Genomic DNA, 56736 nt, shown 5'->3' with positions numbered 1-56736 from the left:
GTCTCGAGACTGACGACCCCGGAAGCCTCCGAGATGCACGCGCTGCTCGCGCTGATGCGCGAGCGCGACGTCGAGGCCGTCGCCGTCGAAGTCAGCGCTCAGGCGCTGTCCCGTCACCGCGTCGATGGCATCCGCTTCGACGTCGCCGGCTTCACCAATCTCAGCCATGACCACCTCGACGACTACGCCGACATGGAGGAGTACTTCGAGGCCAAGCTGGCGCTGTTCCGACCGGATCGGGCGACGCGCGCAGTGGTATGCCTCGACTCACCGTCGGGCGCCACCGTCGCGCAGCGCTCGGAGATCCCCGTGGTCACCGTCGGCACCCCCTCGATCGCCGCCGATCCCGAGGGCGCGGCCCGCGCGGACTGGGTCGTGGTGATCGACGACGAGCGCGCATCCGGAACCACCTTCACGCTGACCGGCCCGGCAGGAAGACTGACGACGACCGTTCCCGTGATCGGCCCGCACATGGCGGCGAACGCCGCTCTCGCGATCGTGATGCTGCTCGAAGGCGGCTACGAATGGGACCGCATCGCCTCGGGGCTCGACCGTGACGGCGGCATCCTGGCGCATCTCCCGGGTCGCACCCAACTCGTCTCCGGCGACACAGGCCCTGTCGTCTTCGTCGACTTCGGGCACTCTCCCGACGCGTTCGAGAAGACCCTCGCTGCGGTCCGCCGCGTCACACCGGGCAAGGTGCTGATGCTCTTCGGCGCCGACGGCGACCGCGATGCCAGCAAACGCTTCGATATGGCGCGCACTGCCGTGGAGGGCAGTGACATCCTCGTCGTGACGGACCACCACCCCCGCTTCGAAGACCCCGATTCGATCAGGGCCACTCTCGTCGCCGGCGCCCGCGCGACGCGGCCAGACGCCCAGATCCACGAGTACTCGCCTCCCGAGGCGGCCATCGTGGCAGCGGTCGGCCTGGTCGGAGAGGGCGACTCGATCCTGTGGGCGGGTCCGGGGCACCAGGACTATCGCGACATCCGGGGCGTGCGCACGCCCTATTCGGCCCGCGAGCTGGCGCGACGTGCGCTGCGTGCGGCCGGGTGGCCGGTGCCCGATTCGCACTGGCCAGTCCCCTACCCCGAAGAGGACTGACCCGAGCGCCGGTGCCGTCGCGGTTCGCGGCGGCGCGGCAGCGGGGCGGCCCTCGATCGTCTCTCGCCTCGAGTGGAGGACCGCCTGAGCGCGGATCAGGCTCGCGCGATCAGCTCGTCAGCCTTGCGGCGCGCCCACTCCTCGGCCTCGGCGAGTGATTCGACTGTCAGCGTCTGCGGCGGCTCGTGGGCATCGACCACGCGCGAGATCGTGTCGACGATTCCGAGGAACGGCAGGCGTCCCTCATGGAAGGCATCGACCGCCTGCTCGTTGGCGGCGTTGTAGACGGCAGGGAATGTCGCGCCCGCACGGCCCACGGCCTTGGCGAGGTCGACAGCCGGGAACGCGACGTCGTCGAGTGGCTCGAAGGTCCACGAGGTCGCCTGGGTCCAGTCGAGGGGCCGTCCGACCCCGCCGACGCGACTCGGCCAGTCGAGCCCCAGGGAGATCGGCAGACGCATGTCCGGCGGGGACGCCTGGGCGATCGTCGAGCCGTCGATGAACTCGACCATCGAGTGCACGATCGACTGCGGGTGCACGACGACCTCTATGTCGTCGTAGGCGACGTCGAACAGCAGATGCGCCTCGATCACCTCGAGACCCTTGTTCACCAGCGTCGCGGAGTTCGTCGTGACCATCCGACCCATGTCCCATGTCGGGTGCGCGAGTGCCTCCTGGGGGGTGACCTCGAGCATCTGCTCGCGTGAGCGCCCGCGGAACGGCCCACCGGATGCCGTCACCACCAGGCGCCTCACCTCGGCGTGGGTGCCGCTGCGCAGCGCCTGCGCCAGGGCCGAGTGCTCCGAGTCGACAGGGACGATCTGGTCAGGGGCGGCCGCAGCGAGAACCAGCTCACCACCGACGATGAGGGATTCCTTGTTCGCGAGAGCGAGGGTTCTGCCGGCTTTCAGCGCCGCAAGAGTGGAACCGAGTCCGATCGATCCGGTGATCGCGTTGAGCACCACGTCGGCTTCGACATCGCGGACCAGCTGCTCGGCCTCGGCCGCACCCAGTGCAGTGCTGTCGACGTGGAAGCTCGCAGCCTGCTCCGCGAGCATCTCGGCGTTCGTCCCGGCGGCGAGGCCGACGAGTTCGAAACGTCGAGGATTGGCGCGGATGACGTCGAGCGCCTGCGTGCCGATGGAGCCGGTGGAGCCGAGGACGATGATGCGACGCATGCCGCCAGCCTATGGCAAGCCCCCGGCCCCTCTGCGTTACGGCGTCTGCTCGACCGGAGTCGTCGCGAGGATGTCGACGACGAAGACGAGGGTCTCTCCGGTCAGATCGGTGTCGTTCGTCTCGCCCTCACCATAGCCGTCCTTCGGAGGCATGGCGACGACCACCTGCGACCCGACCTTCTGGCCTTCGAGGGCCATCTTGAACCCGGGGACCACTCCGCTGGTCGGGAACTGCGATGGCGCTGCGTCCCGGCTCCAGCTCGAGTCGAACTCGGAGCCGTCCGACCACTTCACACCGCGGTACTGCACCGTGACGAGGTCGCCCGCTCCGACGACGGCACCGTCACCCTGCTTGAGGACGGCCACCTCCGTCTCGGTGGGGGCGTCGGCGTCGGGGATCGTGATGGTGGGAGAGCCGGCGTCGTCGAGCTCGACGACGGGCATGCCCTCGGTCGCATCGACATCGGAGCCGGAAGCCGTCGTGGGAAGCTGCTCGATCGTCTCGACGTAGAGGACGCTCGGGTTCATGCCCTCCTGCGCTGCAGGAAGGGTCAGGACGACGCTCGAACCGATCGGGAGGCACTCCGCCGCGACGGTGAAGACGGTGGACTGCGTCGGATCGACGATCTGCTGCGGCTGCTGGACGGCGAGGAGAGCGGACAGGACTCCGTCGGGCCCGCGCTCCGAGGTGCTGAGCACTTCGTTGGTCGTGGCGTCGATCAGCTGGTAGCGCAGCGACACGAGGTCTCCGGGCATGACGTCGTCGCCATCGCCCTCGACCACGACCGAACGCTCGGCCTCGGCGAGATCCGTCCCCTCGGGTACGGAGACCTTGGCACCTGCGCCGGATCCCTCGACGGACACGGCATCGGAACCTGCCCCCGACGCGATGTCAGCGAGGCAGGAGCTCTCGGAGCCGGCATCCGGGGTGGCGGTCGACTCCGGAGTCGCGCCACCGGAGCACCCGGCCAGCAGAAGGGTCGCCGCGGCGACGGTGGACAGGACGATAAGCGGACGCTTGCGCACAGTTGAACCTCAGGATCGCGGGCGGGACACCCCATCATCCCTCACGCCCCTTTGCTGATGCTGGGAGGCGCGCGCTGGCGCTTCATTCCCGCCGCGGCATGATTGCCGGGGTAATCTGCTCTGATGACGTCAGAGCAGTCCGTGGAGCCCGAAACTTCGCCCGCAGAGACTGAGAAGCCTCGTCACGCAGGCTTCGCCTATGCGCTCGGTCGCAGCCTCATCACCCCGCTCGCGCGCACGATCTACCGCCCACGCATCGAGGGCAGGGAGAACGTCCCGAAGGACGGCGCGGTCATCTTCGCGAGCAATCACCTGTCCTTCATCGACTCGATCGCGATTCCGGTGGCCTCTCCGCGTCCCGTGCATTTTCTGGCGAAGTCCACCTATTTCGAGGGGACGGGGTTCAAGGGCTGGCTCAGCAAGACGTTCTTCGAGTCCATCGGCGCCATCTCCGTGCGCCGTGGTGCGGGCAAGGCCGCCCTCGACGCCCTCGACGTGCAACGCCAGCTGCTCGACGAGGGCCTCGCCGTCGCTCTCTATCCCGAGGGCACGCGTTCGACCGACGGACGCCTGTACAAGGGGCGCACGGGTGTGGCCTTCCTTGCGCTGCAGACCGGAGCACCTGTCGTCCCGGTCGGATTGATCGGCACGGACAAGGTGATGCCCGTCGGCGCCAAGATGCCCACTCTGAAGGAACGCATCACGGTGCGCTTCGGCGAACCGCTCGACCTCTCACCCCATGGCCCCGCCACGAGCGGTCGCGCCCGCAGACTCGCGACGGACGAGATCATGGCCGCGATCCATGCCCTGTCCGGCCAGGAGCTGGCCGACGCCTACAACGAGGCTCCCGCGCAGAGCACGATCGAGAAGATCAAGCAGGCGCTCCCCCACGAGCGCCGCTGACGCGGGACCGACCGCTCAGTTCGTCTCGGCGCGCACCGTTGCCTCGTGCCGCACCGGGAAGTTCATCGAATTCGCGATGAAGCACCATTCGTTGGCCTGCGCATGAGCTCGCTCGGCCGCGTCGATCATCGAAGCATCGGAGACCACGACCTCCGGACGCAGCATCACCTCGACGAACGCGCCACCGCCCTTGCCGTCTTCCCGCATCATTCCCGAGGCCGAGTCCCGATAGGAGACGACGACGACGCCTGCGGTGACACAGGCGTGGAGGTACGAGAGCAGGTGGCACTCGGAGAGCGAGGCGAGCAGCAGATCCTCGGGATTCCACCGCGACGGATCGCCGCGGAACGGCTTGTCGGCCGAGGCGAGGATGTCAGGCTTGCCTGCGACCTCGAGCGTGACATCGCGACGATATTCGCGATAGCCGCTGGTGCCGGTGCCGGAGTTGCCGGTCCAGGTGGAGCTGAGTGAATAGCGATGCTCGCCGAGCGGCACTGGTCTATCTGCCATGTCGACAGTCTGCCACCAGGAAGCCCTCGACGATCCCCGCGCCTGGCACTGCGTGCACCGAACCGACGATATCCTTGGGAGGTGCTGGAGACTCTCACCGTTCAAGATGCCGTGGAACTCGCCGTCGTCGAACGGAGCGGATTCATCGAGTCCCGCCACGCGGGAGCAGCGGTGGTGCTCTCGCCCGATGGCGACATCGTCGCGCGCTATGGGAACGCTGACGCTCTGATCCTGCCTCGCTCGAGCCTCAAGCCGTTGCAGGCCGTGGCGTGCATCACCGCAGGAGCCGCTCTGGAGGGCGCGCAGCTCGCCATGTCCACCGCGAGCCACAGCGGCACCGACCGTCATGCCGCGGTCGTCCGCGATGTCCTCACCGAGGGCGGCCTCACCGAGGACCACCTGGGTTGCCCGCCGGCGTGGCCCGGCGATACGTCCGCCCGTGACGAGCTCGTGCGCGAGCACGGTGTGCAGACCCGCATCCGCATGAACTGCTCCGGCAAGCATGCGGCGATGCTTCGCGCCTGCGTCGCGACCGGCTGGCCCACCGACAGCTACCTCGACCCGACTCACCCGCTGCAGCTGCACATCCGCGAGGTCATCGAGCGTCTGACCGGCGAGAAGGTCGCCCACACGGCGATCGACGGATGCGGCGCCCCGGTCTACGCGATCACGTTGACGGGTCTCGCCCGTTCGATCCACCGGATCGGCACCGCCTCCGATCGCTCTCCGTTCGCCCTGCATCGGGTCGCAGGATCTCTGGTGCGCGCGGTGCGCGAGCACCCGTGGACGATCGACGGACCCGGTCGCCCTGACACCATCGCGATCGAGAAGCTCGGGGTGTTCGCGAAGGGCGGCGCAGAGGGGGTCATGGTCATGGTCGCTCCGAACGGAACGACCGTGGCGCTGAAGATGCTCGACGGCGGCGCACGCGCATCGACCATCGTGGCCGCGACTCTGCTCGCACGCGCAGGCGGGCTCACCGACTCCGAGGTCGCGACTCTCTCCGCCGCTCTGCCTCTCGAGGTGCTCGGTGGCGGCGCGGAGGTCGGAGCCGTCCGCCCCGGCAGCGGCATCTGACCACACGACGTACCGCTGCTCATCGCCCGGACGCCAGTGCCGGGACCACGACACGACGAGGCCCGGCGTCACCGATCAGCGACCAGGCACGTCCGGCATGCGGTCGCGCGTAGGGCGGGAGTTCTCGCACGCCCGCGAGTTGCCGCAGCTCGGCGGCGTTCTCTGCCCGAATGAGAGTCTCACCCTCTCGGCGCACCCGTTGCCACAGCGGCCAGTTCCGTTGCCACGCGTCCGCGTCGCCGATCACTATGGTCGGACGTGTCGACGTCGTGAGGTCGCGAGGTTCACCCGAGAGCGCCACGACATCGCATCCTGGGTGCGCGGCGGCCAGCGATTCGGCGACCGTCGGCACCCCCGCGGTGACGAGCGCCGTGAGAGCGCATCGCGGCGACCAACCGCTGTCCTGCCGATACCGAGAGGCACCGTGGGCAGGGCCTGACGATCGCAGTCGCTCCTCGGGTACCCAGACCAGCTGGATCTCTCGATCTCCCATCCGCATCCGCCCCGGCGGTCGGTCTCGATCGAAACCGTCGGACTCGCCGCCTGCGGCGAGATGATCGACACGGCTCGGCATCCTCAGCAGCCCCCGGCGTGGCAGCGCATCGAGAATCCGACCGATGGGCCCCGCCGCTCTCGTCGCCGTGAGCACGAAGGTGGTTTGGGAACCGTGCCGCAGGATCTGATCCCAGAGCTGCGCGACATGCTGACCGTATTCCACAGGCAGCTCGCTGATCCTGACGTCGATGTCGTCGCAGAGAACGAGACCTGCGCCGCGCGATCCGTCTGCCGCCAAAGCGACGACGGCGTCCCAGGCGTGCTCCGGGTCGGACGGTATCCAGAGCGGGTCTGCGTGCTGCTTGGCCAGCGCGCGCAGAGCCGAGGTACGCCCCGACCCCGGCCCGCCCAGGAGCACGATGCCACGATCGGCCCCGATTGAGAGGAACACGAGCGGCTGGCGCTGACGCTCCGGCTCGTCGGCTCGCCCCAGAACGGCATCGCCCTTCCGCGTCTCCACCTGAAGCGTGGCCAGTGGGAGCATACGCGGAAGCACGGGCAGCCACGGGCTGTGCGGGCTTTCGGCGTCGGCCCATCTCAAAGCGATGGCTCTCAGGTCGGCCGCGCCCGTCAGCGCCACTCTCATCGCCGTCGGTTCAGCATCCTGGGGACGACGGACCAGCGCCAGTCCCCTGGACTCCACCCCGCCGGGAAGCTCAGCCGCACCGTCGGTGCCGATCACGGCGCGGCTGTCTGCGGCGTCTGCAACACGCAGGCTCACTCGAAGCGGGCAGTTGGCCGCCAGCGCATCGCGGATCACGCCGGAAGCACGCTGGGTTCCGAGGATCAGATGCATACCGAGGGCTCTACCCCGAGCAGCGATATCGGTGAACACGGCACCGAGGTCGGCATGATCCTGAAGCAGCGCCGCGAACTCGTCGACCACGATCACCAGCCTCGCCATTCCGATCTCCCGCACATCACGTGCGCCGGCCTCTGCGAGGACGGACTCACGGCGGCGCAGCTCTGCGGTCAGGCTCGAGACTCCTCTGCGCGCACCCTCCTCATCGAGATCCGTGATGACCGCGGCCACCTGCGGAAGCGTCCGAAGCGGCTCGAAAGCCGTGCCCCCTTTGAAGTCCGCCAGGACGAAAGTCACTCGATCCGGCCCATGGCTGCACGCCATGGCTGTCACCCACGACACCAGCAGCTCGCTCTTGCCGCTGCCCGTCGTGCCGGTCACGATGGCGTGCGGCCCGTCGTCGACGATGTCGAGCAGGACGTCGGCGTGTTCGCCTCGGCCCACCACCGCAGCGAGACCGACCTGCGACTCGGGCTGGCGGAGGTCGCTCAGTGCCACCCTGCTCGGGAGCGAGTCCAGCTCATCGCCCTCGACCGAGCTCTCTTCTGCGGTCGCGATCGCCTGATCGCGGGACACGCATTCGGTGGAGACCTCGACGATCCCCTGCGGTGTGCGCACGCTCGCGCGGTGCGGCTCGACGATGTCGATGACCGTCGTGATTCCCTCGGGGACATCCTCGCCGCGTCCGAGCAGCCAGATCACGGCGTCAGCCGCCGGCCGGGGGTCTCCGCTTCGCGCCACCGCGACGCGGAGCGACCCGCGCCGCGTGAAGCGCGCCTGCGGAAACCGCGCGACCCCCAGCTCCTCGAGATGTGGGCCGACGATCGACATCTGCGCAGCTCCGAATCTCACACACAGCTGCACCACGAGGGCTCTCGCTACGGAGGCGACGACGGGGTGCGCACCGCGCAGACCGAGGCCACTGCTGAGTGGAACCGTCATCGGTACGTTCTCGACCCTGGCGCATCGTGTTCTGAAGTCTCGTTCGCGTTCCCCGTCGCCTCCCGACGCCCGCACACCGCTGGTGCCGACACCGCTGCCGACGACGATCTCGGTGTCGGCGTCCGGTGGCTCGAGGCCGCGCAGCGGAGGTTGCGCCAGACCTGCGGCCGCATCGGGATGACGGTGCCATCGCATCTGACGCTCCTCATCATGGAGTCGTGACAGCTGCGCTTCCGCGAGCGACCACGCCGCCGCGCTCTCGGCCTCCGCGACGCGGAACGCCTTTCGCCGGGAGCGCGACCCGTCGATCAGTGACGCGAGGATCATCAGAGGCCCGAGCGCTGCGAAGCACAGCGAGAACAGGGAACCGGTGACGAGCCAGAGCACCACCCCGGCGGCGACGGGCACGAGCGCCGCGATGAACGGCGTCGGCGGTCTGCGTGCGGGCACGGGGGCGGCGGGGATCGCTATGGGCAGAGAATCCATGCCCCCTAGTGGACCGCGCGGGAAGGGCCCAGTGAGCGCCCTCCACAGGGATCGGACGTTATTCGGAGGATTCGCCCTGTGTGGAGGAGGACTCGTCCGCTGCGGAGGGGGCCTCGTCAGGCGCCGAAGAGGACTCGTCCTCGATCTGCACGATGACGAGCGTCACGTTGTCGCGGCCACCGTTCTCCAACGCCGCCGCGAGCATCGCATCGACGGCAGCGGCAGGATCGGCGTTCTCACGGAGGAAATGCTGGATGCCGTAGTCGGTGAGCTCTTTCGTCAGCCCGTCCGAGCAGATCACGAACCGGTCGCCCGGGCGGACATCGAGGGTGACGTAGTCGGGTGCAGTGAGTTCACTCGCTCCCACCGCTCGTGTGATCACATTGCTGTAGGGGTGACCCTCGGCCTCTTCGGGGCTGATCTTGCCAGCGGCGATGAGCTCCTGGACGACCGAGTGGTCGGTGGTGATCTGCACCAGACGTTCGTCCCGGAGAAGGTACACACGCGAGTCGCCGATGTTGAGCGAGGTCCAGTGCGGCTCGTCCCCCTCGAACTCGAGGAAGACCCCGGTGAGGGTGGTGCCGGTGCCTTCATCGGTGGTCTCGGGGTGGTCGGCGATGTCGGCAACGGCCAGCTGGAGCGCTCCCTCGATGGCTCCGCGATCGACCGCGCCGGCGGCGACGACCGCATCGAGTCGTCTGACCGTGCTCCGGCTCGCGATCTCTCCACCGGCATGACCGCCCATGCCGTCGGCGACGATGAACAGCGGGTAGTCCGCGAAGAACGCATCCTGATTCGTCTCACGGCGGCGCCCCACATCAGTGACACCCGCCCAGGAGAGCAACAGCGAACGCTGCGCAACCCTGACGCTGTGCGTCTTCGTCGTCGTCTCAGCCACTCGTCGCCTCCGGATCGCCTGCGGGTCGGGGTCCCCCAGGACACTCACACATCGTAGTGGACGCTGCCACGGTGGCACTCGCGCCCGTGAAGGCCGCTCGCAGCCGAGCGGCGCCGTCCCGGGGCTGCGACATGACCATGCCTCCACGTTATCGTCTTCAACCGGTGCTCTGAGCCACAGAGCGTCGTCTCCGTACAGCACAGAGCCCCCGACCGAAGTCGAGGGCTCTGTGTCGCGTCAGATCAGGCCGGGGGCTGCGTGGGGTCCGTGGGCGGAACCTGCGGAGCTGCCGGGGGCGCTGCGGGCGGAGCGGGCGGAGCCGTCGGGGGTGTCGACGGCGCAGCGGGCGGAACGCCGGGTGCGGCCGGGGACGACGGCGCAGCGGGCGGTGCGTAGCCGGGCTGGGCAGGCTGAGCCGGCGGGGCGTAGCCGGGCTGAGCGGGCGGAGTGTAGCCCTGCGGCGCGGGAGGCGCATAGCCCTGCTGAGGAGCGCCGTAGCCCTGCGGAGCGCCGTAGCCGGGGCCCGCGACCGGGCGCGGCTGCACGGGCACGCCGTCCCAGACAGTGGAGTCAGCAAGGAAGCTGTTCCCTGCCCACGGAGCGGGAACGATGTTCGGGTTCCAGCGGGACTTGTCGAAGGCGTTGATGCCGTACCAGACGATCGAGAGCAGAACGAACAGGACGACCCAGACAGCGTCCTTCTGCAGCTTGAGTCCGACACGCCATGCAGCGAGAGCGAGGACGACCGCGAGCGCGATACCCGTCAGGAAGTTGAGGTACGGGATGAACGAGAGCCCGATGCCGATCAGGACGACCCACGGCGAGATGTCTCCGAGCTTCGCGAAGATCATCGTGTTGTACACGGGAACCCACGCGCGCCACTTGCCCTGCACGCCCGCCTTTTCGAAGATCTTCATCAGGAAGATCGACGAGATCACATAGAACGCCAGTGCGAAGAGCAGACTGATCAAGAAGACGACGAAGAGGCCGGCGATAGCCGCCCCGTTGTCGTAATAGTCGTTGTACATGATCCCCTCCGGATCCGATGGAGCTGACGCTGTGCGCGCCGCGACACCAACCATATCGGTGTGCTGATATTTGGGGCAACGACACACGCGCGGAGAACTCCCTGCGCGACATGCTCGGTCATTCCGCGACGACGAGCTCCGCGACACCGGGTTCGTCGGTGCGGCGGAGAACGAGTCCCCGGCCACCGGCCCACGTCTCCAGCGTCCGAAGCGACCGGATGCGGGGGCGGTCCTCGGCGAGAGCCCGCACGAGCAGCCCCTTGGACTTCTTGTTGAAGTGGTTGAGAGCACGACCGTGCTCCGTCACGACTCTCACGTAGCAGGAGGCGACGGCGTCTGGCACCGGGCCGAGCGCGACGTAGGCCTCGCTGCGCAGATCGAGGACGAAGTCGGGGTCCTCCCCCGCTATCGCCTCCGTGGTGGCGTCAGCCCAGTGTCGTCGCAGCGCGGGCAGACCTGGAAGCGATATCCCTGCAGCGAGCCGGTACGGCGGTATGGGATCGAGAGCGCCTACCGGGCCGAGCGGGGCCGAGTGGATCCACACGTGTGCGCCGAGCCAGCGACGGGATGCGGGAATGAGACTGCCCGCGTCGAGCGCGTCATACAGGACGCCGGTGTACCGATCCACAGCCGGCATGGTCGCCGCGGAGCGCAGCATCCGATTGTGCGCGACATCGCCGGCCTGCTTCGGACTGAGTTTCAGCACTTTCCGCGCGTGCTCCTCGTCTCCTGCAAGATCGACGAGAGCGTCGATCACCTCGTGACGCTTCGCGCCGAGGCCCGGAAGCGCGAGCGCGCCCAGGTCGAGCGGGGCACCGTCGCCTCCGGATCGCTTCGTCTCTGACGGGGGCAGCAGAATCTTCATGACACCTCGGTGATACAGACGCGTCCGCCCCGACCCCCGGAGGGGTCGAGGCGGACGCTATGAACTGAACTGCTCAGGCGATGAGGGCCGCGTTGCCTGCCACGATCGTCAGGACGTCGCCCTCCATCGAGAGGAAGCCGTCCTGCGCGTTGGCGAGCACCTTGGTGCCATCCGTCTGAGTGATGCGGACCTGGCCTTCGGCGAGGATGGCCAGAACCGGCTCGTGGCCGGTCATGAAGCCGATCTCACCCTCGACGGTCTTGGCGACCACGAGGCTCGCCTCTCCCGTCCAGACCTCCGCATCCGCGGAGACGAGGCTGACATGCAATGCCATGGTCAGCCGTTCTCCTTCTGGATCTTCGCCCACTGCTCTTCGACGTCGGAGATGCCACCGACGTTGAAGAAGGCCTGCTCGGCGACGTGGTCGAAGTCACCGCGGGTGATCGCATCGAAGGACTCGATGGTCTCCTTCAGCGGGACGGTCGAACCCTCGACACCCGTGAACTTCTTGGCCATGTAGGTGTTCTGCGAGAGGAACTGCTGGATGCGGCGTGCACGCGACACCACGATCTTGTCCTCTTCGGAGAGCTCGTCGACACCGAGGATGGCGATGATCTCCTGCAGTTCCTTGTTCTTCTGGAGGATCTGCTTGACCGTGGTGGCGACGCGGTAGTGGTCCTCGCCCAAGTAGCGGGGGTCCATGATGCGCGACGTCGAGGTCAGCGGGTCGATGGCCGGGTACAGACCCTTCGACGCGATCTCACGCGAGAGCTCGGTGGTGGCGTCGAGGTGGGCGAACGTGGTCGCCGGGGCCGGGTCCGTGTAGTCATCGGCGGGCACGTAGATCGCCTGCAGCGAGGTGATCGAGTGGCCACGGGTCGACGTGATGCGCTCCTGGAGCACACCCATCTCGTCGGCGAGGTTCGGCTGGTAACCCACGGCGGAGGGCATGCGGCCCAGCAGCGTGGAGACCTCGGAACCGGCCTGCGTGAAGCGGAAGATGTTGTCGATGAAGAGCAGCACGTCCTGCTTCTGCACGTCACGGAAGTACTCCGCCATCGTCAGAGCCGAGAGGGCGACGCGCAGACGCGTTCCCGGCGGCTCGTCCATCTGGCCGAAGACGAGGGCCGTCTTGTCGAAGACACCCGCCTCTTCCATCTCGTGGATCAGGTCGTTGCCCTCACGGGTACGCTCGCCGACACCGGCGAACACCGACACACCACCGTGGTCCTGCGCGACGCGCTGGATCATCTCCTGGATGAGGACGGTCTTGCCGACACCGGCTCCACCGAACAGACCGATCTTTCCACCCAGCACGTAGGGAGTCAGAAGGTCGATCGACTTGATGCCGGTCTCGAACATGGTGGTCTTCGACTCGAGCTGGTCGAAGTTCGGAGCCTTGCGGTGGATGGGCCAGCGCTCGGTGACCTCGATGGTCTCACCGGGCTCGAGGTTCAGGACCTCGCCGATCACGTTGAAGACCTTGCCCTTGGTGACGTCGCCGACGGGGACCGAGATGGCCTCGCCGGTGTCGCGCACTTCCTGGCCGCGCACGATGCCGTCGGTGGGCTTCAGAGCGATGGCGCGAACGAGGTCGTCGCCGAGGTGCTGAGCGACCTCGAGGGTGATCTCGACCGAAGAGTCGCCGATCACGATCGTGGTCTTGAGTGCGTTGTAGATGTCGGGGATCGAGTCGTGGGGGAACTCGATGTCGACAACCGGACCGTTGACGCGTGCGACGCGCCCGACGACCGCGGTCGCCGGCTGGTCAGCCGTAGCGGTGGGGGTCATTTTCGTCTCTCTCCTGATGGTCTATTTGCTCGATGAGAGTGCGTCGGCGCCGCCGACGATCTCCGCGATCTGCTGCGTGATCTCCGCCTGACGCGCGTTGTTGCGCAGACGGGTGTAGTCGGTGATGAGCTTGTCGGCGTTGTCGCTGGCCGACTTCATCGCCTTCTGCGTCGCGGCCTGCTTGGCAGCAGACGACTGCAGGAGAGCGTTGAAGACACGGCTCTGGATGTACACCGGCAGGATCGCGTCGAGGACTGTCTCGGCATCCGGCTCGAACTCGTACAGCGGATAGACGGCGTTGCCGGCCTCCGAGTCGTCGGCTTCCGTGATCTCCAACGGAAGCAGACGCACGGACTCGGGCGACTGCGTCATCATGCTGACGAAACGGTTGTACACGAGGTGGATCTCGTCGACGCCGCCGTCGTCCGCGCCGCGCCCGAAGTCCTCGAGCAGTTTCGCCGAGATCTCCTCTGCGGTGTGGAACGACGGGGTGTCGGTGTCGCCTGTCCACTCCGCGGCCGCCGCGATGCGACGGAACTGGAAGTAGCCGACGGCCTTGCGTCCGACGAGGTAGAACACCGGCTCCTTGCCCTGTCCGCGCAGGAGCTCCGCCACCTCGAGACCCTCACGGAGGATCTGCGAGTTGAAGGCTCCGGCGAGACCGCGGTCCGAGGAGAAGATCACGACCGCGGAGCGGCGGATCGTCTCGGGCTCGCGGGTGAGCGGGTGGTCGACGTTCGAGTGCGTCGCGACGGCGGACACGGCCCTCGTCACGGCTCGCGCGAAGGGACTGGACGCTTTGACACGTCCCATCGCCTTCTGGATGCGCGAAGCCGCGATGAGTTCCATCGCCTTCGTGATCTTCTTGGTCGTCTGAGCAGAGCTGATCTTCTGCTTGTAGACCCTGAGTTGAGCGCCCATGAGTTCAGTTCCTCACGCGGTTACGCGCGACGACCCTTGACGATCTTCTCCTGGTTGACGTCGTCAGCCTCTGCTGCAGCGTGCTCCTCGTGGCCGGGAGCGCCGATGGCGTGTCCCTTGCCACCCTGGAACTCCAGGATGAAAGCGTCAGTGTGCTTCTCGAGCTCGGCGACGGTGTCGTCGTCGAGGACGTTGGTGTCACGCAGCGTCTCGAGAACCTGGGTGTTGCGACGCAGGTAGTCGAGCAGCTCGCGCTCGAAGCGCAGGACGTCGGAGACCTCGATGGTGTCGAGCTTTCCCTTGGTTCCGGCCCAGATCGAGACGACCTGCTCCTCGACCGGGTACGGCGAGTACTGAGGCTGCTTGAGCAGCTCGGTGAGACGCGCACCGCGGGAGAGCTGACGACGCGAAGCCGCGTCGAGGTCGGACGCGAACATCGCGAACGCCTCGAGCGAGCGGTACTGCGCGAGCTCCAGCTTCAAGGTTCCGGAGACCTTCTTGATCGACTTCACCTGAGCGTCACCGCCGACTCGCGAGACCGAGATACCCACGTCGACCGCGGGACGCTGGTTGGCGTTGAAGAGGTCGGACTGCAGGAAGATCTGGCCGTCGGTGATCGAGATCACGTTGGTCGGGATGTATGCCGAGACGTCGTTCGCCTTGGTCTCGATGATCGGCAGACCGGTCATCGAGCCCGCGCCGAGCTCGTCGGACAGCTTCGCGCAACGCTCGAGCAGACGCGAGTGCAGGTAGAAGACGTCACCCGGGTATGCCTCGCGGCCCGGCGGACGGCGCAGGAGGAGCGATACGGCACGGTAGGCCTCAGCCTGCTTCGACAGGTCGTCGAAGATGATGAGGACGTGCTTGCCGCCGTACATCCAGTGCTGACCGATGGCCGAACCGGTGTACGGAGCGAGGTACTTGAAACCGGCGGGGTCGGATGCAGGAGCGGCCACGATGGTGGTGTACTCCAGAGCGCCGGCCTCTTCGAGCGCGCCCTTCACCGAAGCGATGGTCGAGCCCTTCTGGCCGATCGCGACGTAGATGCAGCGAACCTGCTTGTTGACGTCGCCCGACTCCCAGTTGTCCTTCTGGTTGATGATCGTGTCGATCGCGATGGCCGTCTTACCGGTCTGGCGGTCGCCGATGATCAGCTGACGCTGACCGCGGCCGACGGGGATCATCGCGTCGATGGCCTTGATGCCGGTCTGCATCGGCTCGTGGACCGACTTGCGCTGCATGACGCCGGGGGCCTGAAGCTCGAGCTCACGCACGCCGTCGGTGGCGATGGAGCCGAGGCCGTCGATCGGGTTGCCCAGCGGGTCGACCACGCGGCCCAGGTAGCCGTCGCCGACGGGGACGGAGAGGACCTCACCCGTGCGGGTGACCTCCTGGCCGGCCTCGACGCCGGTGAACTCACCGAGCACGACGACACCGATCTGGTGCTCGTCGAGGTTGAGCGCGAGTCCCTTGGTGCCGTCTGCGAAGGTGACGAGCTCGTTCGCCATCACGCCGGGAAGTCCCTCGACGTGCGCGATGCCGTCTGCCGCGTCGATGACGGTGCCGACCTCGGTCGCCGCGGCCCCAGTGGGCTCGTATGCTGCGGCGAAGTCCTTCAGCGCGTCACGGATGACGTCGGGGCTGATCGATAGTTCTGCCATTGTCTTCCCTTTGTATCTGGGTGCGCGGTTCCCCGCGCGAAGTCGTGTTAGCCGGCGAGCTTCTGGCGAAGGTCGGCGAGACGGGCGGAGATGCTGCCGTCGATGACGTCATCGGCGATCTGCACGCGCAGGCCTCCGACGACGGCGGGGTCAGAGACCTCGTTGAGCGAGATCTTGCCGTCGTAGCGACGCGAGAGTGCGTCCCTGAGACGAGTGCGCTGCGCATCCGTGAGCGGCTTGGCGCTGTGCACAGTGGCCACCACGCGGTCGCCCTGATCTGCGACGACCCGCGTTGCGCGACCGAGCATCTGACGGACGCGGCGATCACGGGGCTGGCGGACCAGCGACGAGACGATCACCGCAGTCGCGTCGCTGACGCCACCTGCGAGCAGCTTGTCGACGAGTGCACCCTTGGCGTCTTCTCCCCCGAGGCGGCTCCCGAGCGCGAGCTCGAGTTCCGCGTTCGCGGCGATCACGCGGGTGAAGCCGAACAGCTCTCCCGCGATGTCGGCCTGGGGCTCGGCGAGGGCAGCAGCTCGGATGGCGAGCTCCTCGATGCCGTCGACCAGCTGCGACGCCGAAGACCAGCGCTCGGCGACGACGGTCTTCAAGACACTCTGGGCGTCCTGAGAGAACCCGCCGAACACCGCTGCGACGACGTTCTGTCGCGCCTCGACCTGAGCCGAGGCGTCGGCGAGCGCGCCGCTCAAATGAGACGACTCCGTCACGGCACGCGCGGCTGCGAACAGCTCCCGTGCCGTGTCGAGAGTGACGTCCGTCGCTGCGGCAAGCGTCTGAGTGGATGCCGCGAGTGCCTGAGTGGTCGCGCTGCCCATTACTGAGCCGCCTTCTCGGATGCTTCGAGGTCTGCGAGGAAGCGGTCGACCACTGCGGTCGCACGTGCGTCGTCGGAGAGCGTCTCGCCGACCACGCCACCGGCGAGGTCGATGGCGAGCGAGCCCACCTCGCTGCGCAGCGAGACGAGAGCGGTCTGACGCTCGGCCTCGATCTGCGTGTGCGCGGTCGCGGTGATGCGAGCAGCCTCGCTCGACGCGGCGTCCTTGGCTTCGGCGACGATCTTCTTGCCGTCCTCGCGGGCGGCCTCACGGATCTCACCGGCCTCGGTGCGTGCCTCAGCGAGCTGGCGGGTGTACTCCTCGAGCGCGGCCTCAGCCTGCTTCTGTGCTTCGTCAGCCTTGGCGATGTTGCCCTCGATGGCGGCGGACCGCTTGTCGAGCATCGCCGTGAACTTCGGAAGGGCGACCTTCCACACGACGACGAGGATGATGAGGAACCACAGACCCGACCAGATGATGTCGTACCACGCGGGGATCAGCGGGTTAGGCGTTTCTCCCTCAGCCGCGAGGTTCGTGACAAGAGCGTTCAGCATCCTGTCTCCTTCTGAAGTCGGTAGAGATTACGGGAAGGGGATGAATCCGACGGCGATGCCGACGAATGCAAGCGCCTCGGTGAAGGCGATACCGATCCACATGAGGACCTGAAGGCGACCGGCCAGCTCGGGCTGACGGGCGACGCCCTCGATGGTCTTGCCGACGACGATGCCCACGCCGATGGCCGGACCGATCGCTGCGAGGCCGTAGCCGACCGATGCGAGGTGACCGTTGATGTCTGCGAGAACCGTAGTAGCGTCCACGGGTTTTTCCTTTCGTTGGGTGGGACGGCAGTTGCCGACCCGCTCAGTGCTCTTCTGCGACCGCGAGCTGGATGTAGACCGCGGTGAGGACGGTGAAGACGTATGCCTGGAGGACGGCGACAAGAATCTCGAAGAGAGTGAAGGCGCCGCCGAAGGCGAGGGTTCCGACACCGAGAGCGGCCCAGCCGCCACCTGCGGTGAAGAAGAAGAACTGGGTTGCCGCGAAGCACAGCACCAGAAGCATGTGGCCGACGACCATGTTCATCAGGAGTCGGAGCATCAGCGTGACGGGCCGGATGATGAAGGTCGAGAGGAACTCGATCGGCGTCACGATGACGTAGACCGGCCACGGAACACCGGCCGGGAACAGCGCGTTCTTGAAGAAGCCCAGGGGGCTCTTCTTGATACCCGCGTAGATGAAGGTGACGTAGCTCACGATTGCGAGCGTCAGCGGCACGGCGGCGATGCTCGTGCCGGCGATGTTCAGGAACGGGATGATTCCCGTGATGTTCATGAACAGCACCATGAAGAAGATCGTGGTGAGGATCGGCAGGAATCGGTTGCCGTCCTTGCGACCGAGCAGATCGTGCGCGATGTTGGTGCGGACGAAGTCCAGACCCATCTCGACGACGCTCTGGAAGCGGCCGGGGACGATCTTCATTCGACGGGTTCCGAGAACCAGGAGCAGGACCACCACCACGACGGCGAGGAACTGCACGAGGTGGATCCGGTGGACGGGAATGACCCCGAACGCGTTGAAGAGGATCTCCGGGAAGAACTCGTCGATCGAAGGTCCGTGGAACTCGCCGTCAGAGGCGAGTTTGGGCATCAGGGTCGCAGCAAGATTGAACAGCGCGGGCTCCAGCTTCGGGGCACCGGTCAGAACCGGGGCGACGATGGTCGGTGTGCTTCAAGCGCAAGCGCTCGCGAACGAGCGGCGGGCACGTGTCAACACTATCAGAATCTGAGGGTGTCCTAAGACCGAGGGGCCTCTTCGGCCGGCCCATCCTGATCACGGGTCTCCGGAATCAGGTTGTGCCTGCCGGGGGCGCGATCCTCGGGCACGATGGTGGGCAGCTGCACACCGGGCGCGTGGTCCGTCGGCGCTTCCGACGGCAGAGTGGCATCGCTCACGTTCGGCAGACGCATGCGCGTGAGCACGATGACGTCGATCACCAGCGACACGATCACGCCGGCGACGATCGAGAGGAAGAAGACCATGGGGTCCAGCCACGGCTGACCGGCGAGGAGGATCATCACGAGCAGGAAGACACCGAGCTTCAGCAGCCAGCCGCCGAGCACGATCGCGAAGAACAGCTGCACGTAGAGGGGGTCGCCGAACCAGCGGTTGGCGATCAGGATGCTGAGTGCCGTGATTCCGAGGAACAGCATGGCGAGCACGACGCCGAGCAGGCCGCTCACGAGGCCCTCTCCCCCGCCGACGAGAAGACCGACACCTCCGGCGATGATCGCGAGGACCACCATCGAGAGGGCGGACCAGAGCAGCGTCCTCCGCAGGATCGGATTGCTGGAAACGGGGCTCGGGCTCACGGGGACTCCACGGGTGTCGGGTCGGACTCAGCAGACGCCGCGGGCTTCCGTCGGCGCAGAGGATTCAGGGTGATGACGAGGCACGCGGCGATTCCCACGAGGCCGAAGACGACCCCGGGAAGATACTGGCCGGGCCAGTCCTCGCGAGCGCCCACGTACATCAGGAGGACGGCGAGCGAGATGACCGCCGTCCAGGCGTAGAAGATCAGCACGGCGTCGCGGTCGCGATGACCGAGGTCGAGCATGCGGTGATGAAGATGCTTGCGGTCGGGAGAGAACGGCGACTTTCCCGCGTTCATCCGGCGCAGAACGGCCAGCCCGAAATCGAGGAGGGGCAGAAGCACCACCAGCAGCGGAAGCAGGATCGGGATGAACGCGCCGAGGAGCTGCGATCGGCCCAGGCGCTCGGGGTCGAGGGCGGAGGGTTCGAGCTGTCCGGTCACGGCGATCGCGGACGTCGCCATCAGCAGGCCGAGGACCAGAGCGCCCGAGTCGCCCATGAAGAGCTTCGCCGGGCTCCAGTTGAACGGCAGGAATCCGAGGCAGGCGCCGATCAGCACAGCCGCCAGGAACGAGGCGAGGTTGAAGTAGCTGGACGCGCCGGTGTCACGCGTCAGGATGTAGGAGTACGCGAAGAAGACTCCGTTGGCGATCAGGCAGACGCCGGCGACGAGCCCGTCGAGTCCGTCGATGAAGTTGACCGCGTTCATCACGATGACGATCGCGAACATCGTGATGGTGATGCTCAACCAGCTCGAGAACACGATCAGATCGCCGAACGGCAGGGAGAGGATCTGCAGCCCGCCGCCCACCGTGATGATCCCTGCGGCGAGGAACTGCGCGCCGAGCTTGATCATCCAGTCGAGATCCCACAGGTCGTCCACGACGCCGATGACGGCGATCAGCAGCGACGCGGCGAGGATCGACCACATCGTCTGCGGTGGCATCCACATGGTGGCGAAGAATGGATTCGCGGCCGAGAATCCGATCGCTGCGGCGATGCCGAGGAAGATCGCGACGCCGCCGAGACGCGGCGTCGGGGTGGTGTGGACATCCCGTTCGCGGATAGTCGGGTAGAGCTTGAACCGCAGGCTCAGCCGCCAGACCGCCCAGGTCAACGCGAATGTGATCGCGGCGGTCAGGAGGATCGTGAAGAGGTACTGCTTCACGAATCCCCGTCCGATTCCGGTGCCTGCGCGTCGGGCTCGAGCAGATCGCCGAGCACCTCCTCCAACCGCTCGCGGCTGACAGCGCCGACTCGGAGGATGCGCACGCCGCCCGTGGTGGGCTCAGCGCCGCGGGGCACCAGCGAGGTCGCGTCGACGATCGTCGACGCGATCCCGTCGCGGCTGACACCGTCGGCGAGATAGACCGAGACGCTGTCCCCGAGCATCCGCTCGGCATCGAGCGCCGAGATCGCCGACTCACGGCCCGTGAGGTTGGCGCTGGACACCGCGAGCGGCCCCGTCTCGGCGAGCAGCTCGAGTGCGACGCGTCCTTCGGGCATCCTGACGGCGACTGTACCCTCCGTGTCTCCCAGGTCCCAGACGAGGGAGGGCTGGGCAGGCAGGACGATGGTCAGGCCGCCGGGCCAGAACTCATCGACGAGACGCTGGACGGGCTCCGGCACGGACTCCGCGAGCGCGTGCAGGGTCTCCTTCGTGCCGATGAGCACGGGCGGGGGCTGGTTGCGCCCTCGTCCCTTGGCATCGAGGAGGCGCTGCACCGCTGCGGGCGAGAAGGCGTCGGCGGCGACGCCGTAGACAGTGTCGGTGGGCATGACGATGAGTTCGCCGCGGCTGATCGCCTGGCGGGCGTGGCGCATGCCGGCGAGGAGCTGAGCCTCATCGCCGCAATCGAAGATGGAGGACATGACGATCCGATTCTAGTTGGGGATGCCTGTGCGGTTCGTGTCCGCGTCTCAGGGGCGCAGAGCGGTCGTCGCTCTGTCTCGGAGCGTGAGGTCGCGGTGCGTCGCCGCCGCCCGCCACCCGTCGCGGGTGAGGATGCTGCGGATCTCCTCGCCCTGCAACTCGCCGTGCTCGATGACCAGAAGCCCGCCCGCATGCAGCAGCTCGAGGGCGCGCACGCTGAGCACGCGCACGACGTCGAGACCGTCCTCTCCCCCGTACAACGCCATCGACGGGTCGAAGAGGCGCACTTCCGGGTCGCGGGGCACAGCGGCGTCAGGGACGTACGGCGGGTTCGAAATCACGACGGACGCGGTGCCGTCGAGCTCGGGGAACGCATGCGCCAGGTCTTCATTCACCAGGGTGAGGTTGTCCACGCCCGCAGTGTTCCGTGCCGCCCATGGGTAGGCGTCGGGCGACAGCTCCGTCGCGAAGACACGCGCATGGGGCACCTCGGTGGCCATGGCGAGAGCGATCGCGCCGCTGCCGGTGCCGAGGTCGATGCCGATCGGCGCGGGAAGCGGGGAACCCAGGAGGGCATCGATCGCGTACTGCACCACGGTCTCGGTCTCCGGTCGGGGCACGAAGACCCCCGGCCCCACGGCGAGTTCCAGATGCCGGAACGGCGCGGTTCCGGTGATGTGCTGCAGCGGCTCCCTGCCCGCCCGGCGGGTGACCAGGGCTCGCAGTGAATCCGCATCCGCCTCCTCGACCGCATCGCCGCGGATGATGACGGCCTGTACCTCTCCCCGTCGCAGACCGAGGACGTGGCCCGCGAGCAGCTCGGCATCGACGAGGGGATCCGAGACGCCCGCGTCGGCGAGTTGTCGGGCCGCGGCATGCACGGCTGAGGCCAGGGTGAGATCGGGCATGGATCAAGCGTAGAGCGCAGATGGTGTCATATTGCCCACCCCTCCAGAGTGCTCGCCTAGGCTGGAGCGCGCAGTCCCCCCGCACAGGAAGGCTCTCCCCATGCCCGGAATCCACTCCGACATCACCACCGCTTTCGGCAACACTCCCCTGGTTCGTCTGAACCGGGTCACCGAGGGCCTCGGCGCCACCGTGCTGGCCAAGCTCGAGTTCTACAACCCGGCCTCGAGTGTCAAGGACCGGCTCGGCATCGCGATCGTCGACGCCGCAGAGGCATCGGGCGAGCTCAAGCCCGGGGGCACGATCGTGGAGGCGACCAGCGGCAACACCGGTATCGCCCTGGCGATGGTCGGCGCCGCCCGCGGCTACAAGGTGATTCTGACGATGCCCGCGTCGATGTCGAAGGAGCGGCGCATGCTTCTCAAGGCATTCGGCGCCGAACTCGTGCTCACCGACCCCACCAAGGGCATGACGCACGCTCTGGCCGAGGCGGAGGACATCGCCGCCCGCACGCCCGGTGCGGTGCTGGCGAAGCAGTTCGCCAACGAGGCGAACCCCGCGATCCACCGCAAGACCACAGCGGAGGAGATCCTCCGCGACACGGAGGGCTCAGTCGACTACTTCGTCGCCGGGATCGGCACCGGCGGAACCATCACCGGTGTCGGCCAGGTTCTGAAGGAGCGCATCCCCGGCGTGCAGATCGTCGCCGTCGAGCCCAAGGACTCCCCGATTCTCACCGAGGGGCACCCCGGACCGCACAAGATCCAGGGCATCGGACCGAACTTCGTGCCCCCCATCCTCGATCGCGATGTCCTCGACGAGGTCATCGACGTCACCTTCGACGACGCCATCCGTGTCGCGCGTGAGACCGCGCGCAAGGAGGGCATCCTCGTGGGCATGTCTAGCGGCGCCGCGATCTGGGCCGCTCTGCAGGTCGCGCAGCGCCCCGAGGCGGCGGGCAAGACCATCGTCGTCATCATCCCCTCGTTCGGCGAGCGCTACCTCTCGACCGCCCTGTACGAAGACCTTCGCGAAGGCTGATCCGCTCGATGGGCATGATCGACCGAATGCGCGAGGACATCGCGGCAGCGCGCATCCGCGACCCCGCGGCGCGCAGTGGCGCTGAGGTGGCGCTGCTGTATCCGGGGCTGCACGCGATCTGGGCGCATCGCGTCTCGCACGCGCTCTGGCGCCGACGGCTGCGGCTCGTCGCCCGGGCCACCTCGCAGATCTCGCGCTGGCTCACCGGCATCGAGATCCACCCGGGGGCGCGGATCGGCCGACGCTTCTTCATCGACCACGGCATGGGTGTGGTGATCGGCGAGACGGCGGAGATCGGTGACGACGTGATGCTCTATCACGGCGTCACGCTCGGCGGTCGCACGCGAGGCGTCGGCAAGCGTCACCCCACCCTCGGCGACGGTGTCGCCGTGGGCGCGGGGGCCAAGATCCTGGGGCCGGTCACGATCGGCGAGGGCTCGGTGGTCGGGGCGAACGCCGTGGTGACCCGTGACGCCCCGGCAGACAGCATCCTGGTCGGAGTGCCGGCGAAGCCGCGGGCGCGGATCATGGGCGAGGACACCAGAGCCGTGCTGACCGCACCGGACTACTCGATCTGACGCTCTCGCGTGTGCATCACGCGCCGCGGCGCGACCGCACCTTGTCGACCTTCTTGCGGAGGAAGATCAACGGCAGCAGAACGCTGCCCAGCGCGGTGATGAGCCAGACGATCACGGATCCGAGCATCCACCCCGAGAGATCGACGATGCGCAGCCCGCCGATCGGCAGCAGCACGACGATGACGAGTGCGATGAGCGTCGAGAAGATCCCGATGCCGCCCATCAGCACCGGCGCGTACCGATCGGCCATCCTGCTGACCCACGGAGCGAGAACGCTCTGAAGGATCGCGAAGATCACGATGCAGATCACGAATCCCCACCATTTGTCCCACTCGATCTGGAAGCCCTCGAGCAGGAGGTCGGCGGCGATGAGGCCGAGACCTGCGGACACGAGATACATGAGCGCGCGGAACAGAAGGGTGATCACGGCCTGAGCCTATCGCTCTCACTGCGCGACGAAGAAGGGGATCGCTCCCGACAGGATGCCGACGGCGAGCATCACCAACGACACGATCACCGCGCGCCAGAGCACCTTCTTGTGATGATCGCCGAGGTTGACGCTCGCGAGCGAGACGAGCAGCAGGATCGCCGGCACCAGAGGACTCTGCAGGTGCACGGGCTGACCGATGATCGACGCCCTCGCCATCTCGACGGGATCGATTCCGAACGTCGCTGCGCTCTGGGCGAGCACCGGCAGGATGCCGAAGTAGAAGGCGTCGTTGGACATGAAGAACGTGAACGGGATCGACAGGACTCCGGTGATGGGTGCGAGGAAGGGCCCGAGGGCCGGCGGCAGCACATCGGTGATCCATGTCGCCATCGCGTCGACCATGCCGGTGCCGGTCAGCACGCCGACCAGAACTCCGGCGGCGATGACCATCGACACCACCCCGACGATGCTCGGGGCGTGTGCGACGATCTCGGACGACTGCTCCTTGATCCCCCGGAAGTTGACGAGCAGCGCGACCGCCGCTCCGACCATGAACACATAGGGAAGCGGCATGATGTCGAGCACGAGCAGCACCATCACGGCGAGCGTGAGGGCGAGGTTGAACCAGATGAGCCTCGGTCGCAGCGTCGGCCGTGCGGGGTCGAGCATGGTGTCCGCCATGGCCGTGTCCGCAGGGTCCACGCTCGCCGCGGCCACCGGGCCGCGCCCACCTGCCACGACCACGATGTTGCCGGTGCGCAACGCCGCACGGGCACCGGGCTTCGCATCCGAGCCGCGGAAGATCTTCGGCACCGTCGAGAAGGCTCCGCCGTCGGTGCCGGTGAGCAGCGCATCGGAGTCCAGGCGGCCGAGACGACGTCGCTCCTGCAGACCGAGCATCCAGGCGAAGCCGAGCGTCACGACGATGCCGACGCCGAGCGCCGGCAGCATGGGAACGAAGATGTCGGTCGGCTGCAGGCCCAGAGCGGTCGCGGCGCGCACGGTCGGCCCGCCCCACGGCACGATGTTCAACGTGCCGTTCATCAACCCGGCGACGCAGGTGAGGACGACCGGGCTCATGCCGAGACGGAGGTAGATCGGCAGCATCGCCGAGGTCGTGATGATGAACGTCGTCGAGCCGTCGCCGTCGAGAGAGACAGCGCCTGCGAGAATAGCCGTGCCGAGCACGACCTTCGCGGGGTCGTCACCGAGAACGCGCGTGATGACGCGGATCAACGGGTCGAACAGGCCGACGTCGATCATGATCCCGAAGAACATGATCGCGAACATCAGCAGTGCGGCGGTCGGCGCCATGGTGGCGATCGAGTCGAGGATCATGTCGCCCATGCCGAGCCCGGCGCCGGCGAACAGCCCGAACACGGTCGGCACGAGGATCAACGCCACCATGGGAGTCAGCCGCTTCGTCATGATCAGGGTCATGAAGGCGAGCACCATGGTGAATCCGAGAAGGACGAGGACCCACTCCGGCGGTACGAACGCGACGTCGTAGGTCGGCGCCTCTTCGGCGGCCGCTGACAGGCCGGTGAGAACGTCGGGCATGCTGTGACTCCTTCGTCGGGGATCCGTCGACTCCGACGGATCCTGACGAGACTAGGCAATCCGTCGCTTGCGAGCGCGGTATGCCGCATTCCCGGACGTTGTGCGCGTAGCGTGAGTTCTGCGCATATTGCGCGATGGTCGCGTGCGAAGGGAAGAGGGTGTCGAAGACGACGACGAGACCTCGGTTCGCGACACGGACGCTGCTGCTGCACCTCGGCACGGTCGCGCTCGTGGTCGCGCTGTGCACCGGTGTGTACCTCGCTCTCGCCGTGCAGCAGCTGCGCGCCGAAGCCGAGTCCACCGCCCTCGGCATCGCGAGGACCCTGGCCGAGGACCCGCAGGTTCGCGCCGAGGTCGCGCGCATCTCCTCAATGCAGGAGACGCCGGATGCCGAGGTGCTCAGAAACGGCGAGCTGCAGCGCATCGCGTCGAACGTGTCCGACCGCACCGGAGCGCTCTTCGTGGTGATCGCCGACGCGGACGGCATCCGCCTGGCCCACCCCACCAGCTCACGCATCGGCCAGATGGTCAGCACGCCTTTCGAGGAGGTTCTCGCCGGGAACGAGGTCGTCGACTGGCAGACCGGCACCCTCGGCGAGTCGGCGAGAGCCAAGGTGCCGGTGCGTGACGAGGCCGGCGTGCCCGTCGGCGAGGTCAGCGTGGGGTTCGAGCGCACGGGAGTGTTCGACGACCTCCCACCCCTGCTCGCCGTGATCGGCGCCACAGCCACGGGGGCGGTGTGCCTGGCGATCATTGCATTCCTTCTACTGCGTCGTCGGTGGGAGCGGCTCACGCTCGGCGTGCAGCCGGAAGAGCTCGTGGCGCTCGTGCAGAACCAGACAGCAGTGCTCAACGGCGTCGACGACGGCGTGCTCGCGGTCGACATCGCCGGCGTCGTGCGGGTCAGCAACGATGCGGTCGACCGTATGCTCGGCCTCGATTCGCCGGTCGGACATCGGCTGGCGGAGCTCGGACTTCCTCCGGCTGTCGTCGAGACCGCGACGGGCAGGCGCACCACATCGACCGCGGTGGTGGGCGGACGCGTCCTGTACTTCGACTCCAGACCGGTCATCCGCGACGGGAGGCCGCTCGGAGACGTGCTGATCATCCGCGACCGCACCGACCTCATCGCGCTGACGGAGCGGCTGGAGACCGTGCGCGCGGTCACCACTGCGCTGCGCGTGCAGCGCCACGAGTTCGCCAATCGCATGCACGTGGTCGCCGGACTCATCGATGCGGCCAGGATCGACGACGCCAGAGGCTTTCTCGATGAGCTCGTCGAGCGGGGCTCGGTCGCGTTCCCCGTCGCCGGGCTCGAGCTGCTCAGCGATCCCTTCCTGCATTCGTTCCTCGGCGCCAAAGGCATCGAAGCCGGTGAGCGCGGCGTCGCGTTGCGGATCGCGGACGAGACCCAGCTGATCGGAAGTGTGGCAGAGCCGGAGGACGTCGCAGCCGTGCTGGGCAACCTCGTCGACAACGCGGTGAAAGCAGCCGCCTCCGGAGAGCGGATCCCCCGCTGGGTGGAAGTCGCGGTGCTGGGAGACGGTGACGCGCTGGTCGTCACGGTCGCGGATTCCGGGCCGGGACTCGCGGGGATCGATCCGATGGCGCCGCGGACGCCGGGTGAGGACGACCACGATCACGTGCACGGCCACGGTCTGGGCATCCCCCTGGCTCGAGACATCGCGCGCCGCCGTGGCGGAGACCTCTGGATCATCGACGCGGGGGGCGGGGAGCACGGCGCCGTTCTCGCCGCGCGCATCGGCCGCGCCGTGTCCGACACTCCGACGACCGAGGAGAAGCAATGACCGACCCCCTCCGCGTACTGATACTCGACGATGACTTCCGCGTCGGCCTGCTGCATCAGAGCATCGTCGACGACCAACCGGGTTTCACCGCCCTGGAGCCGGTGCGGTCTCTCGCCGAGGCGAGGGAGCGCATCCGCTCCGCGCGCCCTGACCTGCTCCTCGCTGATGTCTTCCTCCCCGACGGAGACGGCATCGCTCTGGTGCGGGAGGCCGGGATCGACGCGATCCTCATCTCGGCGGCTGATGACGCGCCCACGGTGCGCCGGGCGCTCAGATCAGGTGCCGTCGGATATCTGCTGAAGCCTTTCGACCGACGCGCGCTGATCGGCCTGCTCGAGCGCTACGCGCGGTACCGCAACCTGCTCGCCGGCGACCGGCCCCTGCGTCAGGAGGACGCCGACCGTGCTCTGGCGATCCTGCACGGCGCCGGAGAACCGGTGTCGGTCTCGCGTTCGGCGACGGAGCAGCTGGTGCTCGCCGCACTCGGCGATGGCGAGGCCTCGGCGGCCGAGGTCGGGGAGCTCGTCGGGATATCGCGCGCCACTGCACAGCGTCACCTCGCGGCTCTCGCTGCACGCACCGTCGTGGAGGTGCGACTGCGCTACGGCGCGACCGGACGACCCGAGCACCGGTACGCGGCCCGCACCTGACCCGAGCACAGGCGAGGAGCGACGCGCGATCGGCTCAGGAGTCGGAGCCCACCGCGGCGAGCCGGGCCTCTTCGTCTGCCTGGATGGCACTGACGATGATCGGCTCGAGCGCACCGTCCATCACCTGGTCGAGGTTGTAGGCCTTGAAGCCGGTGCGGTGGTCTGCGATCCGGTTCTCGGGGAAGTTGTACGTGCGGATGCGCTCCGAACGATCCATCCCGCGGATCTGCGACTTGCGCGCGTCGGATGCCGCTGCATCCAGCTCCTCCTGCTGCTTCGCGAGCAGTCGCGCTCGGAGCACGCGCATCGCCGCCTCACGGTTCTGCAGCTGGGACTTCTCGTTCTGCATCGACACGACGATGCCGCTCGGCAGGTGCGTGATGCGCACAGCCGAGTCCGTGGTGTTCACCGACTGGCCGCCAGGGCCCGATGAGCGGAACACGTCGATCTTCAGGTCGTTCTGATTGATGGCGATCTCGTCGGGCTCATCGACCTCGGGGAACACCAGCACTCCGGTGGTCGAGGTGTGGATGCGCCCCTGCGACTCGGTGGCCGGCACACGCTGCACGCGGTGCACGCCGCCCTCGTACTTCAGGTGCGCCCAGACGCCCTGCGCCGGGTCGGTCGACGACCCCTTGATCGCGACCTGGACATCCTTGTAGCCGCCGAGGTCGGACTCGTTCCGCTCGAGCAGCTCGGTCTTCCATCCCTTGGACGCCGCGTACTGGATGTACATGCGGAGCAGATCTGCGGCGAACAGCGCCGACTCGGCACCGCCCTCCCCCGCCTTGATCTCCATGATCACGTCGCGTGCATCGTCGGGGTCACGAGGGATGAGCAGACGCCGGAGCTTCTCCTGCGCCGTCTGCAGACCCTCTTCGAGGGACGGGACCTCGGCGGCGAACGCCTCGTCGTCGCGAGCGAGCTCACGCGCAGCGTCCAGATCCTCGGATGCCGCCACCCAGGCCTCGTAGGCGGCGACGATCCTCGACAGCTCGGCGTAGCGACGATTGACGCGCTTCGCCCGAGCAGCATCGGCGTGCACCGCCGGGTCGGAGAGCTCCTCCTGCACCCGGCGATGCTCGTCGATCAGAGTCTGGACGGACTCGAACACGTCAGCTCCGCTCAGCGGATGTTGTTGTCGTGACCGTGCGCGCCCGAAGGCAGCGTCGGGATCGACTTCTGCATCTGCACGAGGAACTCGACGTTCGAGTGGGTCTCCTTGAGCTTGCCCAGGACGACCTCGAGCGCCTGCTGCTGGTCGAGGCCCGCGAGGGCTCGGCGCAGCTTCCAGGTGATCTTGACCTCGTCGGTCGACAGCAGCATCTCTTCGCGGCGGGTGCTCGACGCGTTCACGTCGACGGCCGGGAAGATGCGCTTGTCGGCGAGCTGACGCGACAGGCGCAGCTCGCTGTTGCCGGTGCCCTTGAACTCCTCGAAGATGACCTCGTCCATCTTGGAGCCGGTCTCGACGAGAGCCGTGGCGAGGATCGTGAGGGATCCGCCGTTCTCGATGTTGCGCGCAGCGCCGAAGAAGCGCTTGGGCGGGTACAGCGCCGAGGCGTCGACACCACCCGAGAGCACCCGTCCGGATGCCGGAGCCGCGAGGTTGTACGCACGGCCGAGACGCGTGATCGAGTCGAGCAGCACGACGACGTCGCGGCCCAGCTCGACGAGACGCTTGGCACGCTCGATGGCGAGCTCTGCGACCGTGGTGTGGTCTTCGGCAGGACGGTCGAACGTCGAGGCGATGACCTCGCCCTTGACCGTGCGCTCCATGTCGGTGACCTCTTCGGGGCGCTCGTCGACGAGCACGACCATGAGGTGGACCTCGGGGTTGTTCTGAGCGATCGCGTTCGCGATCTGCTGCAGGACGATCGTCTTGCCGGCCTTGGGCGGTGCGACGATGAGTCCGCGCTGTCCCTTGCCGATCGGAGCGACGAGGTCGATGATGCGCTGGGTCAGCTTCTCGGGCACCGTCTCGAGGCGCAGACGCTCCTGCGGGTAGAGAGGGGTGAGCTTGCCGAACTCCACGCGGGTCGCGGCGTCGTCGATCGACAGGCCGTTGATCGAGTCGACCTTCACGAGGGCGTTGTACTTCTGGCGCCCCTGCTGCTCGCCTTCGCGCGGCTGCTTGATCGAGCCGACGATCGCGTCGCCCTTGCGCAGGTTGTACTTCTTGACCTGTCCGAGGGAGACGTAGACGTCGCTCGGGCCGGCGAGGTAGCCGGTCGTGCGCACGAACGCGTAGTTGTCGAGCACGTCGAGGATTCCGGCGATCGGAACGAGGACGTCGTCCTCGCCGATCTCGGTGTCGAACTCGTCGGTCGGCACACCACCGCGGCGCTTGTTGCGCTGACGGTTGCGGCCGTTGCCGCCCTCGTCTTCGGCGGGTGCGCTCTGCTGCTGCTGAGGCTGCTGCTGCTCGCCGCCCTGTGCGGCGCCGTTCTGACCGCGACCGCGGTTGCGGCTGCGGTTGCGGTTGCGGTTGCGGCCGCCCTGTTCCTCGCCGCCGTCAGCGGAGTCGGAGGACGAGTCGGCGGCGGGGGCCGCGTCGGCCGGTGCGGCGTCGGCGGGCTTCTCGGTCGCAGGAGCCTCGGTCTCGGCCGCAGGCTTCTTCGCCGTGCGGCGTCCGCGGCCGGTGGTCTTCTTCGGCTCGTCGGTCGAGCCGGCAGCGTCAGCAGAGCCGGCTGCGTCAGCGGAGTCGCTGCTGTCGGCGGTCTTCGCAGCGGGGGCCTCGGCGGGCGCTGCGGGAGCCGATGAGGAGGCTGCAGGAGCATCCGCGGCTGCGGGGGCCTCGGCGGTCTCGGCGTCGGCCTTCTTCGCACGACTGCGACGGGGGGCCTTGGCTTTGGGAGCCGCGTCGGCGGCGGGCGTCTCGGCAGCGGGGGCCTCGGGCGCCGGTGTGCTGTCTGCGGACGCAGCAGCTTTCTCCGCCTTCGCGGCGGCTGATGCGGTGCTCGCCCGGCGCGGCGCGCGCTTGCGGGCCGGGGCCACCTCGGTCGCGGCAGTCGTCGCGGCGTCGGAGCTCGCGGCCTTTGCCGGAGCCTCGGCGGCAGTCGCCGCCTGGTCGTTCTGGGTCTCGGAGAAATTCTCCACGAGTACTCCCTCTTTGGTCTCGGGGACATGAGCGGCACGCGCACAACGGGTGCTGCGCGCGATCGCACGGACTGACGCTCGGCGTCAGTCAGCCTCTGCACTGGGTTCTCGGAAAGAACGGAGTTCTCGGTGAGAGCAGTGTCACAGGGGTTTGCGTGCGGGTCTTGCAGAGTTGCAATGGGGCCAGATTCACGCAGTTACGTGGAGCCCTCCGCTCGATTCCCCACTGTACCACCACGCACGTCGACCGCGAGCAGCAGCGCGTCCCACGGGGTGTCGGTCGTCGATGCGGCGAGTTCCATGGCGTCCTGACGGCTTCCCGGGCCGTCGGCGAGCACGAGCACGCTGGGACCGGCGCCGGACACCACGGCGGCGAAGCCCGCCGCACGGAGCGTCTGGACCAGCCGCTGAGTCTCGGGCATCGCCTCGGCCCGGTAGTCCTGGTGAAGGCGGTCGGCCGTCGCGTCGAGCAGCAGTTCGGGGCTCTGCATGAGTGCCGCGATCAGCAATGCCGAGCGCGAGACGTTGAACACCGCATCTGCCGTCGAGACCTGAGGCGGCTGCAGCGAGCGTGCTTTCGTGGTCGACATCGTGTACGAGGGCACGAGCACGAGCGGCGACACACCGCGGTGCACGAGCAACTTCTTGTGCTGCGCTCCGCGCTCCCCCATCCACGCGATCGTCAGCCCGCCGAACAGCGCGGGCGCCACGTTGTCGGGGTGTCCCTCGATCTCGGTGGCGAGGCGGAGCATGTCGACGTCGCCGATCTCCACATCGCCCTCGAGCAGCCCCTTGGCCGCGAGGATGCCTGCCGCGACCGCCGCGCCTGAGGATCCGAGTCCACGACCGTGCGGCACGCCGTTCTCGGCGACGATGCGCAGCCCCGGAAGGGGCCGCTCGACGTCTGCGTACACATGTGCGATCGTGCGGACGATGAGATTCGAGTCGTCACGGGGGATCTCGGCGGCTCCGGAACCGGAGACCTCGATCTCGAGCGCTCCCGCGGGGAGCTCCGTGACCAGAAGCGTGTCGTAGACGCTGAGCGCGAGTCCGAGGGTGTCGAATCCAGGGCCGAGGTTGGCACTGGTCGCCGGGACCGTCACCTCGACCGTGCGCCCTGCCGCCATCGTCACTCGCCTTCCACGCGGAGCACCGAGACGACCCGTTCGACGACAGAGCTGCCCGCGAGCGCATCGACCGTGGCGCTGAGCGCGGCATCCGTGGCACGGTGCGTGCCGATGACGAGGCGAGCGGTGGGCTCGTCCTCTCCTTCGACGGTCTGCACGACAGTGGCGACCGAAACGGCCCCATCGCTCAGGATGCCGGCGACGGTCGCGAGCACGCCCGGAGCGTCCGCGACCTCGAGAGTGATCTGGTATCGGGTCGTGACGTGACCGATCGGCACCACAGGGAGGTTCGCTCTGGTGGACTCCCCCACGCCGACGCCGCCGGCGATGTGCCGGCGAGCCGCCGACACGACGTCTCCGAGCACTGCGGATGCCGTCTGCACTCCGCCGGCGCCTGCACCGTAGAACATCAGCGACCCTGCGGCCTCCGCCTCGACGAAGACGGCGTTGTTGGCGCCGTGCACCGAGGCGAGCGGGTGCGACTTGGGGACGAGTGCCGGGTAGACGCGCACCGAGATCGACTCGGTGCCGTTGGCCTCGATGCGCTCGCAGACGGCGAGCAGCTTGATCACGAAGCCGGCGGCGCGCGCCTCGTCGATCATCGACGCCGTGATCGTCGTGATGCCCTCGCGGTACACGGCGTCGAGCGGAACCGCCGTGTGGAATGCGAGACTCGCGAGGATCGCGGCTTTCTGGGCGGCGTCGAATCCCTCGATGTCGGCGGTCGGGTCTGCTTCGGCATAACCGAGGCGCTGCGCGTCGGCGAGAACGTCGGCGAAGTCGGCACCCTCGGTCTCCATGCGATCGAGGATGTAGTTGGTCGTGCCGTTCACGATCCCCATGATGCGCACCACGCGGTCGCCGGCGAGCGAGTCGCGCAGCGGGCGGATGATCGGGATCGCACCGGCAGCGGCCGCCTCGTAGTAGACGGATGCGCCCACCCGGTCGGCCGCCTCGAACAGCTCGGGACCATGCGTGGCCAGCAGCGCCTTGTTGGCCGTCACGACATCGGCGCCGGAGCCGATTGCCTGCAGGATGCTCGTGCGTGCCGGCTCGATGCCGCCGATCAGCTCGATCACGATGTCGGAGCCGAGGATCAGCGACTCTGCATCCGTCGTGAACAGCTCCTTGGGCAGATCGGTCTCGCGCGGCGCATCGAGGTTGCGCACCGCGATGCCGGCCAGCTCCAGCGTGGCACCCGCGCGGTCGGCGAGTTCGTCGCCGTGGCGAAGAAGGAGGGCGGCCACCTGGGAGCCGACCGCTCCGGCGCCGAGGAGCGCCACCCGAAGTCGTCGGTACTCAGTCGTCATTGCATCTCTCCTTAGGAGGGTTGATCAGTCGTGCTACGTCGGGGACCGCGTCGTTCGCGCGGATCACCCGTGGTTCTCGGACGCCCCGACGCCGACATCGCGTGCCAGGACGTCGGCGATGGTCTCGCCGCGGACGATGATCGCCGACCGGCCATCGCGCACGGCGACGATCGGAGGGCGAGGGACGTGGTTGTAGTTGCTGGCGAGCGGCGCGCAGTAGGCGCCGGTGGAGGGAACAGCCAGCAGGTCGCCCGGAGACACATCGGCGGGCAGATACTCGTGGTCGACCACGATGTCGCCGGACTCGCAGTGCTTGCCGACCACCCGGCTGAGCTGCGGCTCCCCTGAGCCGAGCCGCGAGGCGAGACGAGCCGAGAACTGCGCTTCGTAGAGCGCCGTCCTGGCGTTGTCGCTCATGCCGCCGTCGACGCTGATGTAACGCCGAGTGGCTCCGGTGTCGAGCGCGACGTCCTTGGTGGTTCCGACCTCGTAGATCGTCACCCCGGCGGTGCCCACGATCGCCCTACCCGGCTCGAACGACAGGGCGGGCACGGCGATCCCGCGTGCGGCGCAGCCCTCCGCGACGGCGGCGACGATCTCGCCCGCGAGCATCTCGATCGGCGTGGGGTCGTCGACGCTCGTGTATGCGATGCCGAAGCCTCCGCCGAGGTTGAGCTGAGGCACCGGTCCACCCTCGAGCAGCGCGGCGTGCAGCTCGAGCACCCGCTCTGCCGACTCGCGGAAGCCCGCGACGCCGAAGATCTGCGATCCGATATGGCAGTGGAGTCCGGCGAATTCGATGCCGGGGATCTCGCGGATGCGGGCGACCGCCTGCTCGGCGTCGGGGAGCGGGAAGCCGAACTTCTGGTCTTCGTGGGCCGTCGCCAGAAAATCGTGGGTCTCGGCGTGCACGCCGCTGATGACCCGCACCAGCACGCGCTGCACAGCGCCCGTCCTGGCGGTGATCGCCGCCAGACGCTCGATCTCGATCGCGCTGTCGACGATGATCGTGCCGATGCCCACCTCGACGGCGCGCTCGAGCTCGGCGACCGACTTGTTGTTGCCGTGGAAGCCCAGGGATGCCGGAGCGACGCCCGCTGCGAGCGCGACCTCCAGCTCGCCGCCGGTGCACACGTCGATGCGGAGTCCTTCGTCGATAACCCAGCGCGCGATCGTCGTGGTCAGCAGCGCCTTGCCCGCGTAGTACACCTGCGCGGTCGTGCCGTATTCGCTCGCCGCCGCGTCGAAAGACGAGCGGAAGGCGCGGGCGCGGGAACGCACCTCGTCCTCGTCGATCACGAGCAGCGGCGTGCCGTACGTCTCGGCGAGAGCGGTCGCGGAGATGCCGGCGATCCGCAGTTCTCCGTCGGCGCCGCGGGCTGCGGAGGCGGGCCACACAGCGGCGGGAAGATCATTCACGTCGTCGGGCACGACGAGCCATTCCGGGGCGAGCGAGTCGGCAGGGGAAAGCAAGGAACACCAATCGTGGGACGAGTCTCGGGCGGATACGCGCACTGCGAGGTTGCCCCCGATTCTAGGGCACCGTGCATGCCGCATCAGTCATGGTGACACTCGGCGTCAACCCCCTGCGGACACATCCTGCCGACTCGTAAGGTGGTGGAGATGAGCACCGAATCCGCAGCACCCGATGCCCGACGCCCCGGCCTGATCGCGCGCGTCAGCACTGCGACGATCCGCTGGGCTCTGACCCGTCGTCCGGTGCGGGCCTTCCTCCTCTACTCGGAGCGTCGGGGCCCCATGCTGGCCGACAGCGTGACCTACCGCGCGCTGTTCAGTGTGTTCGCCGCCGTTCTCCTCGGCTTCTCGATCGCCGCGCTGTGGCTCGCGGGCAATCCGGACGTCTGGGATGCGATCATCTCCGCCGTTCAGTCCGTGGTGCCCGGTCTCATCGGCGAAGACGGCGTCGTGAATCCCGATGACCTCAAGGAGCCGATCTCGCTGTCGATCGCGGGCGCCGTCTCGACGGTCGCTCTGATCGGCTCGGCGCTCGGCGCCGTGGGATCCCTGCGCACGGCGGTGCGAGTCCTCGCCGGAACGGCGCACGCCGACGTGCTGTTCATCTGGGTTCTGCTCCGCAACCTGCTGCTCGCGGTGGGTGTCGCCGTGCTGTTCATCGCTGCAGCGGCCGTCACCTTCGCCGGCCGGCTCGGGATCACCTGGATCAGCGGTCTGCTCGGCATCCCCGAGGATTCGCCCGTCGCATCCTGGGGCATCCGGATCGTCTCGCTGATCGTCGTACTGGCGCTCGACACCGTGCTCATCGCGGGCGTGTTCCGGCTGCTCTCCGGTCTCCGTCCCTCGGGGCGCTCCCTCTGGATCGGGGCTCTCATCGGCGGCGTCGGGCTGCTCGTGCTGCAGGAGCTCTCGGGGCTGTTCATCGGGGGCGCGACGAGCAATCCGCTGCTCGCCTCCTTCGCCACGCTGCTCGCGCTGCTGATCTGGCTCAACCTGTCGACCCAGGTCATCCTGATCTCGTGCGCCTACATCGTCACATCGGAGGAAGAGCGCAAAGACCGCGTGCATGCCCGATTCGGCGCGACGACTTTCCTCCAGCGACGCGTGCAGCGAGCTGAGGCCGAGGTCGCGCTCGCGACGTCGGAGCTTCGCGCGGCCCAGAAGGCCGAGCGGTAAGCCCGCCTCGGTTCCGACGACGACTGAGCCTCACCCCTGAGGGCAGGTGCCCTTCTCGAGCAGACTCTCGTCGGTGGCGATGGCACCGTCGACGTCGACATCGATCACCGCCTCCGCTCCATCGATCTCGAGGTCGGTGAGTGTGATGCCCGCGGGCAGCTGATCGGCGATGCAGATGCGCTGTGTCTCGGTGAGCTGTTCCCCGAGTGCGCCGAGGGTCGATCCGACCTGATCCGCGTCGACCTCGAGTCCGCCGATGGTCAGCCCGACGGGGGTGAGCTCGAGGTCTCCCTCCGCGACGCCAGGAGTCACCGTGAGGGAGATCGGGATCGCGATGCCCAGCACGCTCACGGAGCCCGCTACCGTCGCGTTCGGCGTGTCGAGCGTGACGGTGTCGATGGGGAGATCGGTGTCGGACAGCAGATCCGTGAACTGCGACTCGTCGATGCGGATGGTGCCGGAAGCGCCGCGCAGGTCACCGCCGCGCAGCGGGACGCCCGTGGCAGTGACGTCGACGGCGCCGGTGATCCCCTCCAGGGTCACGGCGTCGGTGGAGAGGTGCAGGCTGTCGAGCGTGCCAGCGATCAGCTGAGGCAGCAGGATGCCGTCGGCCTCGACCGCGAGTTCCTGGTCAGCGGGCAGATCGAGCTGCTCGATCACGATGCCCCGCACTATGCCTGGCAGGACAGCCCGCGCGATGAGCTCCGCCGCGACGACGAGAGCGGCGAGCACCACGACGACGATCAGCAGCACCCATGGCCACCGCTTGCGCTTGCGTGCGGGGGCGGCGACACCGTCGACGGGCGCACCATCCTTGCCGCCGGGGATCACGAGCGTCGGATGCTCGGAATCCGCAGCGGGGTAAGGAAGGGTGTGGTTGTCGTCGCTCATGCTGCCATCCTGCCCTACGACGCCGGACGGCAACCGGAGTCACATCCGCTCTGGCGCAGACACACCGAGCAGGTCGAGTCCGTTGCGGAACACCTGCCCTGCGGCGTCGTTGAGCCACAGACGCGTGCGGTGCACCGTCTCGACAGGGTCGTCGCCCTGTGGGATGACCCGGCAGTTGTCGTACCAGCGGTGGTACAGGCCCGCGAGCTCTTCGAGGTAGCGCGCGACCCGGTGCGGCTCGCGCACCTCAGCCGCGAACGCGACGATGCGAGGGAACTCCTGCAGGGCGCCGAGAAGCGCGCTCTCGGTCTCGTGCGTGAGCGTCTCGGGAGAGAACTCCGAACGGTCCACCCCGGAGTCGGCGGCATTGCGCGCGACGTTGTGCGTGCGAGCATGCGCGTACTGGACGTAGAACACCGGGTTGTCGTTCGTGCGCTTCTGCAGCAGCTCGGGGTCGAGCGCGAGGGGAGAGTCGGCGGGCGAACGCTCGAGCGAGTAGCGCAGAGCGTCGGTGCCGAGCCACTCGCGCAGATCGTCCATCTCGATGATGTTTCCGGCGCGCTTGCTGAGACGTGCACCGCCCACCGAGACCAACTGCCCGATCAGCACCTCGACGTTCTTCTCGGGGTCCTCCCCTGCCGCGCCCGCGATCGCCTTGAGGCGGTGGACATAGCCGTGATGGTCGGCGCCCAGCAGGTACAGCTTGTACTCGAAGCCGCGATCGCCCTTGTTGAGGTAGTACGCGGCGTCGGCGGCGAAGTAGGTGTACTCGCCGTTGGAGCGACGGATCACACGATCTTTGTCGTCGCCGAAGTCGGTCGTGCGCACCCAGACAGCGCCCTCGTGGTCGAACACGTGCCCTTGCTCGCGCAGACGATCGACGGCACGGTCGACGAAGCTGACTCCGTCTTGGTCTTTGGCGTGCAGAGTGCGCTCCGAGAACCACACGTCGAAATCGACGTTGAACTTCGAGAGCGACTGCTTCTGCTCTTCGAGCTGGAAGCCGTAAGCGAGTTCGCGCGTCACGACCACCTGCTCGTCGCCGGGCAGGTCGAGCAGGTCGGGGCGCGCAGCGAGCACCCGTGCGGCGAGGTCGCCGATGTAGCTGCCGGCGTATCCGCCCTCGGGGGTGGGCTCGCCCTTGACTGCGGCGAGCACCGAGTTGGCGAAGCGCTCCATCTGCACGCCGGCGTCGTTGATGTAGTACTCCCTGGCGACCTTCGCGCCTGAGGCCGCGAGCACCCGGGCGATCGCGTCGCCCAGCGCTGCCCAGCGGGTGTGGCCGATGTGCAGCGGTCCGGTCGGGTTAGCGCTGACGAACTCGATGTTGATGCTGCGCCCGGCCTGGGTGTCGTTGTGCCCATACTCGGCACCGGCGTCGACGATCACCTTCGCGAGTGCGCCGGCTGCAGCCGCATCCAGGCGGATGTTGATGAACCCGGGCCCCGCGACCTCTGCGCTCTGCACGCCGTCGACCTGCGCGAGCCCGTCCGCGATCTGCTGCGCGAGCTCACGGGGGTTCGTGCCGAACGGCTTCGCCAGGCGCATCGCGATGTTCGAGGCCCAGTCTCCGTGGTCGCGGTTGCGAGGACGCTCGAAGACGATGTCTGCTGCGGTGAGTCCGAGCGGCTCGCCAGGACGTCGTTCCTCGGCGATCGGTGCGAGGACGGCGAGGAGGGCTGTGGCGAGCGTTTCAGGGTTCATAGGCCTCCCAGTTTACGGCGCGTCACGCGTCGGAATTTGCGCGGGCGGGATCGTGATCTACAGTCATGCCATGAAGGCCGCCCCCGCCCGCCGCCGTCTGCCCGTCGCAGGCCTCGCCGTCGCCGTGATCCTGGCGCTCGCCGCGGTCGTCCTCGGTGTCTGGCGCCCGTGGGTTCCCGTGCCGTCCTCGACACCCGTCGGTGCCGCGGCAGGCGAGCAGGAAGCGGTCGAGATCGCGCCTGCTCCGCTGCTCCTTCCCGAGCATCCGACCGTTCTCGTCTTCGGCGATTCCTGGACGTATGGCTCGGCCGCGACCGACCCGACCCTCGGCTACGCGTATCGGCTCGCCGACCTGATCGATGGCGAGACGATCGTGAACGGCGTCCGCGGCAGCGGCTACCTCAAGCCCGGCCTCGACGGCCCCGCCTTCGGCGAGCGCATCGCCGCTCTGGATCCGACGCTCACCCCCGACCTGATCATCCTGCAGGGATCGATCAACGACCGGGCCCAGGGTGAGGCCGGGTACAGAGAAGCCGTCACCGCCGCCTGGGACGCGATCGCGGCGAAGTATCCGGAGGCGACGGTCGTCATTCTCGGCCCGGCACCGCACGAGTTGCCCGTCGGTGCCGAGACCGCTCGCATCGACGCCGATCTCGGCGCCCTCGCCGCGGCTCGCAGCTGGTGGTACATCTCCCCCATCGCACAGGAGTGGATCACCGAGCAGAACTATCTGTCGGTCATCGACGTCGAGGTGGGCCGCAAGCATCCGTCGACCGACGGACACCGCTACCTCGCCGAGAAGCTGGCCTCCGCACTCGGCGAACTGGGCGACGCGCCGGTGACCGAGGCCGGTGAGTCGGAGACCACTCCCGAGCAGTGATATTGTCGATCGGTACGCCTCCGTAGCTCAGTGGATAGAGCGCCGGTTTCCGGTACCGTAGGTCGCAGGTTCGACTCCTGTCGGGGGCACACAAGGGTTGTACGCGGAACGAGTGCAGATTCGTACGCGACACCAATCACTACGAGAAAAGCCGCCTGGGCTCAGGCGGCTTTTCTCGTCGACCGCGGTGCTACTCCTCAGCATCACTCTCTTCGGGTGACGCCCCTCGTCCCGTCACGGCGGGAGAATCACCTTGCAGGTGCAGGCAGTCGGGCCATCGCATCACGGCGCCGCCACGCCGGCAGAGAGGTGACAGCCATGTCCACACCCAGAGCCGCGACGACATCAGCCGCCTGGACGGGGTGGGCGGCCTTCGCGGGCGTCATCATCCTCATCAGCGGTATCTTCTCCCTGTTGCAGGGCCTCGTGCTCCTGCTCGGGCCGCGGGCGTCCTACGTCGTGATCGACGGCTCGCTGTTCCTCTTCGATGTCGCCGGATGGGCATGGTGGCACATCGTCATCGGGGCGCTGCTGACGATCACCGCGTTCGCGCTGTTCAGCGGCGCAGTGTGGGCGCGAGTCATCGCCGTGATCCTCGCGGTGCTCAGCGCGGCCGGTCAGCTGCTCGTCCTGCCGGCCCAGCCATGGTGGTCGGTCATCGTCATCGCGATCGACGTGCTCATCATCTACGCACTGACCGCACACGGCCACGAGCTGTCCGAGCGTCGGACGCCGAACGAGCGCGGCGCCGTGGTGTGACCCGAGGATTCTCGCACTGAGCGTCGCGCGGTACACCGTGTCATCAGCGCGCGGGCTCCGCACGACGGAGAGAGGAGACCCGTTCCCGCTCAACGGTCCACCGCGGCGCGAATGGCTATTCGCGGAATGAGCTTCAGACTCGCCGCACCGGCGGAAGCGTGTAAGTGCCGTCCAAGACCGCTTCCTTCGGCTGGTAGATGCGGATCATCGGTCTGAAATCACCGTCTGGCGTCGGGAGCCAGTTCGCCCTGTGCTCCGGCTCAGCGGGCTCATCGTGCTGGAGATAGACAGTCAGCGATCCGTCATCCGCATAGTGGATTCCCTCTGTCCGGTCACCGATGGAGTAGCGCTCGATGGGGTTGTCGACGAGGTAGTACTCGGGCATCGAGTACATCGTCATGGACCAGAAAGCATCCACGGGCGGGAGTTCGGTGAAGGTGATCTCGTACCGGTGTGCACCGTTGAGCTGCTCGCCTCGGTCATCCACATACACCTGCGGATACACGGCCTCATAGGCATGATTGCCCCAGAGCGCGTTCCGTGCGGCGACCGCGCGGTCGAGGTACGCGTCGTCGCGGCCGGCGATCTTCCATTCGTCGCTGTCGATAGCGCCGACGCTGAAGGCGCTTCGGTTGTAGTCGAAGAGGTGCAGGCTCATCTGCCACCCGTTAACTGCGTTCGGATCCTTGGCGCGGGCGGCTTCTTCAAGCCGCTTCTTCCCCTCTACGAGCCCTTCGCCCAGCGCCCGGGCGAGCTCCGGGGAGGGCGAGGAGTAGGGGCCGCCGTCGTCGAGAAGACCAAGGCCTGCAAGCGATGCGAGGTAGTCCTGGTCGTCACCGGCCGGAGGGAAGGCCTGCGACCACAGCCGCAGTTCGTCCCAGAACTGCAACGGCTTCGGCAACTCCGGGTTCGCATGCGGGATGCCGCTCGGCTCGGAGTTCCCGTCCACAGCCGTCAGCGTGAAGTGCTTCTGGAGCTCGAGCACCCGCGGGAGGTCTTCGGGTCCTGAACACGCAAGGCGCCCGACGATGGTCGCGATGTTCGTTGGGGCTTCGATGACGGTCAGGTTGTCAGCGTTGTCGCCTGCCCACCCTGGTCCGACGATGAGGTACCTGGCCTCGTTCGTGCCTGTGGCTCGGCGTCCGACATAGGCGAAGTTGTTGGTCCATGCATCGACGAACTGGAGGACGTAGTAGGCGCCTTCGGTATCCGGGACGTGCAGGATCTGCGGCCCGCCGGAGAGATCGAGCTGTGCGAGCGCGTACACGGTGTCGTTGTTGACGCTCACGAACGGGTCCGACGGTGTGGCCAGCTTCTGAGCGAAGCCGAACCTGTTGAAGGGAGTGGCGGGCAGGCTCCCCATCCCCCCGCCCGAGATGACCTGGAGCGAGTTGACGTTGTAGACGAGCGGGTACCCGAAGATGAAGGCGTCTGCGGCGAGGGCAGTGAGGTTCGTCATGGGAGGCCTTTCAGTCGGCGATGCGGGTGATTGCCGAGACGACGTAGCTCTGGTCGAGGACCGAGGCGTCGGGTTCGTACATGCGCATGACAGGGCGGAAGTCGCCGGCGGGGCTGGGCAGCCAGTTCGCTGCGGCCTTCGGATCAGCGGGCTTCTCGTGACTGATGGTGATGGTGAGTGCCCCATCGTCGTCGAGAACGATGCCCTGGGTGCGGTCTCCGATGGAGTACCGGTCGATGGGGTTCTCGATGAGGTAGAAGTCGGGGACCGAGTACATCGTCAACGACCAGAACGCGTTCACGGGAGGTGGCGGGTCCAGCCGCAACGTGTAATTGCGGGAGCCTGTCAGTTGTTCGCCCTGATCGTCGAGGTAGGTCATGATGTACGCGGCTTCATAGGGGTGGTTTCCCCAGAGGCCGCCGATGGCGGCCGCCGCACGCTCGACGATTCGCAGTTTCGGATCCTGGATCTTGAACCGGTCATCGTCAAGGGCTCCGACCTCGAAGAAGTCGAGATTGTAATCGAACGCGTGGAACGTCAGCTTCCATCCGTTGACCTCGGGCGAATGGCCGGAGACGAGGGCCGTGTGCAGAGCGTCTTTCGCGTGTGTGAGGCCACCTGCCAGCGCAGCCACGGTGTCAGCCGGGAGCCCGGCGTACGGCGACTCTCCTTCCACGGCCAGTCCCAGGGGTGCAAGGCTCTGCAGGAGCGGTCGGTCCCGCTCAGCGGGAGGGAACTGCTGGGACCAGATCCGCAGCTTCTCGAGGAACAGCAGTTCCGCCGGCACGTCTGTGTCCGGGATGGCGAGACCCGCAGGGATCGCGCTCGGGTCGAGTGGCGTGAGTGTGGTGGCATCTTGGAGTGCATGCACGACGGGGAGATCGTCGTCGCTCGCGACCGCCCACCGACCGACGATGGACGCCACGAGAGTTGGGAAGTGGATGACGGTGACGCCTGCATCCGCGGTACCGTCCCATTCCGGAGGGACGAGCAGGAAGTCTCCCTCACCGGTTCCGGTGGCGCGGTGGCCCACGTATGCGAAGTTGTCGGTCCAGGCGGACACGAACTGGAGCACGTAGTACCGCCCGGCCGTGTCGGGCACATGCAGGGCGACGGGTCCGACGCTGAGGTCGAGCTGAGCCATCGAGTAGACGGTGTCGTTGTTGATGGTGACGAAGGTATCTGCAGGGCCCGCGAGTGCGCGTGCGTGGCTGAACGTGTTGAACGGAGCTGCGGGGTTCGCCCCGACGCCTTCTGTGACATATCGCGTGATCTGGTCGAGGTTGAACACGAGCGGGAACCCGTAGAGGTACGCCTGTGTGACCTTCCCGGTGTCGGTGTCGATGGTACTCATTTGCCCTCCAAGGGTGTCGGTAGGTGTCAACTGCGGCCGAGACCGGCGTCAGTTCAGGATCTTCGCCTTCGCTGCCTGAAACTCTTGATCGGTGAGGGCGCCTTGCTGGTGGAGGGACGAGAGTCGCTCGAGTTCTCCGAGGGTGTCCCCGCCACTGGATGCGGGTTGACGCTGCGCCGCCTGGTCAGCGGCATATCGAACCGCTTCCTGCTGTTGCTGCGCCTGATAGGCATCAGCTTCGGCGGCTTGTTCCGCCCTCCGCTGTTGGCTGCCGCGCATGGCGCCGGAAACAGCAGTCGCGGTGCCTGCGACGACGGCGGTCCGGGCCGCAAGGCCGAGGAGGCCAGGTCGTCCGAATCGGTTGAAAAGTGGCATCAGAATCTCGATTCAGTCAGTCAGTCACGCAGGTGGGTGAGGAGATCGTTCACGACGGGAGCGGGGATACGCTCCGTCGCGAGCACAAGTCCTCCCGAATCCGTCAACGCCGACGCGAGCCGACGCGCCCACGTGTGCTCGATGACGAGTACGGCCGCGGAGGTTCCGGCGGGGATCTGTTCGGCGAGGGCCAGGATGTCGTCGTGGGCGGCGATTCCGGTGGCTTCGAGTTCGATCTCCCCGAAACCGTACTCGTCCGACACATCTTCGATCTCGGTGATCTGCACCTCGCCGCTGGCGTCGTGAGAGACGAGAACGAGATCGACCAGCTTGACGGTTCCGGACTCGATGACGTCGGCGAGCGCCGCCCGGAGTCTCGGCTCCGGGGCGGCGCTGGCCAGCCCGACGAGGATCAGTTCGACAGGACCGTATTCAAGGTCGGGCATCGTCTTCTCCTACTTCGCGTCGAGGTCGTGGATGAGGGCCTTCTCGTCCTCTTCGGAGAGGGACGTCTGGACTACGGTGCCCTCGTAGGGTGCGAGTGCCGCCGCGAATTTGTCTTCCGTGAGCTTCACGGCGTAGATGACGACGGCCGATTTACCCGCGGTCACGGTGCTCTTCACTCGGTCTCGGAACTGCGCGTCGAGTCCGCTCTTGTCGAGGCCGGCGAACAGGGCGCCGAAGAGCCCGCCGAAGATCAGGCCGGCGAACGGGACGAAGAACAGGATTCCGATGAGAGTGCCGAACAGTGCACCACCTGCCGCGCCGACGCCGATCTTTCCGGTGGTTCCGGGGTACTCGACGTGGGTCTTTCCTTCACCGTCCACCTTGACCAGCGCGAGACCGGCGAGTTCGACGACGAGGTCGTTCTCCAGCGACTGGACTTCGTTGTACGCGGCTTCTGCCTGAGCTTCGTTGTCGTAAGCGATGACGATCAGATCTGACATGTGGGGCGCTCTCCGTTTACCTGAGACGAGGTCGAAATGATCTCGTCGGCTCGACACGGTCGGAAGGACCGCGTTGGCATCGAACATAGGCACGCGGAAACAGGATCGCTAGCAACCGGAGCGCTAGGGCTTTCCAATCACCCGATAAGGGTGAGAAATGCTCCCGCCGTCCTGAGACACACTGAGACCATCGACGCGAAGTGAGGGCGGTGACCGATGACAGATCTCGTGCTGTCCCTGCTGCCGCTGTCCCTCGGGATCGTGATGAGCCCCCTCGCGATCATGGCGCTGGTCGCTGTGCTGCTGTCCCGACGGGCACGGGTGAACGGACTCATGTTCTTCGTCGGGTGGGCTCTGGGCGTCGCTCTCGGCCTGTCGGCGAGTTTCATGGTCCTCGGGTTCTTCGAGGTGCACGAACGGCAAGCTCCGCCTCTGTGGGTTCCGATCCTGCGCTTGCTCCTCGGGATCCTTCTGGTTGTCGGCGCGATCTGGATCTATCGCCGTGGACAGGCTCATGCGCGTGCGATGGCTCGCGCATCCTCACCTGGCGATGTCACGGCAGCGGCCCCTCAACTGCCGGGCTGGTTGAAGTCGGTCGAGACCTTCACGCCTGGACGCTCGCTCGCGCTCGGGTTCGGAATCTTCGTCCTGAATCCCGTCGATCTCTCGTGCGCGATTCTCGCGGCGCTTGACGTGCGCGTGGCCAACCTCGACGCCACGACGTCTCTGCTCGTCATGGTGGTCTTCGGCCTGATCGCAGTGCTACCCATCGGCATCCCGGTCGTCCTGGTTCTCGCCAAGGGCGAATCGGCGACTCCCACGCTGACGCGGATCCGCGCCTGGATAGCTGGTCACACCAGTGTTCTCAACGCCGCGCTCGTCTTGGTGATCGCGGTGCTGCAATTGCAGAAGGCGGTATCGGTATTCCTCGCGTATTGAGCACAACACGGAGCCGATGGCAGGTGTCCCCGTGAACACGACACCCCCCCGCCATCAGCGATCTGCTGAGCGCACCGACGATCAGCGGCTGGGACATCGCCTTCGCAGTGATCTCGATTGTCGCGGCGTGGGTGATTTCGATCTTCGCGAAGCGGGCAACATTGTCGGTCCTTCGGAAGCTCCAGGGCATCTCCGAGGGAGCTGCGATCCTCACGGCCCGCATCGTCCGATACGTGATCCTGCTCGCGGGTGTCGGAGTCGCCTTCGCTTTCCTCGGCGCATCCGTGCAGCCGCTGATCGCCATCGGATTGATCGTCGCGGCGGTTGTCGTCCTTGCGTTGCGAGGAATCAGCGCGAATTTCGCCGCCGGAGTGGTTTTGCAGACCCGCCACCCCATCAAGGTCGGCGACGAGATCGAGGTCGACGACTACGTCGGCACCGTCCGAGAGCTCAACGGACGAAGCGTGGTCATCATCACGCGCGATGGCCGGACGGTGCACGTCCCCAATGCGACGCTGCTGGAGAACCTGCTTGTCAATCACTCCGAGCTCGGACAGCGACGCTCCGATATCCTCGTGCGGAGCCGCGCCGGGGCTTCGCAGCTCGACGAGATCACTGAACTGGTCACAAGCTCTACCGCGGCCGTGGTCGGGATCCGCAGCGCGCCGCCGGTGACCGTTCTCGTTCAGAGTGCCGAACCGGAGCGTCTGACTCTGCTCGTTCGCTTCTGGCATGACCCGGTCGCCGCGCCCGCGATTTCATCCCCCGTCGTACGGGCTATCGCCGACGCGCTGGCGGCCGCCGGCGTAGACGCTGTGGTCACCTCCGATATCCCCGCGCCTCCTCTCGTCCCGCCCTCGGAGCTGTGAGATGTCGGACGCATCATCACCAGAAAGCAAGGAGCGCCGCGGCATGCAACGACCCTTCGCCGGCCTGACCTGGCGCAACGCCGCCACCGAGACAATCGCGGGGGTGACTCTGCTGGCCATCGCAGTGCCTCTGAACATCGGATATGCGCAGATCGCCGGACTCCCGCCGACCGCCGGGCTCTACGCCCTCGTCGTCCCTGCCATCGTCTACGCGCTGCTCGTCACCTCTCGACAGCTCGTCGCTTCGCCCGATGCCGCTGCAGCCGCGCTGGTGGCGTCGTCCATCGGAGGTCTTGCCGTCGCAGGGAGCGAGGACTACCTGACGATGGCGTTCGCGCAGGCCATCATCTGCGGTGTCATGTTCATCCTCGCCTCTATTTTCAAACTCGGGTTCCTCGCCAACTTCCTGTCCAAGCCGATCCTGATCGGCTTCGTCGGCGGGCTAGCTCTCGACATCCTGGCCAGCCAGTTCGCGAAGATGCTCGGCGTGAAGATCGACTCGGGCGGGGAATTCATCGACAAGGTGATCGGGCTCATCACCGGCCTCCCGACTCTGAACGGGTGGTCCGTGCTCATCGCCGCGGCAGCTGTGGTCATACTTGTCGTCGGTCGGAAGGTCGCGCGAGCCGTTCCGTGGGCGCTGATCGTGCTTATCGTCTCGACAGTCGTGGTCGTCATCACCGACCTCGAGCAGCAGGGAGTCGCAGTGCTCGGGGTGGTCGAGGCCGGCCCGCCAACGCTCACGTGGCCGATGCTCGACTGGGCGACGTGGTTGGCCCTCGTCCCGTCGGCCATCGCTCTGACGATGGTGACGATGGCGGAAGGCCTGCTCGTCGCGCGCAGCTACGGCGAGAAGCGCGGCTACACCACGCGCCCGAACCGTGACCTGTTCGCCTTCGGCGCGGCGAACATAGCCGCGGGAACCACCGGAGGGTTCTCCGTCGGGTCGTCCACCTCACGCACTGCGGCGATGGACCAGGCAGGCTCTCGCACGCAGTTGCCGTCAGTCGTCGCCGCCGTCGGCACGCTGCTGCTCCTGCTGTTCGGAACGGCACTTCTCGAACACATACCCTCACCCGCTATCGGAGCCATCGTCGGCATCGCGATCCTTCCTCTGCTCGGAACTCGCGACTTCATTCAGCTCTGGAAGCAGGATCGTTTCGAGTTCGTCGTCGGCGCGGTCTGCTTCCTCGCGACCCTGTTCATCGGCGCCATCCCCGGCATCGTGATCGCATTCGTCCTCGCTCTCATCAATCTCGCCAAGAGAGCCTCATCCCCTGCCATCGACGTCCTCGCCGCCAACGACAGCCCTGATTCCTCCCTGTTGGATCCGGCGCCCGCGGGTACCGCCACGGCGCCCGGCGTGATCGTCATCAGGCTGGCGGCTCCGCTGTTCTTCGCCAACGGATCCGTGTTCTCGGATGCCGTCAAGCGCGCAGTCACTGCGACACCCGACGCCCACCACATCGTGCTCGATCTCGAAGCCGTGACTGACGTCGACGTCACGGGCGCGGAAGCCTTCGAATCGCTCAAGACGTGGCTCGCCGCGAACTCGGTGGAGCTCGCCTACAGTCGTCCCCGCCAGCAGATCCTCGAGAGGATGAAGACGCTCGGCCTGGTCCGCGACGAGGCGATCTATCCCACCAACCGGGCAGCGCTCGTTGCGTTGTCCGGACCGGCAGCATCCGAATAAGGAGAACACCATGGGTTCCGTCATCGGGGAGATTCTGCCCCTCGCGCTCGGCATAGCTATCAGCCCCATCCCCATCATCGCCGCGATCCTCATGCTGCTCTCCCCCAAGGCGCGCGGCACCAGCGTCGGATTCCTCATCGGCTGGATCCTCGGCGTCGTTGTCGCTGTGGTCGTCTTCACCATGCTCTCCTCGCTGATCCCGGAGAGCGACAATGACGCCTCGAAGCCCATCGCCGGCGTCATCAAGATCGTGCTCGGCGCTTTGCTGCTTCTGCTGGCGGTCAAGCAGTGGCGAGCCCGCCCGCAGGGTGGCAAGGAGCCGCCGCTGCCGAACTGGATGTCGGCAATCGATTCCATGACGGCCGGCCGCGGGCTCCTGCTCGGCTTCGCCCTCTCCGGCCTCAACCCGAAGAACCTCCTGATGGGAGTCGCGGCGGGTGTCGCCATCGGTGCCGGCGACCTCGGTGTCGGCGACACAACGCTCGTGATTGCGATCTTCACCGTCATCGCCGCGTCGACCGTCGCAGTTCCCGTGATCGCGTACCTTGTGGCGTCACAGCGCATGACCGGACCACTGGGAAGCCTGCGCACCTGGCTCGTCCACAACAACTCCACTGTGATGGCGGTCCTTCTGCTCGTCATCGGCGTCGTGCTGATCGGCAAGGGCATCGGCTCGTTCTGACGCGGCGAGCGTCTCGTTTATTCGGCGCGATCCTGTCCATCCCCCTCACCCTCCTCGCCCGAGCACTCGTCCTCGAAGGGGACCCACGTATGACCTGGCTGCGATGGGTCACCGGGGACCGCTCAGCGACACCGCCACAGACGCCCTCGACGAAAGGCGGACGGTAGCCGAAGTCGATCAGACAGCCGACATCCCGAGGACGGCTGCATTCCGAGCGCGGCGGTGATCGGATGAGTGAGCGCCGACTACGGTCAGGAGCCTTTGCGGTATTCGACGACTTCGATTCCCAGGTCCGACACGCGATTCAGGAGCGACTGCAGATCACTCTGATCGCGGAGCTCGCCGACCAACAGCGACCCATCGCTGACGCTGATCACGAGCATCTCGGGAACGGTGGCGACCAGGATCTCTGTCGCGGGCGCTGCGACCCGGATCTCGTAGTGCGGCACGATACACCTCCAGGACTCATTCTCGTGACCAGTTCGACGAATACCTTCACCCGAGGAGGGTGAAGGGCCTGAACTGCTCTAAACCAATCCGAGCTCGCGGGCAGCCGCGACCGCTTCTGCCCGATTAGCTGCCCCGAGCTTGCTGTAGATGCTGCGAAGCTGCGACTTCACGGTGTTGATGCTCACCTGGCGTTCAGTCGCGATATCGGCAAGGCTCTGATGCGCCGGCAGCTCCCTCACCAGCTCTCGCTCCCGCAATGTCAACGCCGGCAGATTCGTGGCCTCAGGAACCGGGATCGCCGCACGGTCGACGACTGTGTCTGCGAACGACTGCCACGACCCCAACCTGTCAGCACGTGCGCGGAGCAAGAGGGCTGGCTGGTTGCCCTCCTGCAGGAAGGGTCGGATCGCGCCGAGGGGCGCCGCGGCCATCAAGGCGTTCAGCACGCGTTCTGTCGAGGCGGCTTTCTTGCCATGCTGTTCCGCGTAGGTCGCAAGATAGACCCAGGCGTAGCTCACGGTGAGCGGGCTGACCTTCATCGCCCCTGATTCGATACCTCTTCGAAGGAGCATCTCCGTCTCGCGAGATGGTCGACGCATGAACGCGGCCGTCAGAGTCTCAAGGCGATCTGAGCCGAGCACGCGACGGACACGGAAGAGTATCCGGTCGGCGAGGGTCAGATCGCCGTGCCACATCGCGGCGTACATCCACGGCACGACGGCGTAGGCGACGCTGGGCATCGAGTCGGCGAGGTCTTCCTCCATCACGGTGGTCAGAGCGTTCAGGGTCTCGTGTCCGGGGTGTCGTTCCAGAGCGTCCAGGGCGAGCAGTACGCGCGCGAGATGCTGCATCGTTCCCTCGACAGGCGATTCCCTCTTGTCTATGAGAGGCCTCAGCGATGCCACTGGCAGGGCCCGGCCCTGGTGATAGGCCTGCGCGGCAACTGCGAACGCGGCGCGGGCAGCGACGCCATCGGCCGCGTCAGCGTCATCGATGAGCTCCTTGCTGAGGGCCAGAAACACGGCCTCGACGTCGATCCACTGCCCCGCCGTCGCTACCACCGAAAGCGCGCTTTCCAGCGCGAGGAGCCTGAGCCAGCGCTCAGTGCCGGTCGAGCGCAGGTGAGCCCCGAGCGCGATGAGCCGTTCCGCCTTACGAAGTCGACCATCGTTCTCACGCGCATCCTCGTGCACCCACGCGTCGGCGATATCGCCGAACGCCTGGACGTCAACGGCGAGAGGAGTGTCGCTGGGACCGACAGCTGCCGGGATGCTCACGACGTCCTCCCCGGAGGCGTGCGCCCAGAGCCTGTCGACGATCTCGTCGACCGGAGACTTCGTTCCTCGACGTGCAGCGGTGCGGGCGGCAAGTCGCCGACGCGCCGCGTTTCGGTCGTCGAAGTGCGGAACACCCAGGAGCAGTCGCATGTCCGCGTCCAGCCGCTCACGTTCGCGAGATGGCAGGGCACGCACCGCACGCATCACGGCACCCGACTCGCCTTGGAAGATGAGGGAGTATCCATGCGCATCGAGAAAAGCCGCGAGAGCGTCCTGGTCAGCCGCGTGTTCCCACTGGTCTAGTGCGCTGCGGAGATCACCGTGCCGGGTGAACCACTCGGCGGCGCGGGCGTGACCCTGACGCGCCCTTTCGATATCCCTGTGTCGCTGCTCGGCACGAAGGAACGTCGCGAGCAGTGGATGGAAGACGTACGAGTTGGACTCGACGGCAACGAGAGTGTTCGAGCGGGCGAGGTGGTCGAGGATCCCCGCGGCATCGTTGTGCTCCGTGAGCTCGTCGAGGAGCAAAGCGGGTACCTCTCGCGCCACGGCAGACCACACGAGGACGTCTCTCTGGGGTGGGGGAAGACGGTCCAAGAGCTCGTGAACGAGGTATTCGGCGATCGGTCGGCTGTCCCCGTTGAAGCGCGACAAGACATCGCCCATCTCCGCCTCCTGGGCCAGCCGGCTCAATAGCGCGAGCGCTACCGGCCATCCATGGGTGACGGCGAGGATCTTCCGAACATGGTCAGCGTCGGCCGCGTCGATCCCGAAGAACTCATGGACCTCCGCAGGGGTGAATTCGAGGTCTGCTTCACGAATCTCTGTCGTGACCACCCAGCGGGATGGAGAAACCGGGAACGGATCGAATCGCCCGGCGAGGACAATACCCGCGGTGGCGGTCGTGTCCTCGAGCAGTTGAAGGATCTCGGCACGTGTGGCGGCCGTCGCCAGCTCGACTCTGTCGAGGACCAGATGCGAACGGCTGCCCGCGCGAACCTCGCAGATGGCGGAGGTGACCCTCGCTGCCTCCGAGCAGTCGACGATCTCCACCGGCCTATCGAGGGTGTCGATCCACTGGCCGATAATAGCCGTCTTGCCAGCGCCGGCCGGCGCCCAGAGCGCCACGATCCGCCCGCCTCGCTCGAGGTCTTGGAAGGGCTCCAAGAGACGCGGCCTCTCGATTCGATGACCAAGACGACGACAGGACTTTCCCCCCGGGAAGCTCATAAGCCGAGCGTAGCGATCCGGTATATCGGCGTCTATGGTCACGTTTACCGAATCGGTGCGCGGGCCCGGGCCGGATCTCATCGCCCTGTGTTGGAGCAACTTCGACTGTTCTTTCTGCGGCCTTTATCCGGTCGGTCCCTTCGAGCACGTCAGGAACAGCGTGAATGCTCGCGGCCAGCTCGACGACCTCCTACGCGAGGCTCGGCATGCTGCACGGGCCTGGAGCATGCCGACGACCGTGACCGATACGCGTCACACTGACGAGCATCACGCTCGGCTAGTCTCCAACCATGGGTCTACTCGACTGGATCGGGCGGCGACGACCACCGGCGGTGAGCCCGGGCCGCGCCGGAACCCCCGTCAAGCCGGTTCTCGCGTCGCGGCGCGAGACCGCGTCGGGAATCACGGTCTCTGCCTATACGGCCGGAGGGCCTCCCGACGGCTACGTCTCGCCGTATCTATCAGCGGATGAGGCCGAGGAGCTCGTGCACCTGGACGACCGAGGTTTGCCCAACCTTCACGTGGTGGAGTTCCGAGGCGAATGGTGGCTGGCGGAGACGTCAACCGGGCGGCTAGTGAACGCTGGGTCCCGGGTGCTGAGACGTATGGGGATCTGGAGCGTGCGCGTCCGTGGTGACGAGCACGCACCTGGCACCCTTCGTATCGGCCCGGCACGCCTGGTTCGAGAGCCGGATAACGAGTTCGACGCGAACGCGGTCGCGATCTATCAAGATGGGATTCGTTGTGGGTACTGGAACAAGGGCGCTGCCCGCTCGTTGGCGAAGATCCTCGACAACGGCCAGGAGATGTCGACGTATGCCATCTCCGCCCGTCCCCCGAAAGTGATTGCGGCGGAGCAGCGGGTTCTCACGCACCTCGTGGGGAGATTGCGACCATAGGCACCCGCCGGTGGTCTGGGAGAACTATTCATCTCGAGATTGCACTGCGTCAGCTCATCGATGCCGGCCTTGCTACCCGCGAGCAGCGGGGACGCTGGGCCAACGTCCGCGTCGTTCCCAGCGGTTGGCTCCGAAGATACGGCATAGCCCTCGCCCCGGCGGTCGCGGGCGACTAGTTGCCCTGCAGCGCACGGGTCGCCATGTACTCCTCCGCGGCGGGTTCCAGCTTGAAGTCGAGCAGCTCCACGGAGTGCGCCTTCAACACCTCACGCACCTCAGTTGGTGTGGTGCGGAAGTACTCGCGACGCAGGTTGATCTGGTTGATGCGCCGGTCCGCGAAGTGCTGGTGCAGCATCGCTTCGATGCTGACGGCGTCATCAGCGAAGAACAGGGCGTGGACGTCGAACCGGAACGGCACGGACGCGTCGCCGAGTTCGTTGACGCGGTCCATCGGTTCGAGGCGCCGGGTGAGGCCGATCTTCACCACGTCGGGCCCGAAGGAACCGACGTTGCTGATGACGTAGACGTATCCGGCGCGGATGTTGGCTGCGCGGTAGTCGACGTTCTCGATGGCGTGTTCGACATCAGCGAGTCGCGCTCGCATGCGCTCCGCGCCTTCGAGATCGCCGTTCGCTTCGAGGGCGGCGATGGTGTTCGCGTAGTGCCCGCGTTCCTTCTCGAGGCGCGCCTTCTCGGCGGCGAGTTCCTTCTCAGCCTTGCGCTGCTCTCGAAGTTCCTCACGGTGCGCACGGTCTGCTTCCTTCTCTTCTTGAACGGCGCGGAGGTGTCGGTTGGCGAGTTCGAGCTCGCGGAGCCGGAGCTGGTGGAAGTACGACGTGATGCTCAGGTCGATCATCGTGCCGAGGCGAGCGATCTGCTCCTGCGCGGTCGTGAGGCGTTTCTGAGCGGTGGCAAGGTTCCCGGCACGGACGGCCTTGACGCAGTTCTCTGCTTCGGCGTTGTAGGAGCGGAGCATGAGCTTCGACATGTCGCGAACGAACTTCGCGCCCTTGGCCGTGCTGTTGTTGAAGGTGAAGTTGCTCGTCGCCTGCGTCGCCCGGCCGGCGCGGACGGCCGTCTTGATGTCTGCGCGCAGCGCTTCGAGCTGCGTGGCCAAGGCGACCGAGTCCTCGGCGGGATGCTCGTAGTCGTAGAGGCCCAGTTCCTGCACCTCGACAGCCCCGCGCAGGTCCAGGAGCGAGGCTTGCGTAGACGCGATGTCCGCTTGACGCGATGCGAGCTCGGCCGAGGCGGCTGTGACCTGCCCGCGAACGCCATCGACTTCCTGGTTCAGGTAACGCTTCAGGTCGTCGAGGGCGGCGACCTCCTGGAGTCCGTACTGGTCGATGAGCCCTTGAAGCCGGGCGATCTCCGAGCGGAGCTTCTCGGCGTGCTTGCGTGCACCGACGAGCGGGATGCTCTCGAGAACCAGCGCGTTCTGTCCTCCAGTCACCGGGGCGACCGCAACCGGGGCCTGTTCAACGACGGGAGGGTTCTGCGCCGGGGCCGAACCGCCCGCGGGCGACGATGCAAGCGCTCGAGCCTCTGCGCGGCTGCGCGCCAGCGGGGCAACGGTCTGCGCACCGGCAGCGAAGACGTGTTCCGTCCACACCGCGCCGTCCCAGTACCGTTGCTCGAACTGCCCAGACGGATCTGGATGCCAACCGGCCTGCACAGTCTGTTCAGTCACTCGCTCAACGTAGCGCACCGCTTCCTACACAGGAGCCGGACCGTGTTTCGTCCGCAATAGCCCTCGGCTGCTGGGCCAAGCAACCCGCGCTCTAACAGCCACGACACACTCCATCGGCTCCTCGATCTCGCGCAGCTCACCCGCCCTTGCGAGTGCGCCAGACTGTGGTCATGGTGAGCAAATCGTGGAGGGGCTACTGGTGGCTACCGTCGTCGCCGGACGCGCGGGTGCCAGGTCGACTGGTCGTCGAGGAAGACGGCAGGTGCGAGCTTCAGATCATCGGCGGCCTCGATATGGGCAAGGCAACCTCTCGGCAGCTCAGCGAGCGCGTACCAGCGATCTTCGGCGATGCGGAGGGTCAGCGAATAACCGTCACTGACTGTTTCGTCGTGCGGCAAGATGGCTTCGGAGGTCCTGCCAGCCAGTTCCAGGACATCCATGTGCACGAGGCACTTGTTGGCGTCCACGTCGCTCCTGAGGAGGCGGTCTTCGAGTCCGCCATCGTCACCATCGAGCACCTATCAAGTTGGTTGGCGATCCAAGAGCACGTGTCGCGTGACGGCACTGACGGCGTAGAGTCCGCAGCGACCCGGCGTCCTTCCGAACGGAGCTGCGAAGTCGACGGTTGGACTTTCACAGCCCGACCTTTGGTGCAGCCCTTCCATGTCGTGGCCCAACGCGCGCGACTGACCGTGAATGGCGAGATCTCAAACTACCTCGTGATCCGTGCGCCCCGTCCGGTCGCCGCTGGCGGCTTCGATAAGCCCGTGCTCGAGCTGATGGACCTGCTAACCCTGGCCTCAGGAGAGCCCAGCGGTCAGATCGCGCTGACGCTAATCCACAAGGATCCCAACGAGCAGCTGGATCGTGACGGCTCGTCACTCTCGCTGGAGCGGCGGGTGGAGTGCTTCGGCGCTCGAACTCACACGGCGATGCCTACTGAGTCGGCTGTACCTGACTGGAGGTTCCTCTTCACCTGCGCGGACAAATCATTCGAGGAACTCGTCCCCGCGTGGCTCGCACTTCGACGACGAGCTCCTGAAGCGTGCAACGTGTACTTCGGGATGAAGTACGCCCGTCCTAACTTCACAGAAGTTCGCCTTCTCATGATCGCTATCACCGCAGAAACCCTTCACCAGTCCATCCGCGAGGACGAGACCGAACTCCCGCCCGAGATGTTCACTGATCTTCGCGCTCGGGTGCTCGCATCACTCGAGGATGCAGACGAGCGCCGATGGGTGAAGGCACGGCTCCGAAACGCGCCGAGCTTTCTGGAGCGGCTGAGCTCTCTCGTGTCGATACCTTCCGAAGCTGCCGTCACCGCCGTCATACCCGACATCGAGGTATGGAGTCGCGCGCTTCGCGACGCCCGCAATAACCTCGCCCACACTGGGAACAACAAAAGCGACGAGGACATCTTCGTCCTCGAGAACATCACTGCATCTCTGCTGACCTTGGTGTTGATGTCTGAGCTTGGCCTCACCGAAGAGACACAGGATCGCGCAGCCCTGCAAGTACTCGCGCCTTCTCTCCCACCAATTCGACCGTGACCGGCCCATCTTTCGCAGTCAGCCACAGGGCGCCGGCCAAAGTGGAGGATTACGAGGATGTCCGCAGAGGATTGGGGTAGTTTGACCGACCAGACCCCCCCCGGAATCACGCGGGAAAACACCTTCCGCGTACAACCCACACACATCAACTCCACGAGAAAAGCCGCCTGGGTTCAGGCGGCTTTTCTCGTTGGTGCTCTGCGCGACGTGAGCGCACGACACGAAGTCAGGCGTCGTCGGCCGTCACGGCGTTACCCCAGACCCAGCATCGGAACGTGCTGTCGCCGGCACGGAACTCTATACCTGCGGCAGATGGCGTGGAGCGCGCGAGCTTGGCGTCCACACGGATGGCCTCCGGCCCGAACCGGACCCACGCGCGGACTGCACGGTATGGCTGCGGGTAGATGGTGACCGGCTGTTCTCGAAGTGCGAGTTCGCGCTCAGTCAGGGACTGGAGGTGTCCAGATCGAGCGGCCGCGAGGATCGCCTGGTGCTGGGATCGCATGTCGTAGTGAGCGGCGAGACGCTTACTAGACCCCATGCCGGCTCCCTTCTCCGGCCTGAGTTCAGGGTAGCAACATTCGAAGCTATGTTCTATTCTGAACTCATGCGACCGACGACCGATCACCTCCCGGCAACCCTATGGATGGTCGACGACATTCCGTCGCGCATGGTCTTCGCCGGGCACCGGTGGAGGGTGTCCGACACCCCTACGCGCCTGCGTCACTCGATCTGGTCCGCATCGCCCGATCAGCATCACGGGCTCTATGGATGGCGCTTCCAGGGCACGAACGACGACGGGTTGTCGCTGGTGTTCGATGTCTTCAGGGGCGCGGACGGCTGGCACGTCCACCGCAGCTACGACTAGTCACGCGTGAACCGGCGCACCGGACACTGCTCGGACTGGTTCACTCGACGCTCCCGCTACGCGTTGACCGCACATGGTCACGAGCTGTCCGAGCGTCGCGCCCCGAGCGAGCGCGGCGCCGTGGTGTGACCCGGGTCTGAGACATCACTCGGAGCGCCACTCACCACCTATGATTCGTGAGATGCTGCGCAATCGTCGGCCGCAGGGCGTCCACGGCCCCACACGCACCG

Annotated in this window: 54 protein-coding genes and 1 tRNA gene (2 of these 55 running past the window's edge); 19 read left to right on the top strand and 36 right to left on the bottom strand. The window is 66.9% G+C overall.

Annotated elements, in window-relative coordinates; all coding sequences use genetic code 11:
* On the top strand, window positions 1–1107 hold the 3' portion of the coding sequence (locus ASF87_RS13235; RefSeq protein ID WP_056376580.1) for a Mur ligase family protein. Its footprint begins 516 nt before the window's first position; only the last 1107 of its 1623 coding nucleotides appear in the window; the start codon falls outside the window, past its left edge; the stop codon is at window positions 1105–1107.
* Window positions 1108–1202: 95 nt separating this feature from the next.
* Here the strand turns inward: ASF87_RS13235 and dxr are convergent, their stop codons facing one another.
* The gene (gene dxr, locus ASF87_RS13230) at window positions 1203–2285 is read right to left on the bottom strand and encodes a 1-deoxy-D-xylulose-5-phosphate reductoisomerase (RefSeq protein ID WP_042541837.1); all 1083 of its coding nucleotides are present in this window, start codon (window positions 2283–2285) and stop codon (window positions 1203–1205) included.
* Between the two features lie 36 nt (window positions 2286–2321).
* Window positions 2322–3311, bottom strand: coding sequence for an FKBP-type peptidyl-prolyl cis-trans isomerase (locus ASF87_RS13225; protein ID WP_056376579.1), 990 nt, complete (start codon window positions 3309–3311; stop codon window positions 2322–2324).
* A gap of 123 nt (window positions 3312–3434) precedes the next feature.
* Between ASF87_RS13225 and ASF87_RS13220 the strand changes: the two genes are divergently transcribed.
* Window positions 3435–4214: a lysophospholipid acyltransferase family protein gene (locus tag ASF87_RS13220; RefSeq protein ID WP_042541839.1), complete on the top strand. Its 780-nt coding sequence runs from the start codon at window positions 3435–3437 to the stop codon at window positions 4212–4214.
* A gap of 15 nt (window positions 4215–4229) precedes the next feature.
* Here the strand turns inward: ASF87_RS13220 and ASF87_RS13215 are convergent, their stop codons facing one another.
* On the bottom strand, window positions 4230–4724 hold the full coding sequence (locus ASF87_RS13215) for an OsmC family protein (protein ID WP_056376578.1): 495 nt from the start codon (window positions 4722–4724) through the stop codon (window positions 4230–4232).
* Between the two features lie 81 nt (window positions 4725–4805).
* Between ASF87_RS13215 and ASF87_RS13210 the strand changes: the two genes are divergently transcribed.
* Window positions 4806–5801 (top strand): asparaginase, encoded by a 996-nt coding sequence (locus ASF87_RS13210; RefSeq protein WP_056376577.1) that lies wholly within the window; start codon window positions 4806–4808, stop codon window positions 5799–5801.
* A gap of 19 nt (window positions 5802–5820) precedes the next feature.
* Here the strand turns inward: ASF87_RS13210 and ASF87_RS13205 are convergent, their stop codons facing one another.
* From ASF87_RS13205 to prmC, 16 genes are all read right to left on the bottom strand, one after another.
* Window positions 5821–8586, bottom strand: a complete 2766-nt coding sequence (locus ASF87_RS13205; protein WP_082508918.1) for an FtsK/SpoIIIE domain-containing protein — start codon at window positions 8584–8586, stop codon at window positions 5821–5823.
* A 58-nt stretch (window positions 8587–8644) separates the two neighbouring features.
* A complete protein-coding gene (locus ASF87_RS13200; RefSeq protein WP_056376575.1) occupies window positions 8645–9484 on the bottom strand; it encodes a PP2C family protein-serine/threonine phosphatase in 840 nt (279 codons plus the stop codon).
* 242 nt (window positions 9485–9726) lie between these two features.
* A complete protein-coding gene (locus ASF87_RS13195) occupies window positions 9727–10512 on the bottom strand; it encodes a DUF5684 domain-containing protein (protein WP_052493006.1) in 786 nt (261 codons plus the stop codon).
* A 118-nt stretch (window positions 10513–10630) separates the two neighbouring features.
* The gene (locus ASF87_RS13190; protein ID WP_056376574.1) at window positions 10631–11377 is read right to left on the bottom strand and encodes a YaaA family protein; all 747 of its coding nucleotides are present in this window, start codon (window positions 11375–11377) and stop codon (window positions 10631–10633) included.
* 73 nt (window positions 11378–11450) lie between these two features.
* Window positions 11451–11711, bottom strand: coding sequence for a F0F1 ATP synthase subunit epsilon (locus ASF87_RS13185; RefSeq protein ID WP_042541845.1), 261 nt, complete (start codon window positions 11709–11711; stop codon window positions 11451–11453).
* A gap of 2 nt (window positions 11712–11713) precedes the next feature.
* A complete protein-coding gene (gene atpD, locus ASF87_RS13180; protein WP_042541846.1) occupies window positions 11714–13168 on the bottom strand; it encodes a F0F1 ATP synthase subunit beta in 1455 nt (484 codons plus the stop codon).
* 21 nt (window positions 13169–13189) lie between these two features.
* Window positions 13190–14089: a F0F1 ATP synthase subunit gamma gene (locus ASF87_RS13175; protein WP_056376573.1), complete on the bottom strand. Its 900-nt coding sequence runs from the start codon at window positions 14087–14089 to the stop codon at window positions 13190–13192.
* A gap of 20 nt (window positions 14090–14109) precedes the next feature.
* Window positions 14110–15750: a F0F1 ATP synthase subunit alpha gene (gene atpA / locus ASF87_RS13170; protein ID WP_042541848.1), complete on the bottom strand. Its 1641-nt coding sequence runs from the start codon at window positions 15748–15750 to the stop codon at window positions 14110–14112.
* Window positions 15751–15797: 47 nt separating this feature from the next.
* Window positions 15798–16586 carry a F0F1 ATP synthase subunit delta gene (locus ASF87_RS13165; RefSeq protein WP_056376572.1) on the bottom strand — a complete coding sequence of 263 codons (789 nt, stop codon included), beginning with the start codon at window positions 16584–16586 and terminating at the stop codon, window positions 15798–15800.
* Window positions 16586–17140 (bottom strand): F0F1 ATP synthase subunit B, encoded by a 555-nt coding sequence (locus tag ASF87_RS13160; protein WP_042541850.1) that lies wholly within the window; start codon window positions 17138–17140, stop codon window positions 16586–16588. The genes ASF87_RS13165 and ASF87_RS13160 overlap by 1 nt, the downstream gene beginning before the upstream one ends.
* A 27-nt stretch (window positions 17141–17167) precedes the next feature.
* A complete protein-coding gene (atpE, locus tag ASF87_RS13155) occupies window positions 17168–17404 on the bottom strand; it encodes an ATP synthase F0 subunit C (protein ID WP_042541851.1) in 237 nt (78 codons plus the stop codon).
* Window positions 17405–17447: 43 nt separating this feature from the next.
* The gene (gene atpB, locus ASF87_RS13150) at window positions 17448–18233 is read right to left on the bottom strand and encodes a F0F1 ATP synthase subunit A (protein ID WP_056376571.1); all 786 of its coding nucleotides are present in this window, start codon (window positions 18231–18233) and stop codon (window positions 17448–17450) included.
* Window positions 18234–18379: 146 nt separating this feature from the next.
* Entirely contained in the window at window positions 18380–18955 is a 576-nt protein-coding gene (locus tag ASF87_RS13145) for a hypothetical protein (RefSeq protein ID WP_056376570.1), read from the bottom strand.
* Window positions 18952–20124, bottom strand: coding sequence for an MraY family glycosyltransferase (locus tag ASF87_RS13140; protein WP_056376569.1), 1173 nt, complete (start codon window positions 20122–20124; stop codon window positions 18952–18954). The genes ASF87_RS13145 and ASF87_RS13140 overlap by 4 nt, the downstream gene beginning before the upstream one ends.
* Window positions 20121–20828: an L-threonylcarbamoyladenylate synthase gene (locus ASF87_RS13135; protein WP_042541855.1), complete on the bottom strand. Its 708-nt coding sequence runs from the start codon at window positions 20826–20828 to the stop codon at window positions 20121–20123. The genes ASF87_RS13140 and ASF87_RS13135 overlap by 4 nt, the downstream gene beginning before the upstream one ends.
* Window positions 20829–20876: 48 nt before the next feature.
* On the bottom strand, window positions 20877–21737 hold the full coding sequence (gene prmC / locus ASF87_RS13130) for a peptide chain release factor N(5)-glutamine methyltransferase (RefSeq protein ID WP_056376568.1): 861 nt from the start codon (window positions 21735–21737) through the stop codon (window positions 20877–20879).
* Between the two features lie 100 nt (window positions 21738–21837).
* Here prmC and cysK point away from each other — a divergent pair, with 100 nt between their 5' ends.
* A complete protein-coding gene (gene cysK, locus ASF87_RS13125) occupies window positions 21838–22776 on the top strand; it encodes a cysteine synthase A (RefSeq protein ID WP_056376567.1) in 939 nt (312 codons plus the stop codon).
* An 8-nt stretch (window positions 22777–22784) separates the two neighbouring features.
* Window positions 22785–23354, top strand: coding sequence for a serine O-acetyltransferase EpsC (gene epsC / locus ASF87_RS13120; RefSeq protein ID WP_056376566.1), 570 nt, complete (start codon window positions 22785–22787; stop codon window positions 23352–23354).
* 16 nt (window positions 23355–23370) lie between these two features.
* Here epsC and ASF87_RS13115 read toward each other — a convergent pair whose 3' ends face one another.
* Together ASF87_RS13115 and ASF87_RS13110 are read right to left on the bottom strand one after the other, a co-directional pair.
* The gene (locus ASF87_RS13115) at window positions 23371–23781 is read right to left on the bottom strand and encodes a phage holin family protein (RefSeq protein WP_056376565.1); all 411 of its coding nucleotides are present in this window, start codon (window positions 23779–23781) and stop codon (window positions 23371–23373) included.
* A gap of 18 nt (window positions 23782–23799) precedes the next feature.
* A complete protein-coding gene (locus tag ASF87_RS13110) occupies window positions 23800–25344 on the bottom strand; it encodes a CitMHS family transporter (RefSeq protein WP_056376564.1) in 1545 nt (514 codons plus the stop codon).
* Window positions 25345–25502: 158 nt separating this feature from the next.
* On the opposite strand from ASF87_RS13110, the gene ASF87_RS13105 reads away from it, so the two are divergent.
* Both ASF87_RS13105 and ASF87_RS13100 read left to right on the top strand, forming a co-directional pair.
* Window positions 25503–27152: a sensor histidine kinase gene (locus ASF87_RS13105; RefSeq protein WP_235558962.1), complete on the top strand. Its 1650-nt coding sequence runs from the start codon at window positions 25503–25505 to the stop codon at window positions 27150–27152.
* Window positions 27149–27802 carry a response regulator gene (locus tag ASF87_RS13100; RefSeq protein WP_056376562.1) on the top strand — a complete coding sequence of 218 codons (654 nt, stop codon included), beginning with the start codon at window positions 27149–27151 and terminating at the stop codon, window positions 27800–27802. The genes ASF87_RS13105 and ASF87_RS13100 overlap by 4 nt, the downstream gene beginning before the upstream one ends.
* 34 nt (window positions 27803–27836) lie before the next feature.
* On the opposite strand, the gene prfA is transcribed toward ASF87_RS13100, so the two are convergent.
* From prfA to lysA, 5 genes are all read right to left on the bottom strand, one after another.
* Window positions 27837–28916: a peptide chain release factor 1 gene (prfA, locus tag ASF87_RS13095; protein WP_042541861.1), complete on the bottom strand. Its 1080-nt coding sequence runs from the start codon at window positions 28914–28916 to the stop codon at window positions 27837–27839.
* Between the two features lie 11 nt (window positions 28917–28927).
* A complete protein-coding gene (rho, locus tag ASF87_RS13090) occupies window positions 28928–30901 on the bottom strand; it encodes a transcription termination factor Rho (protein ID WP_056376561.1) in 1974 nt (657 codons plus the stop codon).
* Window positions 30902–31098: 197 nt separating this feature from the next.
* Window positions 31099–32028 (bottom strand): homoserine kinase, encoded by a 930-nt coding sequence (gene thrB, locus ASF87_RS13085; RefSeq protein WP_056376560.1) that lies wholly within the window; start codon window positions 32026–32028, stop codon window positions 31099–31101.
* A 2-nt stretch (window positions 32029–32030) separates the two neighbouring features.
* Window positions 32031–33338 (bottom strand): homoserine dehydrogenase, encoded by a 1308-nt coding sequence (locus ASF87_RS13080; RefSeq protein ID WP_056376559.1) that lies wholly within the window; start codon window positions 33336–33338, stop codon window positions 32031–32033.
* Window positions 33339–33401: 63 nt separating this feature from the next.
* The gene (lysA, locus tag ASF87_RS13075) at window positions 33402–34811 is read right to left on the bottom strand and encodes a diaminopimelate decarboxylase (RefSeq protein ID WP_056376558.1); all 1410 of its coding nucleotides are present in this window, start codon (window positions 34809–34811) and stop codon (window positions 33402–33404) included.
* A 150-nt stretch (window positions 34812–34961) separates the two neighbouring features.
* Here lysA and ASF87_RS13070 point away from each other — a divergent pair, with 150 nt between their 5' ends.
* The gene (locus tag ASF87_RS13070) at window positions 34962–35990 is read left to right on the top strand and encodes a YihY/virulence factor BrkB family protein (protein ID WP_056377011.1); all 1029 of its coding nucleotides are present in this window, start codon (window positions 34962–34964) and stop codon (window positions 35988–35990) included.
* 30 nt (window positions 35991–36020) lie between these two features.
* Here ASF87_RS13070 and ASF87_RS13065 read toward each other — a convergent pair whose 3' ends face one another.
* Together ASF87_RS13065 and argS are read right to left on the bottom strand one after the other, a co-directional pair.
* Window positions 36021–36881 (bottom strand): LmeA family phospholipid-binding protein, encoded by an 861-nt coding sequence (locus tag ASF87_RS13065; protein WP_056376557.1) that lies wholly within the window; start codon window positions 36879–36881, stop codon window positions 36021–36023.
* A 39-nt stretch (window positions 36882–36920) separates the two neighbouring features.
* Window positions 36921–38585 carry an arginine--tRNA ligase gene (argS, locus tag ASF87_RS13060; protein ID WP_056376556.1) on the bottom strand — a complete coding sequence of 555 codons (1665 nt, stop codon included), beginning with the start codon at window positions 38583–38585 and terminating at the stop codon, window positions 36921–36923.
* Window positions 38586–38655: 70 nt separating this feature from the next.
* On the opposite strand from argS, the gene ASF87_RS13055 reads away from it, so the two are divergent.
* The 3 genes from ASF87_RS13055 to ASF87_RS13045 all read left to right on the top strand — a co-directional run bounded on the left by ASF87_RS13055 (window position 38656) and on the right by ASF87_RS13045 (window position 40224).
* The gene (locus ASF87_RS13055) at window positions 38656–39465 is read left to right on the top strand and encodes an SGNH/GDSL hydrolase family protein (RefSeq protein WP_056376555.1); all 810 of its coding nucleotides are present in this window, start codon (window positions 38656–38658) and stop codon (window positions 39463–39465) included.
* A gap of 16 nt (window positions 39466–39481) precedes the next feature.
* Window positions 39482–39554, top strand: a tRNA-Arg gene (locus tag ASF87_RS13050).
* A gap of 229 nt (window positions 39555–39783) precedes the next feature.
* Window positions 39784–40224 carry a DUF7144 family membrane protein gene (locus tag ASF87_RS13045; protein ID WP_056376554.1) on the top strand — a complete coding sequence of 147 codons (441 nt, stop codon included), beginning with the start codon at window positions 39784–39786 and terminating at the stop codon, window positions 40222–40224.
* A gap of 133 nt (window positions 40225–40357) precedes the next feature.
* On the opposite strand, the gene ASF87_RS13040 is transcribed toward ASF87_RS13045, so the two are convergent.
* Genes ASF87_RS13040 through ASF87_RS13020 form a run of 5 tightly spaced genes read right to left on the bottom strand, consistent with a single transcriptional unit; the run spans window position 40358 to window position 44359 of the window.
* A complete protein-coding gene (locus tag ASF87_RS13040; RefSeq protein ID WP_056376553.1) occupies window positions 40358–41683 on the bottom strand; it encodes a DUF1254 domain-containing protein in 1326 nt (441 codons plus the stop codon).
* Between the two features lie 10 nt (window positions 41684–41693).
* A complete protein-coding gene (locus ASF87_RS13035) occupies window positions 41694–43037 on the bottom strand; it encodes a DUF1254 domain-containing protein (RefSeq protein ID WP_056376552.1) in 1344 nt (447 codons plus the stop codon).
* A gap of 48 nt (window positions 43038–43085) precedes the next feature.
* The gene (locus tag ASF87_RS13030; protein WP_056376551.1) at window positions 43086–43412 is read right to left on the bottom strand and encodes an SHOCT domain-containing protein; all 327 of its coding nucleotides are present in this window, start codon (window positions 43410–43412) and stop codon (window positions 43086–43088) included.
* Window positions 43413–43432: 20 nt separating this feature from the next.
* Entirely contained in the window at window positions 43433–43858 is a 426-nt protein-coding gene (locus tag ASF87_RS13025) for a DUF6325 family protein (protein WP_056376550.1), read from the bottom strand.
* A gap of 9 nt (window positions 43859–43867) precedes the next feature.
* On the bottom strand, window positions 43868–44359 hold the full coding sequence (locus ASF87_RS13020; protein ID WP_056376549.1) for a DUF1269 domain-containing protein: 492 nt from the start codon (window positions 44357–44359) through the stop codon (window positions 43868–43870).
* A 216-nt stretch (window positions 44360–44575) separates the two neighbouring features.
* Here ASF87_RS13020 and ASF87_RS13015 point away from each other — a divergent pair, with 216 nt between their 5' ends.
* From ASF87_RS13015 to ASF87_RS13000, 4 genes are all read left to right on the top strand, one after another.
* On the top strand, window positions 44576–45298 hold the full coding sequence (locus ASF87_RS13015) for a GAP family protein (protein ID WP_056376548.1): 723 nt from the start codon (window positions 44576–44578) through the stop codon (window positions 45296–45298).
* 233 nt (window positions 45299–45531) lie between these two features.
* The gene (locus ASF87_RS13010) at window positions 45532–46167 is read left to right on the top strand and encodes a mechanosensitive ion channel family protein (protein ID WP_162238694.1); all 636 of its coding nucleotides are present in this window, start codon (window positions 45532–45534) and stop codon (window positions 46165–46167) included.
* A 43-nt stretch (window positions 46168–46210) separates the two neighbouring features.
* Window positions 46211–47860 carry a SulP family inorganic anion transporter gene (locus ASF87_RS13005; protein WP_056376546.1) on the top strand — a complete coding sequence of 550 codons (1650 nt, stop codon included), beginning with the start codon at window positions 46211–46213 and terminating at the stop codon, window positions 47858–47860.
* A 10-nt stretch (window positions 47861–47870) separates the two neighbouring features.
* Window positions 47871–48542: a GAP family protein gene (locus tag ASF87_RS13000; RefSeq protein ID WP_056376545.1), complete on the top strand. Its 672-nt coding sequence runs from the start codon at window positions 47871–47873 to the stop codon at window positions 48540–48542.
* Window positions 48543–48793: 251 nt separating this feature from the next.
* On the opposite strand, the gene ASF87_RS12995 is transcribed toward ASF87_RS13000, so the two are convergent.
* Both ASF87_RS12995 and ASF87_RS18065 read right to left on the bottom strand, forming a co-directional pair.
* Complete coding sequence (locus ASF87_RS12995; RefSeq protein ID WP_056376544.1) at window positions 48794–48991, bottom strand: hypothetical protein; 198 nt, start codon at window positions 48989–48991, stop codon at window positions 48794–48796.
* Window positions 48992–49069: 78 nt separating this feature from the next.
* Window positions 49070–51541 (bottom strand): LuxR C-terminal-related transcriptional regulator, encoded by a 2472-nt coding sequence (locus tag ASF87_RS18065; RefSeq protein ID WP_162238693.1) that lies wholly within the window; start codon window positions 51539–51541, stop codon window positions 49070–49072.
* 248 nt (window positions 51542–51789) lie between these two features.
* Here ASF87_RS18065 and ASF87_RS12985 point away from each other — a divergent pair, with 248 nt between their 5' ends.
* Complete coding sequence (locus ASF87_RS12985; RefSeq protein ID WP_156153240.1) at window positions 51790–52398, top strand: HIRAN domain-containing protein; 609 nt, start codon at window positions 51790–51792, stop codon at window positions 52396–52398.
* A 172-nt stretch (window positions 52399–52570) separates the two neighbouring features.
* Here ASF87_RS12985 and ASF87_RS12980 read toward each other — a convergent pair whose 3' ends face one another.
* Entirely contained in the window at window positions 52571–54088 is a 1518-nt protein-coding gene (locus ASF87_RS12980) for a DUF4041 domain-containing protein (protein WP_235558961.1), read from the bottom strand.
* A gap of 170 nt (window positions 54089–54258) precedes the next feature.
* On the opposite strand from ASF87_RS12980, the gene ASF87_RS12975 reads away from it, so the two are divergent.
* The 3 genes from ASF87_RS12975 to ASF87_RS12960 all read left to right on the top strand — a co-directional run.
* A complete protein-coding gene (locus ASF87_RS12975) occupies window positions 54259–55638 on the top strand; it encodes a HEPN domain-containing protein (RefSeq protein WP_157550109.1) in 1380 nt (459 codons plus the stop codon).
* Window positions 55639–56245: 607 nt separating this feature from the next.
* Entirely contained in the window at window positions 56246–56506 is a 261-nt protein-coding gene (locus tag ASF87_RS12965) for a hypothetical protein (RefSeq protein WP_056377006.1), read from the top strand.
* 181 nt (window positions 56507–56687) lie between these two features.
* On the top strand, window positions 56688–56736 hold the start of the coding sequence (locus ASF87_RS12960) for an AI-2E family transporter (RefSeq protein WP_082508945.1). Its footprint extends 1154 nt past the window's final position; 49 of the gene's 1203 nt are visible here — the first part of the coding sequence; its start codon is at window positions 56688–56690; its stop codon lies off the right edge, out of view.

Source organism: Microbacterium sp. Leaf161, assembly GCF_001423645.1.
GTDB lineage: Bacteria > Actinomycetota > Actinomycetes > Actinomycetales > Microbacteriaceae > Microbacterium > Microbacterium forte.
The sequence above is the reverse complement of the archived record's forward strand: the minus strand, read 5'-3'. Positions and strand labels throughout refer to the sequence as shown.

Coding starts and splice junctions, on each gene's coding strand:
- ASF87_RS13070 (WP_056377011.1), top strand. CDS start 34,962: ATGAGCACCGAATCCGCAGCACCCGATGCCCGACGCCCCGGCCTGATC.
- ASF87_RS13110 (WP_056376564.1), bottom strand. CDS start 25,344: ATGCCCGACGTTCTCACCGGCCTGTCAGCGGCCGCCGAAGAGGCGCCG.
- ASF87_RS13165 (WP_056376572.1), bottom strand. CDS start 16,586: ATGGGCAGCGCGACCACTCAGGCACTCGCGGCATCCACTCAGACGCTT.
- ASF87_RS13065 (WP_056376557.1), bottom strand. CDS start 36,881: ATGAGCGACGACAACCACACCCTTCCTTACCCCGCTGCGGATTCCGAG.
- cysK (WP_056376567.1), top strand. CDS start 21,838: ATGCCCGGAATCCACTCCGACATCACCACCGCTTTCGGCAACACTCCC.
- ASF87_RS13045 (WP_056376554.1), top strand. CDS start 39,784: ATGTCCACACCCAGAGCCGCGACGACATCAGCCGCCTGGACGGGGTGG.
- ASF87_RS13000 (WP_056376545.1), top strand. CDS start 47,871: ATGGGTTCCGTCATCGGGGAGATTCTGCCCCTCGCGCTCGGCATAGCT.
- ASF87_RS12975 (WP_157550109.1), top strand. CDS start 54,259: ATGGTGAGCAAATCGTGGAGGGGCTACTGGTGGCTACCGTCGTCGCCG.
- ASF87_RS13040 (WP_056376553.1), bottom strand. CDS start 41,683: ATGACGAACCTCACTGCCCTCGCCGCAGACGCCTTCATCTTCGGGTAC.
- ASF87_RS13035 (WP_056376552.1), bottom strand. CDS start 43,037: ATGAGTACCATCGACACCGACACCGGGAAGGTCACACAGGCGTACCTC.
- argS (WP_056376556.1), bottom strand. CDS start 38,585: ATGAACCCTGAAACGCTCGCCACAGCCCTCCTCGCCGTCCTCGCACCG.
- ASF87_RS13020 (WP_056376549.1), bottom strand. CDS start 44,359: ATGTCAGATCTGATCGTCATCGCTTACGACAACGAAGCTCAGGCAGAA.
- atpB (WP_056376571.1), bottom strand. CDS start 18,233: ATGCCCAAACTCGCCTCTGACGGCGAGTTCCACGGACCTTCGATCGAC.
- ASF87_RS13015 (WP_056376548.1), top strand. CDS start 44,576: ATGACAGATCTCGTGCTGTCCCTGCTGCCGCTGTCCCTCGGGATCGTG.
- ASF87_RS13135 (WP_042541855.1), bottom strand. CDS start 20,828: ATGTCCTCCATCTTCGATTGCGGCGATGAGGCTCAGCTCCTCGCCGGC.
- epsC (WP_056376566.1), top strand. CDS start 22,785: ATGGGCATGATCGACCGAATGCGCGAGGACATCGCGGCAGCGCGCATC.
- ASF87_RS12985 (WP_156153240.1), top strand. CDS start 51,790: ATGGGTCTACTCGACTGGATCGGGCGGCGACGACCACCGGCGGTGAGC.
- ASF87_RS12965 (WP_056377006.1), top strand. CDS start 56,246: ATGCGACCGACGACCGATCACCTCCCGGCAACCCTATGGATGGTCGAC.
- ASF87_RS13195 (WP_052493006.1), bottom strand. CDS start 10,512: ATGTACAACGACTATTACGACAACGGGGCGGCTATCGCCGGCCTCTTC.
- ASF87_RS13215 (WP_056376578.1), bottom strand. CDS start 4,724: ATGGCAGATAGACCAGTGCCGCTCGGCGAGCATCGCTATTCACTCAGC.
- atpA (WP_042541848.1), bottom strand. CDS start 15,750: ATGGCAGAACTATCGATCAGCCCCGACGTCATCCGTGACGCGCTGAAG.
- dxr (WP_042541837.1), bottom strand. CDS start 2,285: ATGCGTCGCATCATCGTCCTCGGCTCCACCGGCTCCATCGGCACGCAG.
- ASF87_RS13025 (WP_056376550.1), bottom strand. CDS start 43,858: ATGCCCGACCTTGAATACGGTCCTGTCGAACTGATCCTCGTCGGGCTG.
- ASF87_RS13030 (WP_056376551.1), bottom strand. CDS start 43,412: ATGCCACTTTTCAACCGATTCGGACGACCTGGCCTCCTCGGCCTTGCG.
- ASF87_RS13100 (WP_056376562.1), top strand. CDS start 27,149: ATGACCGACCCCCTCCGCGTACTGATACTCGACGATGACTTCCGCGTC.
- ASF87_RS13055 (WP_056376555.1), top strand. CDS start 38,656: ATGAAGGCCGCCCCCGCCCGCCGCCGTCTGCCCGTCGCAGGCCTCGCC.
- ASF87_RS13190 (WP_056376574.1), bottom strand. CDS start 11,377: ATGAAGATTCTGCTGCCCCCGTCAGAGACGAAGCGATCCGGAGGCGAC.
- ASF87_RS13080 (WP_056376559.1), bottom strand. CDS start 33,338: ATGACGACTGAGTACCGACGACTTCGGGTGGCGCTCCTCGGCGCCGGA.
- thrB (WP_056376560.1), bottom strand. CDS start 32,028: ATGGCGGCAGGGCGCACGGTCGAGGTGACGGTCCCGGCGACCAGTGCC.
- ASF87_RS13205 (WP_082508918.1), bottom strand. CDS start 8,586: ATGGATTCTCTGCCCATAGCGATCCCCGCCGCCCCCGTGCCCGCACGC.
- ASF87_RS13160 (WP_042541850.1), bottom strand. CDS start 17,140: ATGCTGAACGCTCTTGTCACGAACCTCGCGGCTGAGGGAGAAACGCCT.
- ASF87_RS13005 (WP_056376546.1), top strand. CDS start 46,211: ATGCAACGACCCTTCGCCGGCCTGACCTGGCGCAACGCCGCCACCGAG.
- ASF87_RS13175 (WP_056376573.1), bottom strand. CDS start 14,089: ATGGGCGCTCAACTCAGGGTCTACAAGCAGAAGATCAGCTCTGCTCAG.
- atpD (WP_042541846.1), bottom strand. CDS start 13,168: ATGACCCCCACCGCTACGGCTGACCAGCCGGCGACCGCGGTCGTCGGG.
- ASF87_RS13220 (WP_042541839.1), top strand. CDS start 3,435: ATGACGTCAGAGCAGTCCGTGGAGCCCGAAACTTCGCCCGCAGAGACT.
- prmC (WP_056376568.1), bottom strand. CDS start 21,737: ATGCCCGATCTCACCCTGGCCTCAGCCGTGCATGCCGCGGCCCGACAA.
- ASF87_RS13185 (WP_042541845.1), bottom strand. CDS start 11,711: ATGGCATTGCATGTCAGCCTCGTCTCCGCGGATGCGGAGGTCTGGACG.